This window comes from Georgenia thermotolerans, assembly GCF_009193185.1.
In the GTDB taxonomy this organism is placed as follows: domain Bacteria; phylum Actinomycetota; class Actinomycetes; order Actinomycetales; family Actinomycetaceae; genus Georgenia; species Georgenia thermotolerans.
Window position 1 is genome coordinate 57340 of the sequence record NZ_VUKF01000009.1, and the last position, 53386, is coordinate 110725.

General features: G+C 73.8%; 50 protein-coding genes, 1 pseudogene and 1 riboswitch (1 of these 52 cut by a window edge). Of the genes and pseudogenes, 31 read left to right on the top strand and 20 right to left on the bottom strand.

The window, feature by feature from the left end; all coding sequences use genetic code 11:
* On the top strand, positions 1-672 hold the 3' portion of the coding sequence (locus GD970_RS06015) for a hypothetical protein (RefSeq protein WP_152201953.1). Its footprint begins 99 nt before the window's first position; the window shows 672 of its 771 coding nt (coding positions 100-771); its start codon lies off the left edge, out of view; the stop codon is at positions 670-672.
* A gap of 50 nt (positions 673-722) precedes the next feature.
* Positions 723-4022 (top strand): fused isobutyryl-CoA mutase/GTPase IcmF, encoded by a 3300-nt coding sequence (gene icmF, locus GD970_RS06020; protein ID WP_152201956.1) that lies wholly within the window; start codon positions 723-725, stop codon positions 4020-4022.
* 10 nt (positions 4023-4032) lie between these two features.
* Here the strand turns inward: icmF and GD970_RS06025 are convergent, their stop codons facing one another.
* From GD970_RS06025 to GD970_RS06035, 3 genes are all read right to left on the bottom strand, one after another.
* Positions 4033-4923: an alpha/beta fold hydrolase gene (locus GD970_RS06025; protein ID WP_211489641.1), complete on the bottom strand. Its 891-nt coding sequence runs from the start codon at positions 4921-4923 to the stop codon at positions 4033-4035.
* A 113-nt stretch (positions 4924-5036) separates the two neighbouring features.
* Complete coding sequence (locus GD970_RS06030; protein ID WP_152201961.1) at positions 5037-5558, bottom strand: hypothetical protein; 522 nt, start codon at positions 5556-5558, stop codon at positions 5037-5039.
* A gap of 77 nt (positions 5559-5635) precedes the next feature.
* Complete coding sequence (locus GD970_RS06035; RefSeq protein WP_152201963.1) at positions 5636-5923, bottom strand: hypothetical protein; 288 nt, start codon at positions 5921-5923, stop codon at positions 5636-5638.
* A 508-nt stretch (positions 5924-6431) separates the two neighbouring features.
* On the opposite strand from GD970_RS06035, the gene GD970_RS06040 reads away from it, so the two are divergent.
* Positions 6432-8114: a sodium:solute symporter family protein gene (locus tag GD970_RS06040; protein ID WP_452179145.1), complete on the top strand. Its 1683-nt coding sequence runs from the start codon at positions 6432-6434 to the stop codon at positions 8112-8114.
* Between the two features lie 15 nt (positions 8115-8129).
* Positions 8130-8258, top strand: a complete 129-nt coding sequence (locus GD970_RS22100; RefSeq protein ID WP_211489642.1) for a putative transporter small subunit — start codon at positions 8130-8132, stop codon at positions 8256-8258.
* Positions 8259-8511: 253 nt separating this feature from the next.
* Here the strand turns inward: GD970_RS22100 and GD970_RS06045 are convergent, their stop codons facing one another.
* Complete coding sequence (locus GD970_RS06045) at positions 8512-9204, bottom strand: GntR family transcriptional regulator (RefSeq protein WP_152201965.1); 693 nt, start codon at positions 9202-9204, stop codon at positions 8512-8514.
* A gap of 422 nt (positions 9205-9626) precedes the next feature.
* Between GD970_RS06045 and GD970_RS06050 the strand changes: the two genes are divergently transcribed.
* Genes GD970_RS06050 through GD970_RS06085 form a run of 8 tightly spaced genes read left to right on the top strand, consistent with a single transcriptional unit; the run spans position 9627 to position 20093 of the window.
* Positions 9627-10715, top strand: a complete 1089-nt coding sequence (locus GD970_RS06050; protein ID WP_170297150.1) for an ABC transporter substrate-binding protein — start codon at positions 9627-9629, stop codon at positions 10713-10715.
* A gap of 41 nt (positions 10716-10756) precedes the next feature.
* Positions 10757-12283, top strand: a complete 1527-nt coding sequence (locus GD970_RS06055; RefSeq protein ID WP_211489643.1) for a sugar ABC transporter ATP-binding protein — start codon at positions 10757-10759, stop codon at positions 12281-12283.
* Positions 12276-13256: an ABC transporter permease gene (locus GD970_RS06060; RefSeq protein ID WP_152201971.1), complete on the top strand. Its 981-nt coding sequence runs from the start codon at positions 12276-12278 to the stop codon at positions 13254-13256. Before GD970_RS06055 ends, GD970_RS06060 begins: the two co-directional genes overlap by 8 nt.
* Entirely contained in the window at positions 13253-14329 is a 1077-nt protein-coding gene (locus tag GD970_RS06065) for an ABC transporter permease (RefSeq protein WP_152201973.1), read from the top strand. The genes GD970_RS06060 and GD970_RS06065 overlap by 4 nt, the downstream gene beginning before the upstream one ends.
* Positions 14322-15221, top strand: coding sequence for a 3-hydroxy-5-phosphonooxypentane-2,4-dione thiolase (gene lsrF, locus GD970_RS06070; RefSeq protein ID WP_152201976.1), 900 nt, complete (start codon positions 14322-14324; stop codon positions 15219-15221). Before GD970_RS06065 ends, lsrF begins: the two co-directional genes overlap by 8 nt.
* Positions 15222-15260: 39 nt before the next feature.
* On the top strand, positions 15261-16943 hold the full coding sequence (gene glpD / locus GD970_RS06075; RefSeq protein WP_152201978.1) for a glycerol-3-phosphate dehydrogenase: 1683 nt from the start codon (positions 15261-15263) through the stop codon (positions 16941-16943).
* Complete coding sequence (locus GD970_RS06080) at positions 16940-18445, top strand: FGGY-family carbohydrate kinase (protein WP_152201980.1); 1506 nt, start codon at positions 16940-16942, stop codon at positions 18443-18445. Before glpD ends, GD970_RS06080 begins: the two co-directional genes overlap by 4 nt.
* A complete protein-coding gene (locus GD970_RS06085; protein WP_170297151.1) occupies positions 18438-20093 on the top strand; it encodes a class II aldolase/adducin family protein in 1656 nt (551 codons plus the stop codon). The genes GD970_RS06080 and GD970_RS06085 overlap by 8 nt, the downstream gene beginning before the upstream one ends.
* Positions 20094-20174: 81 nt before the next feature.
* Here the strand turns inward: GD970_RS06085 and GD970_RS06090 are convergent, their stop codons facing one another.
* Positions 20175-21839: an alpha/beta hydrolase domain-containing protein gene (locus GD970_RS06090; RefSeq protein WP_152201986.1), complete on the bottom strand. Its 1665-nt coding sequence runs from the start codon at positions 21837-21839 to the stop codon at positions 20175-20177.
* 254 nt (positions 21840-22093) lie between these two features.
* On the opposite strand from GD970_RS06090, the gene GD970_RS06095 reads away from it, so the two are divergent.
* Positions 22094-22411, top strand: coding sequence for an antibiotic biosynthesis monooxygenase family protein (locus GD970_RS06095; protein WP_152201989.1), 318 nt, complete (start codon positions 22094-22096; stop codon positions 22409-22411).
* Between the two features lie 6 nt (positions 22412-22417).
* On the opposite strand, the gene GD970_RS06100 is transcribed toward GD970_RS06095, so the two are convergent.
* Positions 22418-23194: a TetR/AcrR family transcriptional regulator gene (locus tag GD970_RS06100; protein ID WP_152201991.1), complete on the bottom strand. Its 777-nt coding sequence runs from the start codon at positions 23192-23194 to the stop codon at positions 22418-22420.
* Between the two features lie 61 nt (positions 23195-23255).
* Here GD970_RS06100 and GD970_RS06105 point away from each other — a divergent pair, with 61 nt between their 5' ends.
* A complete protein-coding gene (locus GD970_RS06105; RefSeq protein ID WP_152201994.1) occupies positions 23256-24188 on the top strand; it encodes an ATP-binding cassette domain-containing protein in 933 nt (310 codons plus the stop codon).
* Positions 24185-24946, top strand: coding sequence for an ABC transporter permease (locus GD970_RS06110; protein WP_152201996.1), 762 nt, complete (start codon positions 24185-24187; stop codon positions 24944-24946). Before GD970_RS06105 ends, GD970_RS06110 begins: the two co-directional genes overlap by 4 nt.
* Positions 24947-24953: 7 nt before the next feature.
* Here GD970_RS06110 and GD970_RS06115 read toward each other — a convergent pair whose 3' ends face one another.
* On the bottom strand, positions 24954-25247 hold the full coding sequence (locus tag GD970_RS06115; protein ID WP_226925194.1) for a DUF4193 domain-containing protein: 294 nt from the start codon (positions 25245-25247) through the stop codon (positions 24954-24956).
* 349 nt (positions 25248-25596) lie between these two features.
* Positions 25597-26271, bottom strand: a complete 675-nt coding sequence (locus tag GD970_RS06120) for a helix-turn-helix transcriptional regulator (RefSeq protein ID WP_152202001.1) — start codon at positions 26269-26271, stop codon at positions 25597-25599.
* A 104-nt stretch (positions 26272-26375) separates the two neighbouring features.
* Between GD970_RS06120 and ctaD the strand changes: the two genes are divergently transcribed.
* The 7 genes from ctaD (at position 26376) to GD970_RS06155 (ending at position 33024) form a co-directional block, all read left to right on the top strand.
* Positions 26376-28058: an aa3-type cytochrome oxidase subunit I gene (ctaD, locus tag GD970_RS06125; RefSeq protein WP_152202002.1), complete on the top strand. Its 1683-nt coding sequence runs from the start codon at positions 26376-26378 to the stop codon at positions 28056-28058.
* Positions 28042-28419 (top strand): DUF488 domain-containing protein, encoded by a 378-nt coding sequence (locus tag GD970_RS06130; protein ID WP_152202031.1) that lies wholly within the window; start codon positions 28042-28044, stop codon positions 28417-28419. The genes ctaD and GD970_RS06130 overlap by 17 nt, the downstream gene beginning before the upstream one ends.
* Before the next feature lie 33 nt (positions 28420-28452).
* Positions 28453-28881, top strand: a complete 429-nt coding sequence (locus GD970_RS06135; protein ID WP_152202003.1) for a carboxymuconolactone decarboxylase family protein — start codon at positions 28453-28455, stop codon at positions 28879-28881.
* A gap of 11 nt (positions 28882-28892) precedes the next feature.
* Positions 28893-29369 (top strand): hypothetical protein, encoded by a 477-nt coding sequence (locus tag GD970_RS06140; RefSeq protein ID WP_211489645.1) that lies wholly within the window; start codon positions 28893-28895, stop codon positions 29367-29369.
* A gap of 95 nt (positions 29370-29464) precedes the next feature.
* On the top strand, positions 29465-30832 hold the full coding sequence (locus GD970_RS06145; protein WP_226925188.1) for an NAD(P)/FAD-dependent oxidoreductase: 1368 nt from the start codon (positions 29465-29467) through the stop codon (positions 30830-30832).
* A 287-nt stretch (positions 30833-31119) separates the two neighbouring features.
* A complete protein-coding gene (locus tag GD970_RS06150; RefSeq protein ID WP_211489646.1) occupies positions 31120-31587 on the top strand; it encodes a DoxX family protein in 468 nt (155 codons plus the stop codon).
* A gap of 201 nt (positions 31588-31788) precedes the next feature.
* A complete protein-coding gene (locus tag GD970_RS06155) occupies positions 31789-33024 on the top strand; it encodes a multidrug effflux MFS transporter (protein ID WP_226925189.1) in 1236 nt (411 codons plus the stop codon).
* 44 nt (positions 33025-33068) lie between these two features.
* Here GD970_RS06155 and GD970_RS06160 read toward each other — a convergent pair whose 3' ends face one another.
* Positions 33069-33635: an MOSC domain-containing protein gene (locus tag GD970_RS06160; protein ID WP_152202005.1), complete on the bottom strand. Its 567-nt coding sequence runs from the start codon at positions 33633-33635 to the stop codon at positions 33069-33071.
* 365 nt (positions 33636-34000) lie between these two features.
* Between GD970_RS06160 and GD970_RS06165 the strand changes: the two genes are divergently transcribed.
* From GD970_RS06165 to GD970_RS06175, 3 genes are all read left to right on the top strand, one after another.
* Positions 34001-35086, top strand: a complete 1086-nt coding sequence (locus GD970_RS06165; protein WP_152202006.1) for a DNA polymerase IV — start codon at positions 34001-34003, stop codon at positions 35084-35086.
* Positions 35087-35297: 211 nt separating this feature from the next.
* Entirely contained in the window at positions 35298-36290 is a 993-nt protein-coding gene (locus tag GD970_RS06170; protein WP_170297152.1) for an ABC transporter ATP-binding protein, read from the top strand.
* Positions 36287-37093 (top strand): ABC transporter permease subunit, encoded by an 807-nt coding sequence (locus GD970_RS06175; protein WP_170297153.1) that lies wholly within the window; start codon positions 36287-36289, stop codon positions 37091-37093. Before GD970_RS06170 ends, GD970_RS06175 begins: the two co-directional genes overlap by 4 nt.
* A gap of 35 nt (positions 37094-37128) precedes the next feature.
* Here the strand turns inward: GD970_RS06175 and GD970_RS06180 are convergent, their stop codons facing one another.
* On the bottom strand, positions 37129-37863 hold the full coding sequence (locus tag GD970_RS06180; RefSeq protein WP_152202008.1) for an alpha/beta fold hydrolase: 735 nt from the start codon (positions 37861-37863) through the stop codon (positions 37129-37131).
* Between the two features lie 49 nt (positions 37864-37912).
* Here GD970_RS06180 and GD970_RS06185 point away from each other — a divergent pair, with 49 nt between their 5' ends.
* Positions 37913-38614, top strand: coding sequence for a helix-turn-helix transcriptional regulator (locus tag GD970_RS06185; protein ID WP_152202009.1), 702 nt, complete (start codon positions 37913-37915; stop codon positions 38612-38614).
* Here GD970_RS06185 and GD970_RS06190 read toward each other — a convergent pair.
* The 6 genes from GD970_RS06190 to GD970_RS06215 form a co-directional block, all read right to left on the bottom strand.
* Entirely contained in the window at positions 38604-40382 is a 1779-nt protein-coding gene (locus tag GD970_RS06190) for a DUF429 domain-containing protein (protein WP_152202010.1), read from the bottom strand. The two genes, GD970_RS06185 and GD970_RS06190, sit on opposite strands and share 11 nt — an antisense overlap.
* Before the next feature lie 38 nt (positions 40383-40420).
* Positions 40421-40927: a GNAT family N-acetyltransferase gene (locus GD970_RS06195; RefSeq protein WP_152202011.1), complete on the bottom strand. Its 507-nt coding sequence runs from the start codon at positions 40925-40927 to the stop codon at positions 40421-40423.
* Between the two features lie 180 nt (positions 40928-41107).
* The gene (locus tag GD970_RS06200; RefSeq protein WP_152202012.1) at positions 41108-41923 is read right to left on the bottom strand and encodes an energy-coupling factor transporter transmembrane component T family protein; all 816 of its coding nucleotides are present in this window, start codon (positions 41921-41923) and stop codon (positions 41108-41110) included.
* A complete protein-coding gene (locus GD970_RS06205) occupies positions 41920-43782 on the bottom strand; it encodes an ABC transporter ATP-binding protein (RefSeq protein ID WP_170297154.1) in 1863 nt (620 codons plus the stop codon). The genes GD970_RS06200 and GD970_RS06205 overlap by 4 nt, the downstream gene beginning before the upstream one ends.
* The gene (locus tag GD970_RS06210) at positions 43779-44393 is read right to left on the bottom strand and encodes an ECF transporter S component (RefSeq protein ID WP_152202014.1); all 615 of its coding nucleotides are present in this window, start codon (positions 44391-44393) and stop codon (positions 43779-43781) included. Before GD970_RS06210 ends, GD970_RS06205 begins: the two co-directional genes overlap by 4 nt.
* An 11-nt stretch (positions 44394-44404) precedes the next feature.
* On the bottom strand, positions 44405-45067 hold the full coding sequence (locus tag GD970_RS06215; RefSeq protein ID WP_152202015.1) for a YkoF family thiamine/hydroxymethylpyrimidine-binding protein: 663 nt from the start codon (positions 45065-45067) through the stop codon (positions 44405-44407).
* Between the two features lie 58 nt (positions 45068-45125).
* A riboswitch (TPP riboswitch) is annotated at positions 45126-45233 on the bottom strand.
* A 165-nt stretch (positions 45234-45398) separates the two neighbouring features.
* Between GD970_RS06215 and GD970_RS06220 the strand changes: the two genes are divergently transcribed.
* From GD970_RS06220 to GD970_RS06230, 3 genes are all read left to right on the top strand, one after another.
* Positions 45399-45935: an RNA polymerase sigma factor gene (locus tag GD970_RS06220; RefSeq protein ID WP_226925190.1), complete on the top strand. Its 537-nt coding sequence runs from the start codon at positions 45399-45401 to the stop codon at positions 45933-45935.
* A complete protein-coding gene (locus GD970_RS06225; RefSeq protein ID WP_152202017.1) occupies positions 45932-47485 on the top strand; it encodes a hypothetical protein in 1554 nt (517 codons plus the stop codon). The genes GD970_RS06220 and GD970_RS06225 overlap by 4 nt, the downstream gene beginning before the upstream one ends.
* 67 nt (positions 47486-47552) lie before the next feature.
* Positions 47553-48545: a pirin family protein gene (locus GD970_RS06230; RefSeq protein WP_152202018.1), complete on the top strand. Its 993-nt coding sequence runs from the start codon at positions 47553-47555 to the stop codon at positions 48543-48545.
* A gap of 6 nt (positions 48546-48551) precedes the next feature.
* Here the strand turns inward: GD970_RS06230 and GD970_RS06235 are convergent, their stop codons facing one another.
* Positions 48552-48860 (bottom strand): GNAT family N-acetyltransferase, encoded by a 309-nt coding sequence (locus GD970_RS06235; protein WP_152202019.1) that lies wholly within the window; start codon positions 48858-48860, stop codon positions 48552-48554.
* Positions 48861-48996: 136 nt separating this feature from the next.
* Between GD970_RS06235 and GD970_RS06240 the strand changes: the two genes are divergently transcribed.
* A complete protein-coding gene (locus tag GD970_RS06240) occupies positions 48997-49695 on the top strand; it encodes a DUF4386 family protein (protein WP_152202020.1) in 699 nt (232 codons plus the stop codon).
* A gap of 8 nt (positions 49696-49703) precedes the next feature.
* Here GD970_RS06240 and GD970_RS06245 read toward each other — a convergent pair whose 3' ends face one another.
* The 3 genes from GD970_RS06245 to GD970_RS06255 form a co-directional block, all read right to left on the bottom strand.
* A complete protein-coding gene (locus tag GD970_RS06245; RefSeq protein ID WP_226925191.1) occupies positions 49704-51137 on the bottom strand; it encodes an APC family permease in 1434 nt (477 codons plus the stop codon).
* Positions 51138-51159: 22 nt separating this feature from the next.
* Positions 51160-52032 (bottom strand): carbon-nitrogen hydrolase family protein, encoded by an 873-nt coding sequence (locus tag GD970_RS06250; RefSeq protein WP_152202021.1) that lies wholly within the window; start codon positions 52030-52032, stop codon positions 51160-51162.
* A gap of 141 nt (positions 52033-52173) precedes the next feature.
* Positions 52174-52869 (bottom strand): TetR/AcrR family transcriptional regulator, encoded by a 696-nt coding sequence (locus GD970_RS06255; RefSeq protein WP_152202022.1) that lies wholly within the window; start codon positions 52867-52869, stop codon positions 52174-52176.
* A gap of 239 nt (positions 52870-53108) precedes the next feature.
* Here GD970_RS06255 and GD970_RS06260 point away from each other — a divergent pair.
* A pseudogene (locus GD970_RS06260) lies at positions 53109-53386 on the top strand (acetyl-CoA carboxylase biotin carboxyl carrier protein); the annotation flags it as partial.

A 53386-nucleotide genomic window follows, 5' to 3' on the forward strand; every position in this document is an offset into this window, starting at 1 on the left:
GTCGTCCTGTTCGGGGTGTGGCAGTCGATCCTCACCCCGTGGGTGGTCTTCCCCGACGCCACCGACCACGGCTGGGTGCGCACGCCGGAGCTGCACCGATACGCCGACGCCGCCGCCGCGGCCGGCATGGGCGCCGCCGGTGTGGGGGCGCTCGTGGCGGCGCTGCGGCCCGCCCGCCGCTCCGGCCTGGTCGCCTGGGTCGGCGCCACCCTGGCCATCATCGGCGTCGGCAGCATCGCCTCGGTCCTCCTCCAGCAGCACACCGGCCTGCTCGGGGCGCTGGTGCAGGGACTGGTCACCGTGGCCGTGACCGCAGCGCCCTTCGTGCTGCTCCACCCCGAGCGCAGGGCGGTGCTGCGCGGCGGTGCCGCGGTCGGGGTGGGACCCGCGGGCGGGTCCGGGCCCGTGGGCGTCGCGCGGATCGCGCTGGTCGTGCTCGGCGGCGCCGGCGTCGTGCTGGCCCTGGGGGCGCTGGTCTGGCGCCTGACCGGCGGGATCGTCGAGAGCCCTGCCGAGGACGACGTGCTCAGCTTCATGATCCTCGGCTCGTCGGTCGCTGCCGGCAGCCTGCTGTGCCTGACCGGCCGGGAGGGCTGGCGCGCGCTCGCGGTGATCCTCGCCGTCGTGGCGGCCTACGCCGTCACCGGCGGCCTGTCCCTCGCGCTGGGGTAGGGAGGCGGGACCGCCCTCGCGGCCCAGGCCCGGATGTCTATGCTCGCCATATGTCCAACGACGGGCAGCAGGACGACGTGCGCCACCGCGCCGCGACCAACTCCGGCGGCGCGGCATCGACCGCGCTCGCGACCGACCCGCGGCCGGCGCCGCCGGGCGAGCTCCACGTCCCGGCCCACCCGGTCCGCGTGGTCACCGCCGCCAGCCTCTTCGACGGCCACGACGCCGCCATCAACATCATCCGCCGCATCCTGCAGGCGCAGGGCTGCGAGGTCATCCACCTCGGCCACGACCGCTCGGTCGACGACGTCGTCACCGCCGCCGTCCAGGAGGACGCCCAGGCCGTGGCCATCTCGTCCTACCAGGGCGGGCACATGGAGTACTTCGCCTACCTCGTCCAGCGCCTGCGGGAGGAGGGCTGCGGCCACGTCAAGGTCTTCGGCGGCGGCGGGGGCGTCATCGTCCCCGACGAGATCGCCCGGCTCGCCGAGCTCGGCGTCCACATCTTCTCCCCGGAGGACGGTCAGCGGCTGGGCCTGGCGCCCATGGTCAACACGGTCGTGCGCGAGGCCGACGTCGACCCGCTCGACGCCGCCGGCGGCCCGCCCGACCCCGACGACCTGCTGGCCGGCGACGCCCGGGCGCTGGCCCGCACCCTCACCGCCGTCGAGCTCGGCCGCCTGCCCGACGAACATCGAAAAGTTTCACGTGAAACCGCTGCGCGCTCCACCGTCCCTGTGCTAGGTGTCACCGGCACCGGCGGCTCGGGCAAGTCCTCCCTGACCGACGAGCTGCTCATCCGTGCCCGCCTGGACCAGGGCGACGCGCTGCGGATCGTCGTGCTCGCCGTCGACCCCACCCGCCGGCGCGGCGGCGGGGCGCTGCTGGGCGACCGCATCCGGATGAACGCCCTGGGCCCGCACGTCTTCTTCCGCTCCGTCGCCACCCGCGGCGCCGGCGGGGACCTGCCCGCCGCCCTGGACGACATGGTCGCCGCCGCCAAGGCCTGGGGCGCCGACCTCGTCATCGTCGAGACCCCGGGCATCGGCCAGGGCGACGCCGGCGTCGTCGATCACGTCGACGTGCCCGTCTACGTCATGACCCCCGAGTTCGGCGCGGCCACCCAGCTCGAGAAGATCGACATGCTCGACCTGGCCGAGGTCGTCGTCATCAACAAGTTCGACCGCCGCGGCGCCGAGGACGCCCTGCGCGACGTGCGCCGCCAGGTGGCCCGCAACCGCCTCGCCTTCGCCGCCCCGCCGGAGGAGCTGCCGGTCTTCGGCACCGTCGCCTCCCGCGTCAACGACGACGGCGTCACCGCCCTGTACCAACACCTGCGCGACCTGCTCGCCGCCCGGGGGCTGCCCGTGCGCGAGCCCCTGCTCGCCCCGGTCCCCGGCCGGGTCTCCACCCAGGTCGCCCCGCTCGTCCCGGTCGCCCGGGTGGGCTACCTCGCCGAGTCCGCCGAGGCGGTGCGCGCCTACCACCGCCGCAGCGCCGAGCAGGCCGGCGCCGTCCGCGACCTCCAGCGCCTCACCGACGCCCGGGACCTGCTCAGCACCCGCCTCGCCGGCGCGCCGCCGGACCTGGACGACGCCGTCGCCGACGCCGCCGAGCAGGTGGGGGAGGACAGCCGCGCCCTGCTCGCCGAGTGGCCCACCCTCGCCGCCGCGGCGCAGTCGATCGAGCCGGCCCTGTCGCTGGCCGGCACCCCGGTGCCGCGGCTGGCCCTGCCGCGCCTGCACGACGACGGCGACCGGCTCACCTGGCTGCGCGGGGAGCACCTGCCCGGCCACTTCCCCTACACCGCCGGGGTGTTCACCCGCCGGCGCACCGACGAGCACCCCGCCCGCATGTTCGCCGGCGAGGGGGAACCGGCCCGCACCAACCGCCGCTTCCACCTGCTCGCCGAGGGCCAGCCCGCCGCCCGCCTGTCGACGGCGTTCGACTCCGTCACCCTCTACGGCGCCGACCCCGACGAGCGGCCGGACGTCTACGGCCGGGTCGGCAACTCCGGGGTGTCGATCGCGACGCTGGAGGACATGAAGGCCCTGTACGCCGGGTTCGACCTGTGCGCGCCCAACACCTCGGTGTCGATGACCATCAACGGCCCGGCGCCGACCATCCTGGCGATGTTCCTCAACACCGCCATCGACCAGCGGCTGGCGGCCTTCGCCGCCGAGCGGGGCCGGCCGCCGTCGGCCGGGGAGGCGGCGGAGATCCGCGCCTACGTGCTGCGCACCGTGCGCGGCACCGTCCAGGCGGACATCCTCAAGGAGGACCAGGGGCAGAACACCTGCATCTTCTCCACCGACTTCGCCCTGAAGGTCATGGCGGACGTGCAGGAGTGGTTCGTCGCCCACGAGGTGCGCCGTTTCTACTCGGTGTCCATCAGCGGCTACCACATCGCCGAGGCCGGGGCGAACCCCATCAGCCAGCTCGCCTTCACCCTCGCCAACGGGCTGACCTACGTCGAGGCCTACCTCGCCCGCGGCATGGCGATCGACGACTTCGCGCCCAACCTGTCCTTCTTCTTCTCCAACGGCATGGACCCCGAGTACTCGGTGCTCGGGCGGGTGGCGCGGCGGATCTGGGCGATCGTGCTGCGCGACCGGTACGGCGCGAACGCGCGCAGCCAGCGGCTGAAGTACCACATCCAGACCTCCGGGCGGTCCCTGCACGCCCAGGAGATGGCGTTCAACGACATCCGCACCACCCTGCAGGCCCTCATCGCCCTGTACGACGCCGCCAACTCCCTGCACACCAACGCCTACGACGAGGCGGTCACGACGCCGACGGCGGAGTCGGTGCGCCGGGCCCTGGCCATCCAGCTCATCATCAACCAGGAGTGGGGCCCGATGATGAACGAGAACCCCAACCAGGGCTCGTTCCTCCTCGCCGAGCTCACCGACCTGGTCGAGCGGGCCGTGCTCGACGAGCTCGACCGCATCTCCGCCCGCGGCGGCGTCCTCGGCGCCATGGAGACCGGCTACCAGCGCGGGCGGATCCAGGACGAGTCGATGCTCTACGAGCAGCGCAAGCACGACGGGTTGCTGCCCATCGTCGGGGTGAACACCTTCCGGGTCCCCGACGGCGAGGCCCCGCCCACCGACCCGCTGCGCCTGGCCCGCTCCACCGAGGAGGAGAAGCGCGGGCAGGTCGAGCGGCTGCGCGCCTTCCAGGCCGCCCACGGCGCCGAGCGGCCGGCGGCGCTGGCCCGGCTGCGGGCCGCGGCGCTCGCGGGCGAGAACGTCTTCGACGTGCTCATGGGTGTCGTGCGGGTGTGCTCGCTGGGGGAGATCTCCCAGGCGCTGTTCGACGTGGGCGGAAAGTACCGGCGCAACGTCTGACCGGGCCGGGCTACGCCGGAAGCGGCTTAGCGAGGAAGTCGAGGACGAGGTCGACCAGCCGGTCCGGCTGCTCCTCGATGACGTAGTGGCCGGCGCCGTCGATCGTGCCCAGCTCGACGTGGTCGGCGTACGCCTGATGGCCGGCGAGGCTGCGGGCCGAGGCCTCCGGCGAGAAGACCTTGTCCTCGGAGCCCACGAGCACCAGGGTCGGCGTGCGCAGCCGTGTGCGGCGGTGCGTGCCGCGCAGGATGTGCCCGACAGTGGAAATAACCGTCCGGCGGTACGTCGCCGAGGTGGCACGGGCCCGCGCGGGGTCACGGAACTGGGCGAGGAAGACCTCGACGTCCTCGGGCGGGAGCGCCGCGGGATCGACACGGAAGTCCTCGAGCATGTGCCGGGCGACCGGCTGCCGGCCCCGTCCCATGACCGCGGGCCCCAGGCCGGGAAGGGCCACCACCTCCTGGTGCCACAGGTGCCGGAAGGCCGGGAGGATCCGCAGGTCCAGCCGGGCGAAGAACGGCGGGACACCGAGGGCGACGTGGCGCCTGACGCGGTCGGGGTGGGCGTAGCAGAGACCGAAGCCGGGGATGGCGCCCAGGTCGTGGCTGACGAGGTCGACGCTGTCGAGCCCGAGAGCGTCCAGCAGCGCGACGTGGTCGGCGACGATCTGGTCGCAGGTGTACCCGCGGCGCGGGGCCGCGCTCCACCCGGTCCCGCGCTGGTCCGGGCAGATGACGCGGTAGCGCTCGGCCAGCCGCGGGAGCACCGGGTGCCACGCCCACCAGTGCTGCGGCGAGCCGTGCAGCAGCACGAGCGGTTCGCCGCTGCCCGCCTCGGCCACGTGCACGCGCACCCCGGACAGATCGACGAACCGATGCTCGACGCCCTCGAGCTGCGGCATGGGCGGAGGGCCGGCGCGAGTCCCTCGGGCGGTTGCCGGCCGGACGACGGCGCCACGCGGGCGCCCGGTGCGCTCCATGGGCAGGAACCTACGCCGGGCGCGCCGCCCTGTCACTACGCCTGTAGTGGTGGCTCGGTGCCGGCCGAGGCCTGGGTGTGCCGCCGCCGTCGGGCCGCGAGCCACGCCAGCAGCAGCACCGTCATCGCCAGCGCCGTCACGCCCCAGTTGAGCAGCGTCAGCTCTCCGACGACGTCGCCCGGTCGCACCGTGCGGTCACGATCGGGATCCCCCGGCCCGCCCGGACTCAGCAGCCGCTGCATCCCACCCGCCACGAGAAGCCCCGTGGGTATCACCAGGAACAGCAGTCCCCAGCGCGACCCCGCCCGCCACGCGAGGGCGCACAGGGCGCCGATGGGCGCGGCGGCGGTGACCAGCCCCATGCCGGACTCGATGAGCGCGTCTCGCTCCGGCCGCTCACCGAAGAGCGGGGCGGCGTTGATGAGGGCGACGTACCCGTCCAAGACGAGGAGGCAGGCGCCGAGCATGACCGTGACGACGGTGAGGGGCCATGCTGCGGGGGAGGGTGCTCCGGTCCTCTCGGGACCACCGGCCGACGGGACGGCGCTGCTCGGCATGGCCCGAGCCTGGCAGGGGGTGCCCCGGCAGTCCAGGCTTTGCGGACGCTCAAGTCCATCGCTGGCGGCGGGTCAGCTCACAACGGGGTCGGCTCGCCGAGCAGTACCATCCCCGGCGGGAAGCGGCCGTCCACCACCGTCTGCACGCGCTCGCGGACCTCGCCGACGCTGCCGGCGTGCACGTGCAGCTCCCTGGTCGTCGGGCCGGGGTCGATCCGGTCGGCGTCGTCCTCGGACTCCATCCGCGGGTCGTCGGCCATCTCGGCGTGCAGGCCCGCGGTGCGCAACGCGTCCACCAGCAAGCTGGCGTCCCGTTTGGCGGTGTCGAGATCGGGGAACGTCACGGGGATGACGTAGGTGTTCATGCCGTCCATGCTGCCCGCGGTCACCGCGACGGCAACCGGTCGGGCCGTCGTCGGGCTGACCGACGCGCGGCTGCGATGGGGGTGTCCCGGCTCGCTTGCGAGCGGCCGCGGCCGCTCGTCGAGGCCGGGCGTCAGGGCCGGATCCGCGACATTCGGTCAGTCACCGGTAGAAATGTGGTACGTTCTTGCCCGTTCACAGGGCAAAGGACGCGGGACGCCAAGTCCTTGCAACGTTCAGGTCTGTACGGACTGATCGTGCCTGTCCCTGCGGACGAGAGAGCAGCCACCGGCCGGTGCGCCGCCGACAACGGACATGGAGGCACTGACCGCCTCCCGTCGGTGCAAGCGCTCCGCCCGGCAAGGGCCGTGTCCCCGGCTGCCCGCGCCGCCGAGCGGCGCGTGGCGGGAGCGCTCCCGCCTGCGCTGCTGAGCCGCGGCCGATGTGGAGCGCCCGGACGCTCGTCGCGTCCCCCGCCGAGCGGAACGGACCGACGAGAGGGTGGAGCACGTGGCGGGCCAGGAACTGGCGCAGCTGGGTATCGGAGTCGTGGTTGTCCTGCTGGTGGGCTTTTACGGGGGGACGTTCCTCATGTCCACCCGCATCGGCAAGAAGGACGAGGACGCCGACGCGTACATGACGGCCGGCAACAAGGTCGGCTTCGGCATCTCGGCGGCCAGCATGACCGCCACCTGGATCTGGGCCTCGTCGATGTACGCCTCGGCCACCTCGGGCTACACGTACGGCATCTCCGGGCCGATCCACTACGGGCTCTGGGGCGCCCTGATGATCCTGTTCATCTACCCCTTCGGCCGGCGCATCCGGAAGGTGGCGCCCAAGGCGCACACCCTCGCCGAGGTCATGCACGCCCGGCACGGCCGCTCGAGCCAGCTGATGCTCGCGGGCTCGAACGTCGTCGGCAGCGTCATCTCGCTGATGTCCAACTTCATCGCCGGCGGTGCGCTCATCGCGCTGCTGTCCCCGCTGACGTTCATCCAGGGCGTCGTCATCGTGGCCGGCGGGGTCCTGCTCTACACCCTGTGGTCTGGGTTCCGCGCCTCGGTTCTGACGGACTTCGCCCAGGTCATGGCGATGCTCGGCGCCGTCGCCGTCCTCGTCCCCGCCATCTTCTTCGCGGCCGGCTTCCCGGCCGCGTTCACCAGCGGTGCCGGGAACCTGACTGAACAACAGGGCTCGTTCTTCTCCTCGGACGCCTTCCTCAACCAGGGCGCGCCCTACATCGCCGCCGTGCTGGCCTACGCGATCGGGAACCAGACCATCGCCCAGCGCCTGTTCGCCGTGCGGGAGGACCTCATCAAGCCGACGTTCATCACCGCCACGATCGGTTACGGCGCGATGGTGATCGGCGTCGGGATGCTCGGGGTCCTGGCCCTGTACCTGGGCATGGAGCCCATGGGCGACGACCCGAACAACCTCGTGCCGCAGATGGCCGCCTCGTTCCTGCCGCCCATCCTGCTCGCGGTGTTCTTCGTGATGATCATCGGGGCGCTGTCCTCCACCGCGGACTCGGACCTCGCGGCGCTGTCCTCGATCGTGATGGCCGATGTCTACGGCCAGAACGTGGCCGGCAAGGACAAGGCCAACCCCCGGACGATGCTGCTCGTCGGGCGGGTGACGATGATCGTCGCCACCGCAGTGGCGGTCGCGTTCGCCAGCCTGCAGCTGAACATCCTCGACCTGCTCGTCTTCGTCGGGGCCCTCTGGGGCGCCCTCGTCTTCCCGGTCATCGCCAGCTTCTACTGGGACAAGGTCACCAACAAGGCGTTCACCGTCGCTGTGATCGCCGCGCTGGTCGCCTTCCTGCCCGTGCGGTTCGGCCTGGTGCCGCTCGGCGGCGGCGTCGGCATCGTCGTCGACGTGCTCGCCGTCATCGGCATCGGCGTCGTGCTGGGCCTGATGGCCTTCGGGTTCTTCGGCCTGAGGGTCGCCAAGATCGTCGGCGCGGTCGCCATCGTGCTCGCGGCGCCGTTCGCCGTCGGAGCCCTACACGAGTACGCGACGCTCAGCGCCTCGCTGCTCGCCTACGCCGTGAGCACCCTCGTCTGCTACTTCATGTCGTTCCGGGCCAAGGAGTCCTTCGACTTCGCGCTCATCGAGCAGCGCACCGGCGACTTCGACCAGGACGACGTGGCCGGGGACGTCCCGGCCGTCACCATGACCCGCACCAACTGACACCAGGAGGATCGGATGGAAACCATGCTCAGCGCTTACGTGCTCATGTGGCCGGCGGCGGTGTTCGTCATCATGACCGTCATCGCCCGCGGCTTCGCCAAGGACGTGCGCGAGGCGCGCGAGGAGGGGCGCGACGTCATCTGAGTCGTGGCGTCCGGGGGCGCCCCGGGGGTGGTGGTGCTGGGCGATCAGACCGGCGGGGTGGGCTCGCCCAGCAGTACCATCCCAGCGGGAACTGGCCGTCCGGTCGAGTGTGACGAAGTTGTGGTGTCGAGGCACCAATTGACGGCAACTTCGTCGCACTCGCCGAGGTGGGGCGGTGCGCTCGCCGAGATGGGGCACTCTCGGCCGACATGGGCCGGCACATGTCGACGTTGTGCCCTGCGACGCGGGCGCGCTACCTGATACCGACGTAGAAACGCGACTGGTCGCTGCGGTGCAGCGCGTAGTACCACTCGAACCGATTGCCGTCCTTGTCCCACACCACCGACTCGATCCCTAGCAGCGGCGTGCCCGGCTCCACCTCGAGCAGGTTGGCCTCCTCGGCGGAGGGGATGACGGCCTCGAGCCACCGGTCCGCGCCGGCGGCCTCGATGCCGTAACGCCGTCGGAGGGTCTCGTACAGCGAGCGGTTCTCGAGCTTCGCCCGGTCCAGGCCGGGCACGTACTGCTCGGGCAGCGCCGTCCGGACGAGGAGCCAGGGGACGCCGTCCACGACGCGCAGGCGGCGCAGGCGCACCACCCGCTCGTCCTCGCCGAGGTTGAGCGCCATCGCCTCCTCGGGGCTCGCCGGCCCGGCCCCCTGGTCGAGGACGGTTGTCATGACACGCCTGCCGCTCGCCAGCAGGTCGGCGGCGGACCCCGTCACGGAGCCGACGAAGCGCACGTCCGTGCGATCCGGTGACACGAAGGCGCCCTTGCCCTTGATCTTGTAGATCAGGCGCTCCTGGACGAGCTCGGCGAGCGCCTCGCGGACAACGGTCCGTGACACGCCGTAGATCTCGCTCAGCTCTGCCTCGGAGGGCAGCGCCTGGTCGGCGACGTACTGACCGCTTGTGATGCGGTCGCGCAGGGAATGCATGAGCTGCATCCACAACGGATCGCTGGACGCGCGGTCGAGCGTGTTCCCACGCGTGGCGAGCTGTGGCACGCGGGTCCCCCTGACCTGTTCGCTGCTCGGAGTTTGGACGGCTTGTCATGATACCTCCCGCCTCGCCGGCCCGTGACCGCCATGCAATCTCGCCGAGCGGGCGCTGTTGACAGGACCGAAGTCCCGCCCGTAGGTTCGCCTGTCATTACAGGTCGGTACGTACCGACCGGTCCTGCATGACTCCTACCGGAGCCCCTGGGACCACCCGAGGACGACTCGCCACGGACCGCCGGACCACAACGGCGCGCCGGCGGGAGGTGGCCGACCGTCCTCAGCTGCACCCCCATATCCAGACCGCGCCAGCCGGCGCGTGTCGGCCCTGCCCCGACCAGACCGCACAGCCGCGGTCGCCTGGAGGAACAGTGAAGAAGAACGTGAAACGGCGGCTGCTCGCCGCCACGGCCGTCATCGCGATGGCTGCCCTCAGCGCCTGCAGCTCGGCCGAGGGTGAGACCGCGACGGGCGGGAGCGGCGAGTCCGACGCGCCCTTCATCGCCCTGAGCAACGGCTTCATCGGCAACAGCTGGCGCCAGACGCTCGTGCGCTCCTTCGAGGAGACCGCCGAGCAGCTCAAGACCGACGGCGTCATCAGCGGCTACCAGGCGGTCAACGCCCCCGGTGAGAACGACGCCACCGAGCAGATCAGCCAGATCCGCAGCCTCATCCTGCAGGACCCCGACGCCCTGCTCATCGTGCCGGCCTCGCCCACCGCGCTGGTGCCGGTCATCGAGGAGGCCTGCGCCGCGGACATCACCGTCGTCGTGCTGGACTCCGAGATCGACGCCCCGTGTGCACATGTCGTCCGCAACTCCTACGACGACTGGGGCCGGGAGTCCACCATTCACGCCCTGGAGGCCATCGGCGGCAAGGGCAACATCATCAACAACCGCGGCGTCGTCGGCTCCCAGCCCGAGCAGCTCTTCTACGCCACGCAGCAGGAGATCTTCGCCGAGTACCCCGACGTCAACGTCGTCAGCGAGGTCAACGGCTTCTGCGACTCCGGCACCACCCAGCAGGAGCTCGTCGCGATCCTGGCCTCCATGCCCGAGATCGCCGCCGTCCCCGGGTGCGCCAGCGGCATGGGCGTCGCCCAGGCCTTCCAGTCCGCCGGCCGCGACGTGCCCGTCGTCGTCTTCGACACCAGCGGCGCGAACCTGCAGTACTGGAAGGACTCGGGCATCGACAACGGCTCCTACGCCACGATCACCGACCCGGGCCAGTCGGTCGCCGCGCTCTACGTGGCCCTGGAGCTGCTCGACGGCAAGGAGGTCCCCGAGGAGCTGATCCTCCCGCTCGTCTACATCCCGATGGAGGACCGCGACGCCTGGCTCGCCACGCTCGGCCCGGACGACTACGCCGCCTACCCCTGGACCCGTGAGCTGATCCAGGAGCAGATCGAGGCCGTCCAGAACGGCACCGAGGCCCCGCGCCCGCCGACACCGGCCGCCTGAGCGCGGCCCATCGCACCCATCGACGAGGAGAGGAGTGAGTGGTGACGCACACCCTGGCCGAGCAACAGGCCGCACCGGCGCATGACGCGAGCATGCTCATCGAGGCGCGCGGCGTGACGAAGTCCTACGGGCGCACGCGGGCGCTGGCCGGGGTGGACCTCACCCTCGCCCGCGGCGAGATCCTCGGGCTGGTCGGCCACAACGGCGCCGGCAAGAGCACGCTCGTGCGGGCCATCGCCGGGCTGGAAGGCATCGACGGCGGCGCGTTGCGCGTGGCCGGCACCGACCGGTCGCGGGGGTACACCCTGGCGGCGGCCGAGGCCCTGGGGGTGCGCCTGGCCTACCAGGAGCTCTCCCTCGCCCCGGACCTCACGGTGGCCGAGAACGCCTACCTCTCCTACCGCGGTGCGCTGCCGCGCCTGACCTGGCAGCGCACCGCGGGACGGCGGATCGCCCGGGCGCTGGACGAGATCTTCCCCGGGCACGGCATCTCGGTCCACGCCCGCGTGGGCGAGCTGCCGATGCCCAAGCGTCAGATGGTCGAGATCGCCCGCGCCACGCTCGCCGACGACGTGTCCCTGCTCATCCTCGACGAGCCGACCGAGTCCCTCGGCCCGGACGCCGCGGCGAGCATGTACGCCCACGTGCACCGGATGACCGCCGCGGGCGCCTCGGTGCTGCTCATCTCCCACCGCATGGGCGAGGTGCTCGCGCACTGCGACCGGGTGGCGGTGCTCCAGGACGGGCGCGTCACCGCCGTGCGGCCGGCCCGCGAGGTGGACGAGCACACGGTGCTGCGCCTCATGGGCGGGGAGGTCCACGCCGCCGCCGAGCAGCGGGCGCCCGCGCCGGCCGCCGCGGCCCGCGCCGGGGAACCGGTGGTGCGCTTCCCCGTCGGGCGCCGCGGCGCGGGGACCCTCGAGGTCCTTCCCGGGGAGATCGTCGGCCTGGCCGGCCTCGCCGGCCAGGGCCAGCAGGAGCTCCTCGAGCGGCTGTGGCGCCCCGGCCTGCGAGCCCTGTCCCGAGCCGGGGCGTCCGTGCCCCGCAGCAAGGCCTTCGTGCCCGGGGACCGGCAGACCTCCGGGATCCTGCCGCTGTGGACCGTCGCGCAGAACATCGCGGTCGGCACCATGCGCCGCCTCGCGCGCGCCGGCGTCATCCCGCGCGCCGGTGAGCAGGACGCCGTCGCCACCTGGGTCGAGCGCCTCGCCGTCAAGGGCGGCGCCGCCGCGCCCATCCTCAGCCTCTCCGGCGGCAACCAGCAGAAGGTGCTGGTGGCGCGCGCCTTCGCGTCCGACGCCCGGCTGATCCTGCTCGACGACCCCTTCCGCGGGGTCGACGTGCAGACCAAGAACGAGATCTACGCGCGCATGCGGGCCGAGGCCGAGCGCGGCCGGTCGATCGTCTGGTACTCGACCGAGAACTCCGAGATGGCCCACTGCGACCGCGCCTACGTCTTCCGGGCCGGCGAGATCGTCGCCGAGCTCCGCAGGCCCGACATCACCGAGGAACGCATCGTCGCCGAGTCCTTCGCGGCGATCGAGGACGGGGAGGAAGTCCATGTCTAGCGCCGCGCCCGCCGCGCCGCGGCTGCCCGAGCTGCGCGACGCCCTGAGCGTCCGGCGCCGCCGCCTGGCCCCGCCGACCCTCGCCCTGGTCACGCTCGTCGCGATGGTCGCCGTCGGCGCCAACCTGCAGCCCGCCATCCTGACCGTGCACGGGATGACGATGATGCTGATGTCCGCCGTCCCGCTGGTCATCGCCGCCCTCGCGCAGATGATCATCATGGCGGTGGGGGACATCGACCTCGGCGTCGGCGCCCTCGTCGGGCTGGTGACGGTCATCGCCGCCACCTGGCTCGCCACCGCCCCGGCGCTCGGCGCGCTCGCCCTGGTCGGGATCGTGGTCCTCTACGCCCTCATGGCGGTCGCCGTCCAGCTGCGCAACGTCCCCTCGATCATCACCACGCTCGGCATGAGCTTCGTCTGGCTCGGCCTGGGGCTGATGATCCTGCCGACCCCGGGCGGGGCGGTGGCGCCCTGGCAGAGTGCGCTGGCCTCCTGGCGGCCCGAGGGCGTGCCGGCGCCGCTGGTGATCATCGCCGTCGCAACCGCCGTGGTCGCCCTGGTCGCCCACGGCAGCCGCTTCGGGGTCCGGCTGCGGGCGCTGGGCTCCGACGCGCGGACCCTCACCCGGTCGGGTCGCTCGACCCTGGCCACCCGCGTGGGCGCCTACGTCCTCGCCGCCGTCCTGCTGATCGTCGCGGGCCTGATGCTGGCGGGCCAGACCCGCACCGGCGACATCAACTCCGCGAACAACTACGCGCTGATCACCATCGCGGCCGTCATCCTCGGCGGCGGCACCTTCGCGGGCGGGCAGGCGGTGCCCGTCGGCACGGCCTTCGGGGGCATGACGCTGGGCCTGATCGGCGTGCTGCTGAGCCTGATGAGCCTGTCCTCCAACCTCCAGTCCGCGGCCCAGGGCCTCATCGTCCTCGCGGTGCTCGCGGGCCGCGTCCTCACGGAACGGCTGACCCGATGACGACCACCACCACCCGGCCCACCCGCCGCTCCCTCGCTACCCCCGCCCAGCCCCGCACCGCACCGCCGTGGATCTGGTCCGTGCTCGGCGCCGTCGCGGTGTGGCTGACCATCGTCGCGATCGGCGGCGGCTCGGGGTGGAACGCCCTCTCCCAGGTGCTCACCCTGGCCCCGTTCCTGGTGCTGGTCGGCATCGGGCAGATGCTCGTCATCACGCTCGGGCCGGGCAACATCGACGTGTCCGTCGGCGCCGTCGTCAGCCTCGCCTCCTACGTCTCGGTGATCGCCGCGGCCGCGACCGGCAGCGCCGTCCTCGGCCTGCTCGTCGGCGCCGCGGCGGGCGGGGCCGTGGGCGCGGCCAGCAGCCTCAGCATCATCGCGCTGCGCGTGCCGCCCATCATCGCCACGCTGGCCACCAGCCTGATCGCCGCGTCGGTCACCTCCGTCCTCGCGGACGGCATGGCCGCCCACCCCGACGCCGGCCTCCGGGCATTCGTCAACCACCGCGTCGCCGGCGTCCCGCTGCTCGCGATCGCCGTCGCCCTGCTCACCGTCGCCGTCGCCTGGGCGCTGCGGCGCACCGTCTACGGCCGCTCGGTGCTCGCCACCGGGCAGAACGCCACCGCCGCCGGCAAGGCCGGCATCCCGGTGGGCACCACCCGGGCCGCCACCTACGTGCTCAGCGGCGTGACCGCCGGGCTGGCCGGGTCCCTGCTCGCGGCCTTCATCTCGCCCGCGCAGAACCTCGGCAGCTCCTACCTGCTCGACTCCGTTGCCGTCGTCGTCATCGGCGGCACCCTCATCGCCGGCGGCCGCGCCGTCCCGGCGGGGCTGTGGGGCGGGGCGCTGTTCTTCAGCCTGCTCTCGGGGCTGCTGAACCTCGTCGGCTGGAGCGTCGGCGCCCAGAACATCCTCAAGGGCGTGCTCGTCGTCCTCGTCGTCGTCATCTCCGCCGGGCCGCTGCTCCGGCGCCGGCGCAGCACGCCCACGACGATCGCCCCCACCACCCAGACCCCCTCCGGCGCGGACCCGCGCCCGGAGACCACCCCGACAGAAGGAGAGCCTCGTGGCTGACCTCGACGACCTGCGCGACGGAACGAACTTCGGCGGCGCCATCCCCGCTGCCACCGCGGCGCCGGCCCTGCCGGGCACGAAGGGCATGGCGGGCCACGACTGGGGGATCCGCTCCCGCATGGCGCGCATCTTCCAGCCCACCGACGGCCGCACCGTCATGCTCGCCTTCGACCACGGCTACTTCCAGGGTCCGACCTCCGGGCTCGAGCGCCTGGACCTCAACATCGTCCCGCTCGTGCCGCAGGCCGACGCGATCATGCTCACCCGCGGGGCGCTGCGCTCCACCATCCCCGCCGACTCCCGCGCCGGGGTGGTGCTGCGCGCCAGCGGTGGCCCGTCGATCCTCAAGGACCTTTCCGACGAGGAGGTCGCCCTTGGCATCGACGACGCGGTCCGGCTCGACGCCGCGGCGATGGCGGTCCAGGTGTTCGTCGGCGGGGAGCACGAGACGAAGTCGGTGCGCAACCTGACCACCCTCGTCGACGCCGGCCAGGCCGCCGGGATCCCGGTGCTCGCTGTGACGGCGGTGGGCCGCGAGCTGGTGCGCGACGCGCGCTACTTCCGCCTCGCCACCCGCATCCCCGCCGAGCTCGGCGCCCACTTCGTCAAGACGTACTACGTCGAGGAGGGCTTCGAGACCGTCACCGCCGCCTGCCCCGTTCCGATCATCATCGCGGGCGGCAAGAAGATCCCCGAGCGCGACGCCCTCGAGCTGGCCTACCGGGCGATCCAGGGCGGCGCCGCCGGCGTGGACATGGGCCGCAACATCTTCCAGTCCGCGCACCCGGCCGCGATGCTCGCCGCCGTCCGCGCCGTCGTCCACGACGACCTGCCCACGGCGGAGGCCTTCGCGCTCTACGAGGACCTCGCCAACACCCCCGTGCTCGCGTAGCACGCCGCAACAGGCCGCAACAGAAGGAGAGATCGACCCATGGCGAGGCTGGACACCCAGCGCGAGCAGCTGTCCGACCACTACGACCTCGCGGTCGTCGGTGCCGGCATCAACGGGCTGGCGATCGCCCGAGAGGCGGCGATGCGCGGGCTGAGCGTCCTGCTCGTCGAGCGCGACGACCTCGGCGCCCGCACCTCGAGCATCTCCACCCGGCTGATCCACGGCGGGCTGAAGTACCTCGAGCGGCTGGACGTCCGCCTCGTCATGGAGTCGATCCGGGAGCGCAAGGTGCTCCTGCGGCAGGCGCCGCACCTGGTGCACGAGTACCCCATGCTCATCCCCTTCTACCGCGGCAACAGCCGGCCGGGCTGGCTGATCGCCTGCGGCGTCCTGCTCCACGACCTCCTGGCCGTGGGCAAGCCGCTGGCGCTCAACCGCCCGGTCGGCCGCCGGGCCATCGCCCGGCGGTGGCCCGGGCTCAACCGCCGGGGCATCGCCTGGGGCGTCGTCTTCGCCGACGCCAACGTGCCGTGGACCGAACGGCTCTGCGTCGAGCTGGCCGTCTCCGCCAGCGACCACGGCGCCCACGTGCTCACCCACAGCGAGGTCGTGGACGTGACCGTCGGCCGCGCCGGCGTCTCCGGCGTCACGATCCGCAACACCGAGACCGGAGCCGTGCGCACCGCGCGGGCCGACGTGGTGGTCAACGCCGCTGGCCCCTGGGTCGACGCCGTGCTGCGCGGCACCGACGTCGGCAAGCGGTTCGTCGGGCCCACCAAGGGCTCGCACGTCGTGGTGGACCCCTTCCCCGGGGCGCCGGCCACCTGCGTCTTCTTCGAGGCCCGGGCGGACAAGCGGCCGATGTTCGTCCTGCCCTGGCAGGGGCGGTACATGATCGGCACGACCGACCTGCCCTACGACGGCAGCATCGAGGAGATCGTCGCCTCCGACGAGGAGGTCGAGTACCTCATCGACGAGGCGAACGCCCTGATCCCCGGTGCGGGCCTCACCGCCGACGACGTGCTGTGGAGCTACTCCGGCGTGCGCCCCCTGCCGTACGTCGCCGACCTGGAGGACCCCTCGAAGGTCACCCGCGACCACCAGATCGTCGGCCACGACGGCGCCTACCGGGGCCTGTTCTCCGTCATCGGCGGCAAGCTCACCACCCACCGCGCCCTGGGGGAGCAGGCGGTGGACAAGGTCGTGACCTTCCTGGGCCGCGGCGCAGCGACCTCCCCGACGGCGTCCGCCCCGCTGCCCGGGGCGGTCCGGGCCGGCCGCTCGGCCGGCGAGGAGTTCGCCCGGGTGTTCCTGGCCCGCTCACCGCTGGACAGCGCCACGGCCCGCCGGCTGGTCTCGGTGTACGGCACGCGCGCCGCGCTCGTCGAGCGGCTGATCCTCGCCACCCCCGAGCTCGGCGCGGTCATCGACCCCGAGAGCGGCGCCGTGGCGGCCGAGGTGGTCTTCGCCGTCGAGCAGGAGGGCGCCCGCACGCTCGAGGACGTCCTGCTCCGCCGGATCCTCGTCGGCCTGAACGCCGACGTCGGTCTCGCCGCGGCGCCGGCGGCCGCCGAGGTGGCCCGGGTGCACCTCGGCTGGACGGAGGCGCGGGTCGCCGAGGAGCTGCGGGACTACGTCCGGGCCACGAGACGCTTCCGCCCCCGCGCCGCGGCCCCGGAACACTACGAAGACCTCACGACCGACGCAGGAGTTGCTCGATGATCTGCCACATCGGTGTCGATGTCGGACTGACCGCCGCCAAGGCCGCCGCCTTCGACGACGACGGCCGAGAGCTGTGGACCGTCCGGGCGTCCAACCCGCGCATCGCGGTGTCGGCCGACCGCCAGGAGGTCGACATGGACGACCTGTGGCGCGTGGTGGCCGGCGTGCTGCGCGACCTGACCGCCCACCTGGCCACGTCGGGGCACACCCCCGTCAGCCTCGCCGTCACCGGGCACGGCAACGGCCTGTACCCGGTCGACGAGGACCTGCGGCCCGTGCGCCCCGCGATCGCCTCCACGGACTCCCGGGCCCAGGACCTCGCGGCCGAGGCGCTGGCCGGGCCGGGCGAGGCGCTGCGCGACGTCACGGGCTCCATGCCCTGGGCCGCGCAGCCCGCCGTGCTCCTGCGCTGGCTCCACGACCACGAGCCGGAGTCGCTCGCGCGGATCCGCTGGGCTCTGTCCTGCAAGGACTGGCTGACCACCCGGCTGATCGGGGAGCCGAGCGCCGACTACTCCGACGCCTCCGCCATGGGCCTGCTGCGGCTGTCCACCCGCGCCTACGCGCCCGAGGCCCTCGAGGCCGTGGGCCTGCCCGGGGACCTGATCCGGCTGTTCCCGCCCGTGCGCGCCTCCGACGCCGTCGCCGGCACGGTGACGCCCGAGGCCGCGGCATCGACCGGGCTCCCGGTCGGGCTGCCGGTCGCGGCCGGCTGCATGGACTGTGTGGCCAGCCCCCTCGGCGCGGGCGCCTCCGGCCCCGGCGACGTCACGGTCATCGTCGGCACGTGGGCGATCAACGCGGTCGTCGTCCCCTCCACGGCGGTCCCCCCGCGCGTGACCCTCAACGCGCTGCTGCCCGAACCCGGCACGATGCTGGCGATGGAGGTCGCGCCCACCTCCTCGGCCAGCCTGGAGTGGCTCTCGGCGGCCGTCACCCGGCCGTCCGGGCCCACCGCGGAGCCGCGCGAGCTGCTCGAGGCCGCGGCCGACGCCCCGGCCGGCAGCGAGGGCCTGTACTTCCTGCCCTTCGTGCACGGCGCCCCGGCGATCCAGGGCGCCTCGGGCACCCTCGTCGGCGCCAGTGCCCGGCACGGGCACGCCCACGTCGCCCGCGCCGTCGCCGAGGGGGTCGCCCAGTACCACCGCGTGCAGGTCGAGGCGCTGCGCGAGAGTGGCGCGGCGATGAGCGGCGAGCCTTGGACGCTCGCCGGCGGCGGGGCGCGCAACCCCGTCTGGGCGCAGATCTTCGCCGACGTCCTCGGCCATCCGGTCCGGCGCCAGCTGGGCACCGAGCTGGGCGCCCGCGGTGCCGCGTTCCTCGCCCGGGCGGCCCTGGACCCGGCTGCGGAGCCCTGGCGGCTGGAGCAGGACCCGAGCCTCGTGGTGCACCCGGGCGCCAACCAGGCGCTGTACGCCCGCCAGGCCCTCGTCTTCGACGCGCTGCTCGACTCGCTCCGGCCGGCGTGGACGGCGCTGCACCAGGAGGCGCGCAGTGCCTGAGCTGATCACCGCCGGCGTGCGCGACCGGTGGGACGACGCGGTGCCCACCGGGGACGCCCTCGACCAGTGCGTGTACGTCTCCCGCCTGCTGGGCTCCGACCCCGCCGTCGTCCTCCACGGCGGGGGCAACACCTCGGTCAAGACCCTGGACCGGGACGTCACCGGCGAACCGATCGAGCTCGTGCACGTCAAGGCCTCGGGCCACGACCTCGGCCGGATCACCCGGGCCGGGTTCGCCCCGCTGCGGCTGGACCGGCTGCGCCGGCTCGCGGCGCTTCCCGCGCTCGACGACACCACCATGGTCAACGAGTTCCGGTGCGCGAGCATCGACGCCGCCGCGCCCACGGCGTCCATCGAGGCGCTCCTGCACGCCCTCCTGCCGTTCCGGTTCGTCCTGCACAGCCACGCCGACGCCGTGGTCACGCTCACCGACACCGAGCTTCCCGACGCCGACCTGCTCGAGGTGTTCGGGCATGACGCGCTGGTGCTGCCCTACTGCCGCCCCGGCTTCGACCTGGCCCGCCGGGTCGCCCAGGAGCTGGCCGCCCGGGACGGGGCGCCGCCGTCAGCGGTGGTGCTGCGCAACCACGGCCTGTTCACCTTCGCCGACGAGGCCAAGGACGCCTACCAGCGCCACATCCGCCTCATCAACGCGGCCGAGGAGCGCATCGCCCGGTCCCGGGGTGGGGCGGCGCACGCCCCGCGCCCCGGCACGCCGGCCGTCGCCGCACCCGCCGTGGCCGGCGTGGGCGACGACCACGGGGAGGCGCTGGCCGCGCTACGAGCGGAGATCGGCCGGGCCGCGGGCTTCCCCGTCCTGGTCCGCGCCGAGAAGGACCCCGAGGTCGACGCCTTCCTGGCCCTGGACAACCTCGCCACCGTCACCCGCAACGGCACGGCCACGCTCGAGCACGTCATCCGCACCAAGCCCTGGCCCCTCATCGGCCGGGACGTGGCGGCCTTCGTGCGGGAGTATCGGGCCCGGTTCGAGCGCTTCGCCCCGAGCTACCCGGAGGGGCTCACCGCCCTGGACCCGGCGCCGCGGGTGGTCCTCGACGCGGAGCTGGGGCTGGTGACCGTCGGGCGGACCCCGGGCGAGCTCGGGGCGGTGCGCGACATCTACCGGCACACGATGCGCATCATCCGCGACGCCGAGGCGCTCGGCGGCTACCGCTCCGTCGGCGACGCCGACCTCTTCGACATCGAGTACTGGGAGCTGGAGCAGGCGAAGCTGCGGCGGAGCGGGGAGCGCCCACCGCTGGAGGGCCAGGTCGCCGTCGTGACCGCGGCCCAGGGCGAAGACGCCGAGCCGGTGCGCGCCGCGCTGGCGGACGCGGGGGCGCAGGTGGTGACCGGTGGCCACCAGGCACAGGCGATCAGCGAGGCGGTGGCCAGCTGGGGCGGCGTGGACCTGCTGTGTCACGTCGGTGTCGCGCCCGCCGCGGCCTATCGCCGGCACCGGGTACTCCGGCACGGGTGGGCCGGCGGCGTTGAGATCGTCCTCAGCGCAGACCCCGACGGCTGCACCGTGGTCGGCCCGCGGGGCCGGGTGCGCGCGGCGCTGGCTGATGTGGAGTCCCTCCGGGCGGCGCTGCTGCTCGTGGCCCGATCCGCCTGGAGCGAATCCGCAGGGCCGACGCGTAGGTAGACCACTCGGGCTCTCGGCCTCTCCGAGGCGCGGGGGAGGCCACCGACCACCGGTCGGTGGCCTCCCGTCCAGGACGGACCGCTACTTCGTGGCCTGCCCCGGCGGCGTGCCGCCGTGCCCGGGCACCGTGCCGCCGTGGCCGGGCGGGAGACCCGCGCTGTCGTCGTCCGCGGCAGCGGGCACGCCGATCCGGTCCAGGAGCGTGTTCGCGACCTGCTGGAAGTACTCGGCGCCCCACTCGGTGAGGTACCCGGCGTCGATCTGCGCCGCGTCGAACTCGGCGACCAGCGCGAGGTAGTTCTCCCGGGTGCCGTACGCGGCCGCGAACTCCTCGGCGGAGACGAGGTCGACCGAGCCGTACACCGCGCCGGGCGCGGCGCCGCCGCGGTACTGACCCAGCGGGTGCTCGATGAGGCCGTAGCGCACCCCGCCGGTGACGTTGCCGGTCGCGTCCCGGGTCAGCGCGCCGCCGGCCTGGTCGAACCACTGCGACGGCGCGGCCTCCTTGCCGGTCCTGGCCCAGTCCACCAGAGCCTCGGTGGCCGCGATGACCGTCGGCTCGAGCGGGTAGGGGTTGAGCGCGGCGCGGAACGCCGGGTCGTGCACCTGGGTGTTCGGCAGGCGGCCCGCCTTGTAGATCTCCTCGTCGGCCGGGATCACCGGCGAGAGCAGGTCGGTGTGCGGGGTGCCCGGCACCTGCCAGTGGCGGCGGTTCTCCGGCAGCGCCTTCTCGGCGAGCGTGGCCGCACCGAAGAGCCCGGCGTCGCCCTCGGACGTCACGGTGATGAACGGGACGTCGAGCGCGGGCTCCGAGCCGGGCACCGTCACCAGCCCGCCGGTCTCACCCTGCCGCAGCGGCCGCTCGAGGACCGCGCCGACGGTGTCGAGGTAGCCGTCGAAGACCGGCCCACGGTTGGCGTCGGTCGCCCGCTCGTGGAAGCTCGTTGCGTAGGTGTTGAGGTAGATCCCGGACTGGGACTGGCCCATGAGCAGCACGGTCTTGGCCTTCTGCCCGCCGAGGACCGCCCGCCCGTCCTTGCTGTCCAGCAGCGTGCCGACCTGGGTGAGGATGTCCCAGACCAGGCCCTCCTCGGCGCCGGGCACCACCATGAACGGGTCGAACGCCTTGGGGTTCGCGGGATCGGCGATGATCGGCTCGCGCTCGACGTCCGCGACGTCCCACGTCAGGTCGGCGTAGCGGGCGGCGTCGAAGTTCTGCAGGGCGTCGACCTGGATCGGCTTGGAGGTGACGCCGATGACGGTGTGCCCCTCATCCATCGCCCAGTCCCACATCCGGCGCCAGTGGTCCTCGCCGGGGAAGCCGTTGGAGGCGTTGAGGATGTCGACGAGGACGACGCCGGAGGAGTCCGCCTTCTTCGCCGGCCTGCGCACGAGGATGTTGTTGACGTAGGGGACCGCCTCGGTGACCACCTGCAGCTCGCCGCCGGCGTTGTCATAGACGTTGGCGGTCCCCGAGAGGAAGTACTCCTCTTCGACGTAGCCGTGGTCGGCGACGTCGAACGGCACCCGGGCGTGCTCCATGGTCGACCACATGTGGCTGTCGGCCGTCTCGGCGATCGGTCCCGCGACCTCCGGGACGGCCGTGAGGGACACGGTGATCGGGTCGGGCGTCGGGTGCGGCGGCTTCGCCGTCGCCGGCGCGGCGGCCAGCGTCAGGCCGAGCGCGCCGACGCAGGCGGCGGCGAGCGCGGCTCTCGCCCGCCGGTGTTGCAGCAGATGAGTCATCGGTTCCCCCAAAGGACGACGGTGTCGGGGCCGCGCACGACGACGTGCGTGGCCGGCGGGACGGACGGCCCCGGAAGGTGCCCCTCCGAGAACCCCGTCCTGCCGGGACGATCATGGTCCGGAAGTGACCGGTCCCGGCCGGGTTGCCGTATGTTGCCGTGCTCGTCCTGCGGTGCGGGTGTATGCATACGACGGCGGCCCTCGCCGGCTCGGCTCCCTCATCGACGAGGGACCGCTCCAGGAAGGGGTGCGTCATGACCGTCTACACCTTGGGCCTGTGGCGGGTGAAGGCCGGCCGCGAGGACGACTTCGTGGCCGCCTGGCAGGAGCTGGCGCACAGCACCCAGCGGGACTTCCCGGGCTCCAGCGCGGTGCTGCTGCGCGACCGGGACACCCCCAACCTGTTCATCAGCTCCGGCCCGTGGGAGTCGATGGGGCAGGTCGACGCCTGGCGCGACTCGGAGACCTTCCGCGCCGGCACCGAGAAGATGCGCGACCTGCTCGAGAGCTTCGAGGCCCACACCCTCGACCGCGCCGCCGTGGCGGGCGACGCGCTCGGGCACAGCATCTGAGCGCGCTCAGCCGCCCGGCGCCGCCCGCCGGAGCAGCGCCTCCACGCCGTCGAGCAGGATGGTCAGCCCCAGCCCGGCGTCGTCGACGTCGTTCGGGCCGTCGTTGCTGAAGGCGCCGGCGTCGAGCGCGGCGGTGATGGCGGGATGGTCCTGCGGGTTGGTGACGGCGCGCAGCATGGCGTTGAAGTCGAGCAGGGCCGGGTGGTCGGAGTCGGCGCCGGCGTCCGCGGCCCGCATGGCGACGAGCATCTGGCCCTCGGTGAGCAGGTGCAGGCTGAGCCGCCCGACGATCGCCGTCTTGAGCCCCTCGGACACCCTGACGTCCTCCAGGGCGCGCAGGCCCCGCTCGATCCACCCCACCCGGTTGGGCCCCACCGCCGCCACTCCGACGAGCTGGCCCATCCAGGGGTGCTCGACGAACAGCGCGAGCTGGTCGCGGCACCACGTCTCCAGCCGGACGCGCCACGGCAGCGCCGGGTCCTCCGGCTCCTCGGGCAATGGCGCGATGGCGTCGAGCATGAGCGCGAGCAGCGCCTCCTTGGAGGCGACGTACCGGTACAGCGCCATGGTGGTGACGCCGAGCGCCTTCGCCACCCGCGCCATGGAGACGGCCGCCAGGCCCTCGCCGTCGGCGATGTCGATCGCCGCGCGCGTGATCGCCTCGACGCTGAGCCCCGGGCGCGGCCCCCGCCGGGGCCGCCCCGCGGGCTGCCACAGCTCCGCCGTGCCGGGCGGGAGCGTCACCTCGCCGGCGTCCGCCGGCGGTCCCTGGGATTCCGTCACCGGGCCAGTCTATCTGTTTATGGGGTAGACAAAAGCGTGTACGACATACACACTTACGTCTATGGCATACACAGAAGCCCGGTCGCAGCCGCCCCAGGCCGCCGCCGACACCGACCTCGCCGTCGAGATCCGGGGCCTCGAGGTGGCCTACGGCGCCACCCGGGTCCTCCGCGGCCTCGACCTGACCGTCCCGCGCGGCCAGCTCTTCGCCCTCCTCGGCCCCAACGGCGCCGGCAAGACGACGACCATCAAGGTGCTCTCCACCCTCGTGCGGCCCACCGCCGGCACCGCCCGGGTGGCCGGGCACGACGTCGTCACGGCCGCCCGGGCCGTGCGCGAGCGCATCAGCATGACCGGCCAGTACGCCGCCGTCGACGAGCGCCTCACCGGCCGGGAGAACCTCACGATGATCGCGCGGCTGCTGCACCTGCCCCGCCGCCGGGTCCGCCCGCTCGTGGGCGAGACCCTCGAGCGCTTCGACCTGGCCGACGCCGCCGACCGGGTAGCCGGGAAGTACTCCGGCGGCATGCGCCGGCGCCTCGACCTCGCGGCCAGCCTCCTCGCCGCGCCGGAGGTGCTCTTCCTCGACGAGCCCACCACCGGGCTCGACCCGCGCTCGCGGCAGGGGCTGTGGGAGATGATCCGCGACGTCGCCGCCCGCGGCACCACCATCCTCCTGACCACCCAGTACCTCGAGGAGGCCGACCGCCTCGCCGACGCCGTCGCCGTGCTCGACGGCGGCGCGATCGTCGCCCAGGGCACCGCGGCCGAGCTCAAGAGCGGCCTGGGGCAGGCCTTCGTCGAGCTCGTGCTCGCCGACGCCTCCGAGGTCCGCGTGCCCACCGACGGCTCGGTCGCCCACGTGCGCGAGGTGCTCGCCGACGTCGAGCGCCGCGGCCTCGACGTCGAGCGCTGGCAGCTGCGCGAGCCCACCCTCGACGACGTCTTCCTCCAGCTCACCGGCCACGCCGCCACCACCGAGGAGCAGAAATGACCGCCATCACCCACGCCCTGCAGGACAACGCCACGCTGATCGGGCGCAGCGTGCGGGCCAGCGCCCGCGACCTCGAGTCGATCCTCGTCTCGGTGCTGCTGCCGATCATGCTCATGTGCACGTTCGTCTGGGTCTTCGGCGGGGCCCTGGATACCGGCGGGGAGTACGTCGACTACATCGTGCCGGGGGCGATCCTGCTGTGCGCCGGCTACGGCGCCGCCCAGACCGCCGTCGCCGTCGCCGGCGACATGTCCCGCGGCATCATCGACCGCTTCCGCACCATGCCGATCAGCGCCTTCGCGGTGGTCAACGGCCACGTCGTGGCCAGCCTGGCGCGCAACGCCGTCGCCACCGTGCTCGTGGTGGCCGTGGCGCTGCTGCTCGGCTTCGGCCCGACGGCGAGCCCGGGGGAGTGGCTGGCCGCCGCCGGCGTCCTCGGCCTGTACGTCCTCGCCATCTCCTGGGTCTCGGCCCTCATGGGGCTGGTGGCCGGCACCCCGGAGGCGGCCAGCGGGTTCACCTTCCTCGTGCTGTTCCTGCCCTACATCTCCAGCGCGTTCGTCCCCACCGAGACCCTGCCCGGCTGGCTGCAGGGCTTCGCCGGGCACCAGCCCGTCACGCCGGTGACCAACACCCTGCGCGAGCTCATGGTCGGCACCCCCGGCGGCGAGCCGTGGACCGCGGTCCTGTGGGGCCTGGGCCTGACGCTGCTCGGCGTCGTCGGGTCGGCGGCGCTGTTCCGGCGGAAGGGGCGCTGACCTGCTGTTACGCGGCACACTCGGTGCACACCAACTGCCCTGCGGCGTCACTGGCGAGCTGGCTGCGGTGGTGGACCAGGAAGCAGTGCGTGCACACGAACTCATCGGCCTGTTGGGGCACGACCACGACCGTGAGCTCCTCGCCCGACAGGTCCGCTCCGGGGAGCTCGAACGCGTCCGCGGCGGTGACGTCCTCTTCGTCGAGCGGTGCCCACCGCTCGACCGGGTCGCGGGCCTGAAGCTCCTCGAGGGAGCCGGCAGTGCCGTCGTCCTCGCTCTTGCGCGGCGTGTCGTAGTCGATCTCCCCGCCGCCCTGATCCGCCGCGCGTCGCCTTCGAGGCCGTGGGGCGCCACGGGGCGCCGGCTTGCCCTGGCCGTCGCTCCTCCGCGCCGGCGTGGCCGCGCCCACGAAGCTCACGTTCATGGCGCCATCCCCCAGGGGTAGCTACCTGTCCCACCGTTTTCACGAACAGTCCTTGTATTAACTCTCGGGAAGTCGGAGGATGCAAGGGCCGACGGTGGGAGGCAGACGTGACCTACGGGATGGGTGCCCAGGCACCGGCGTCAAGAGCCGGGGTCGGCGTGGACGGGGCGTCGGCGAGGGCGCGGACCTGGCCCCGTCGGGCACGGCCCCGTGTGGTCCGCCGCGCTCACGTCGCCGTGAACTGGACCAGGCATCCCTGCGGGGTCGCGAAGGGCACCAGGCGGGTGACCTCCACGGGCGCACCGAGGCGCTCGAGCACCCCGCGGATCAGTCCGAGCTGGAGCGAGCAGACGACGTCGCGGTGCTCCTGGGCCACCTCCAGGAAGGGGCAGTGCCGCTGCATCATGGACAGCTGGTGGCGGTCCGAGGTGATCTGGGGGTCGAAGCCGATGCTGGCGAGTGCCTCCGCCAGCATGGTGATCGCTCCTGCCGCGTCAGGGGCCGGGCCGGTCCACGCCTGCATCAGGCGCCGCGCCCAAGCCTGCCCGGCCTGCTCGGTCAGCTCGGGCGACCCCGGTACCCGGTCGGCGAGGACGTCAGCCAGCACCTGCGCCAGTGCCCGGAAGTCCCGTCGTGTGCCGAGGGCGTTGGGGTGCGGAGCCGCGGTGAAGCGCAGCGGCGGGCGCCCGGGAACGCTCGGGTGCGCGACCTCGCGGTGGACCAGGCCGTCCTCCTCGAGCCGGCCGAGGTGGAACCGGACCGTGTTCGGGTGCAGGCCGAGCCGCGTGGCGAGCTCGTGCACGCCGAGACCTTCCGGCGAGTCACGCAGCGCGCGCAGGACGCGGACACGGCTGGAGACGGCGCCGGTGAGGTCCGGGTCCACCTCGCCGGTAGTTCGCACCCGACCATCGTCTCACCCACGGCAGACCAGAGCGCTGCCGGTGCCACGTCCCGTCACGTGCGTTTTCCGCGCTCCGGCTAGCAGCCCTGAGGGGGCCGATGATGATGGCTACCACCGCTGAGCTTCGCACCCACCTCGTGCCGGGGCTCCGACCCCGCAAGCAGGGGTGGGGTAAGACGCTGGTCTCCTGGATCACGTCCACCGACCACAAGGTGATCGGCTACCTGTATCTGGTCACCTCGTTCGTGTTCTTCATGATCGGCGGCGTGCTGGCACTGCTCATCCGGGCCGAGCTGTTCGAGCCCGGGCTGCAGCTCGTGCAGTCCCCCGAGCAGTACAACCAGCTGTTCACGATGCACGGCACGATCATGATGCTGCTGTTCGCGACGCCCCTGTTCACGGGGATCGCCAACATCACGGTGCCGCTGCAGATCGGCGCCCCGGACGTGGCCTTCCCGCGGCTGAACATGCTCTCGTACTGGCTCTATCTCTTCGGCGGCCTCATCGTCGTGGCCGGCTTCCTCACGCCCAAGGGCGCGGCGAGCTTCGGCTGGACGGCCTACAACCCGCTGTCCAACGCCGTCTACTCCCCGGGTCTGGGCGGCGACCTGTGGGTCCTCGGCCTGGCGATGACCGGCTTCGCGACGATCTTCGGTGCGGTGAACTTCGTCGCCACGATCATCACCCTGCGCGCGCCGGGCATGACCATGTTCCGGATGCCGATCTTCACCTGGAACGCCCTGATCACGTCCCTCTTGGTGCTCATGGCCTTCCCGGTGCTGGCCGCGGCCCTGTTCGGGCTCGCCATCGACCGCATCGCCGGCGGCCAGGTCTACAACCCCGACGCGGGCGGGGCGCTGCTGTGGCAGCACCTGTTCTGGTTCTTCGGCCACCCGGAGGTCTACATCATCGCGCTGCCGTTCTTCGGCATCGTCACGGAGGTGCTCCCGGTCTTCTCCCGCAAACCGGTCTTCGGCTACAAGGGGCTGGTGTTCGCCACCATCGCGATCGCGGCGCTGTCGGTGACCGTGTGGGCGCACCACATGTTCACCACCGGCGGCGTCATGCTGAGCTTCTTCTCGTTCATGAGCATGCTCATCGCGGTGCCCACCGGGATGAAGTTCTTCAACTGGGTCGGCACGCTGTGGCGCGGCAGGCTCACCTTCGAGACGCCGATGCTGTTCTCGCTGGGCTTCCTCGTGACCTTTCTCTTCGGCGGCCTGACCGGGGTGATCATCGCCAGCCCGCCGATGGACTTCCAGGTGCACGACACCTACTTCATCGTCGCGCACTTCCACTACGTCGTGTTCGGCACCGTGGTCTTCGCGATGTACTCCGGCTTCTACTTCTGGTGGCCGAAATGGACGGGCCGGATGCTCGACGAGCGCCTGGGCAAGGTCAACTTCTGGCTGCTGTTCATCGGCTTCCAGACGACCTTCCTGGTCCAGCACTGGCTCGGCGCCCAGGGCATGCCGCGCCGCTACGCCGACTACCTGCCCGAGGACGGCGTCCAGCTCTACCACCAGATCTCCACGGTCGGTGCCGCGATCCTGGCACTGTCCACGCTGCCGTTCCTCTACAACGTCTACAAGACCCAGCGCGGCCCCCGTACCGTGTTCGTCGATGACCCCTGGGGGTTTGGCGGCTCCCTGGAGTGGGCCACCGCGTGCCCGGTCCCGCGCCACAACTTCACCGTGCTGCCGCGCATTCGCTCCGAGCGCCCCGCCTTCGACCTGCACCACCCCGAGGTGGCAGCCCTGGACGGCGGTCATCGTGCACCAGCATGAGGTGAAGATCCGTCGCGCGTACGAGGAGCCGACGAGGGCCGATGGTGTCCGCGTGCTGGTCGACCGCCTCTGGCCCCGGGGACTGAGCAAGGACAGAGCCGATCTGGACGAATGGTGCAAGACCATCGCACCGTCGACGGGGCTACGTCAGTGGTACGACCACGATCCGGCGCGCTTCGAGGAGTTCGCGCGCCGTTACCGCGGCGAGCTGGAGGAGCCCGAGCGCGCCGCGGCCCTCGAGCACCTCCGCGACCTGGCGCGGCGCGGGCCCCTGACGCTGATCACCGCCACCAAGCACGCCGACATCAGCGAAGCCCAGGTCCTCGCCACCCTGCTTCAGGTCCGAATCCCCAGTCCCTGACCACGAGACCCGCGAATCGAGGGGAAAGAAGCCATGGACGAGACGATGTACCACCGCACCACTCCCGAGCTGGCCGCTCGACGCCGAGAGCTCGCGCCGGCCGTTCATGCGGCGTTCGAGGAGTTCAGTCGCGCAGTGTTCGCCGACGGTGCGCTGCCCGAGAGGACCAAACAGCTGATCGCCGTCGCGGTCGCGCACGTGACCCAGTGCCCGTACTGCATCGAGGGGCACGCCAAGCTCGCCCAGCGCAGGGGAGCGAGCCCGGAGGAGATCATGGAGGCCATCTGGGTGGCCGCCGAGATGCGCGCCGGCGGCGCCTACGCCCACGCCACCTTGGCGCTGCATGCCATCGGCCACGATGCGCCTCGGACGGCCGGAGCTCGTCGTGACACGCCGGCCGAGGCCGGGGTCCGGCATCCATCCGCGGTGCGCGAGGGGGTCGCACCGGGTACGCACGCCTGATGCTGACCCAGATGAGCGATCAGGACCTGCGGGTCCGCTGGGCCGCGATGCGGCCGGGCGCGGTCGTCGGTTTCCTGTGCATCGTCATCGGCGGCCTGGTCGCCGCCGTCACCGGACCGACCGGTCTCGAGCACGGCTCGTGGGCCGCCGCGTATCTCGTGCTCGTCGCGGGGGTGGCCCAGCTCGGGCTGTTTGCGGGCCAGGCGTGGCTCGCGGCGCGGCCGCCGACGCGCCGGACGGTGGGCTGGGAGCTCGCGGCGTGGAACGCCGGCAACGTCGCCGTGCTGGCCGGGACCTTCGCCGGCGCGGTGCCGCCCGTCGTCGCCGGCGGGGTGGCCCTGGTCGTCGCGCTCGTGCTGTTCCTGCGCGGGGTCAGGGCGCCGCGGCCGGGATGGACCGCGTGGCTCGCGGCCTACCGGCTTCTCGCGGGTGTCATCGCCGTCAGCATCCCGGTCGGCCTCGTGCTGTCCGCCGTACGTCACGGCTGAGCGCGGCGCCACCCTGCTGCGAAAAGCGTAGCCATGCGGCCCTCGCTCGACGGTTTCCGTTGGCTGACGGCCGATTGACTGCCAGTATCAGTCCCGTGACGATCAACGGCCGCGTCTCCTTCTGGTACGGCGGCGACCTGCCCGCCCCCCGCCCCGCCCTGCTCGGCCCCCGGCGTGCCGACGTCGCCATCGTCGGCGCCGGCTACACCGGGCTGTGGACGGCGTACTACCTCAAGAAGGCGCGGCCCGACCTCGACGTCGTCGTCCTCGAGCGCCGCTTCGCCGGCTACGGCGCCTCGGGCCGCAACGGCGGCTGGCTGACCAACACCATCACCGGTGGGCGCGACGGCTACGTGCGCACCCACGGCCGCGCCGTCGTCGGCCGCTTCCAGACGCTGATGAACGAGGCGGTCGACGAGGTCATCGCCGTCGCCGCCGCGGAGGGCATCGACGCCGACATCGCCAAGGGCGGCGAGCTCACCGTCGCTCGCACCCCGGCCCAGCTGACCCGGCTGCACGCCCTCGCCGCCGCCGAGGCCGCCTGGCCCGAGGGCGGCTCGGTGCTGCTCGACGCCGCCGCCACCCGGGCCCGGCTCGACGTCGCCGGCGCGCTCGGCGCCCTGCACCACCCGCACGCCGCCCGGGTCCAGCCCGCCCGGCTCGTCCGGGGCCTGGCGGCCGCCGTCGAGCGGCTGGGCGTGCCGATCTACGAGGGCACCGCGGTGCGCGAGATCCGCCCGCACCTGGCCCGCACCGACGCCGGCGACGTCGAGGCCGACGTCGTCGTGCGCGCGACCGAGGGCTTCACCGCCGACCTGCCCGGGCTGCACCGGCTCTGGCTGCCGATGAACTCCTCGATGATCGCCACCGAGCCGCTGCCGCCCGAGGTGTGGGAGCGCCTGGGATGGGCAGGGCGCGACGTCGTCGCCGACATGGCCCACGTGTACATGTACGCCCAGCGCACCGCCGACGACCGCATCGCCCTCGGCGGGCGCGGCGTGCCCTACCGCTACGGCTCGCGCACCGGGGCGGACGGGGCGACGCCGGAGCGCACGGGGGCCGTGCTCCTGGCGATTCTCGAGGACATGTTCCCCGCCGCGCGCGGCGCCGCCGTCGACCACGTCTGGTCCGGGGTGCTCGGGGTGCCGCGGGACTGGAGGGCCACCGTGGGGCTCGACCCGGCCAGCGGGCTGGCGTGGGCGGGCGGGTACGTCGGCACCGGGGTGACGACGACGAACCTGGCCGCCCGCACGCTCCGGGACCTGATCCTCGGCGAGGACACCGAGCTGGTGCGGATGCCGTGGGTGGGGCGCCGGGCCCGGCGCTGGGAGGTCGAGCCGCTGCGCTGGCTGGCGGTGCGGGCGGTCTACGGCGCCTACCGCGCCGCCGACCGCGCCGAGGCGCGCGGGACGGCGCGCACCGCCGTCGCCGCCCGGGTGGCCGACGTCGTCGCCGGGCGGTGAGGCGCGGGCGTGCCTGCCCGGCGTGAGGGCTCGCGCGGGGCGTGCGCAGCCGGCACGTGCCTGTCGCCACACCTCCCATAGTTGATACTTCAAGCAATGGCGGGTTACGGTGCTGGCGGCTGGCCGGCACCGGGGGGCGTGCGGAGCGAAGCCTGGAGCCTCCCCGTGCGCAGCTGGGGACGTGAACCCGACCGGTGTCACCCGCGCTCTGCGGCGTGCCGGTCCTCGTGCCCGCACTGACCGACCGGCGCCCGTGCGCCGGTTGCCGACGACGCAAAGGACCCACCATGACCCTCATCAAGCTTCCCCGCGCCCTGCGCGAGGCCTTCCTGCTGCTGGCCCGCGTGGGACTTGGCGCGGTCTTCCTGGCCCACGGCCTGCAGAAGTTCGTCAGCAACGGCATGGGCGCCACCGCCGAGGGCTTCGCCGCAATGGGCGTGCCCGCGCCCGCGCTGTCGGCGTGGTTCGCCGCGCTCGTCGAGACCGTCGGCGGCGCCGCGCTGATCCTCGGGGCGCTCACCCCGGTGTTCGCCCTGCTCCTGGCCATCAACATGATCGGCGCCCTGGTCCTCGTCCACCTGCCCCAGGGCCTGTGGGTGACGGACAACGGCTACGAGCTCGTGCTCGGGCTGGCCGCCGGTGCGCTGGCCCTGGCGGCCGCCGGCGCCGGGCGGTTCAGCGTCGACGGCCTGCTCGGCAAGCGGTCGACCGACGCGGCCGAGGTCGCCCGGGAGGGCGTGCTCGCCGGCCGCTGATCCCGGATCGGCAGGGGCGGGGCCACCGGTGTGCCGGTCGGCCCCGCCTCGCTGTCTCCGCGGGCAGGTGTCCACCTCGCCGTCTCCGCCTCGCCGTCACGGCGGCCGGGTGTCCACGCCGTGGTCACCGCTCGCTCCGCCGTCGGGGCTTCTTAGGATGCCGGGAGTGACCGTTGCCACCGTGCTGCCCGAGGTGTCCCGATGACGGGGCCTGCCGAGTCCGCCGACGAGCCGATCCGCTCGCGGCTGCGCCTGCCCGGTGCCGCGGACCGGGTGGTGCTGGTGGTGGCGCTGGGCATCCTCAGCGCGGTCAGCCCGCTGGCCACGGACATGTACCTGGCGTCGATGCCGCACATGGCCGGCTACTTCGACACGTCCGCCACGGCGGTGCAGCTCACCCTCACCACCTACATGGTCGGCATGGCGCTCGGGCAGTTCCTGCTCGGCCCGATCTCCGACGTCCTCGGCCGGCACCGCCTCATGGTGGCGGGCAACCTCCTGTTCCTGCTCACCTCCGTCGCCGTGGTGCTGGCGCCGAGCATCGGGATGGTCATCGCGCTGCGGGCCGTGCAGGGCGTCTCCGGGGCCGCCGGGGTGGTGATCGCCCGCGCCGTCGTCTCCGACATCGCGACCGGACGCCGGGCCGCGAAGCTCTTCTCGGTCCTCGCGAGCATCACCTCCTTCGCGCCCGTGGTCGCCCCGCTGCTCGGCGGGGTCATCGCGACCGTCGCGCCGTGGCAGGCGGTGTTCTGGGTGCTGGCCGGCTTCGGGCTGCTCATGCTCGCCTGCTCGGTGCTCGTGGTCCCCGAGACCCTGCCCCCGGCGCGGCGCCACCGCGGCGGCCTGGCCGCCGCGGCCCGCAACTCCTGGATCGTGCTGCGCACGCCGTCGTTCATGGCCTACGCCATGACGTTCGCCCTGGCGTTCGGCACCCTGTTCTCCTACATCTCCGCCTCGTCGTTCGTGGTGCAGAACGTCCTGGGCTTCTCCGCGCTCGCCTACTCGGTGGTGTTCGCCGTCAACGCCGGCGCCGCGATCCTCGGCGCCCTGACCAACACCCGGCTGGTCGACCGGTTCGCGCCCGCATCGATCCTGCGCGTGGCGGTGACGGCCATGGCGACGGTCAACGTCGTCGGCCTCGTCCTGATCGTCAGCGGGATCACCGGGTGGTCGACCCTGGTGCACCTGTTCCTCAACCAGCTCTGCCACGGCTTCGTGCTGGGCAACGCCATCGCGCTCGCGCAGTCCCGGGTGCCCGGCCGCGCCGGCGCCGGGTCGGCGGTGACCGGGCTGCTGCAGTTCCTCATGGGCGGCCTGGTCAGCCCGCTCACCGGGCTCGCCGGGCAGCACACCGCCGTGCCGATGGCGGTGCTCATGGCCGGCTGCTCGACCCTCGCGGTCGGGGCGGCGATGGCGGGGCAGCGGCTGACCCGCTGACCACCGCGGCGTCTCGACGGCGCGGCCCGGGCGGGACGGCGCCGTTACGGCAGCCGCGAGGGACGTCGCCAGACCGCCTCGCCGGCGCGCTCCGGCTCCAGCGGCACCGGGCTGACCAGCACCGCCGGCCCGCGGTGCAGCACGCCGTCCGACAGTGGCCGGCACCGCACGCCCCCGCGCCCGCGCATCGCGGCGTGCGCGCCGGGCGCGAGGACCTGGTCCATCCAGGCGCAGGGGTTGGCAGGCCGGCCGGCGCGCAGCCGCACCGAGGACTCCCCTGATTCCAGGGCGAACTCCTCGCCGAGCAGCGGGGGCAGCTGGGCGCCGCGCAGGACGACGTTGCGCCGGGTGAGCAGCGGGTCGAAGGCGGCGGTGCCGAGCTCGGCGGCCATGGCCTCGAGCCCCTCGACGGCAAGCAGGGTGACCGCGGCGTCCATGTGGGCGGCCTTGCCGAAGAACCGGTCGCCGACGATGCCCTTGCCCGCCACGACCTCCACGCGGTCGGCGTCGGTGGTCGGGACGTCCGCGGCGCCGTCGCGGGCGCGCCCGAAGTAGGCGTGCCCGGGCGAGACGAGCAGGTGCAGGATCTCGACGTCGTACCGGTAGGTCACGCCGCCCAGTGTCGTCCACGGTGGCTGGGGGCTGCGCGCTGCACACGAAGCGGCGGCCGCCCGCGGGGAGCGAGCGCGCTGCGCCAGCTCGGCATGCGTCCGTTCGTGGGTCGGTTGGGGCGAGTCGAGATGTGGCGACCACGGGCGGCAGCCATCTCGTCGATCTCGCGTCCCAGCCGCGGCGCCAGAGCGACGACGTTGTCGTTTCCCGGTCCGTGAGGCAGCAATGTCGTCGATCTCGCGACGGGTGCGCGCATGAGACAGCAACGTCGTCGATCTCGGCAAGGCTCTGGTGGGCCGTGCTGCCGCGGGCGGGCCGTGCCGTTCTGGGCGACACGGCGGCCCTGCCCCGCCAGACTCGACCCATGGGCACGGGCGCCAGGCCGTGGGTGCTGCACGTCGACCTCGACGAGTTCATCGCCGCGGTCGAGGTGCTGCGCCGACCCGAGCTCGCCGGCCGGCCCGTCATCGTCGGCGGCCGCGGGGACCCGACCGAGCGCGCCGTCGTCTCCACCGCCTCCTACGCCGCCCGTAAGTACGGCATCGGCTCCGGGATGCCGCTCAAGCTCGCCGCCCGCAGGGCCCCGCCGGACGCCGTCTTCCTCCCCGTCGACGCGCCCACCTACGAGGCCGCCTCGGAGCAGGTGATGGCCACGCTGCGCGACCTCGGCGTCGTCGTGGAGGTCCTGGGCTGGGACGAGGCCTTCCTCGGTGCGACCACCGACGACCCCGAGGCGCTCGCCCGGCGCGCCCAGGAGGCGGTGCTCGCGTCCACCCGGCTGCACTGCACCGTCGGCATCGGCGACAACAAGGTCCGCGCCAAGATCGCCACCGGGTTCGGCAAGCCGCGCGGGATCTTCCGGCTCACCGCCGACAACTGGGTGGAGGTGATGGGGGAGCGGCCGGTCATCGACCTGTGGGGCGTGGGCGCCAAGGTGTCCAAGCGCCTGGCCGCCCACGGCATCGCCACGGTCAACCAGCTCGCCGCCGCCCCGCGGGAGGTCCTCGTCGCCGAGTTCGGCCCCCGCATGGGTGTCTGGTACGGCGACCTCGGCCGCGGCCTGGGCCCCGCCGTCGTCGACGACAGCCCGTGGATCGCCCGCGGCCACAGCCGCGAGACCACCTACCAGCACAACCTCACCACCCCCGAGCAGGTCCGCGACGCCGTGCGCGAGCTCGCCGGCCAGGTGGCCGGCGACGCCGAGCGCGAGGGCCGGCCGGTCTTCCGGGTCACGCTCAAGGTCCGCTACGCCCCGTTCGTCACCAAGGTGGTGGGCCGCAAGCTGCCCGCGCCCACCCGCGACGCCGGGGACGTCGTCGCCGCCGCGCTCGCCCTGACCGAGCGGCTCGAGCCCGGCCGGGAGGTCCGGCTGCTCGGGGTGCGCGCCGAGCTGGTCATGCCCGAGGAGGGCGACCCCGCCGAGCGCACCCCGGTGCGCGGGCGGCTGTGACGGGGCGCCACGACGGCCCCCTCACCCCTCCCACGGCCAACACGCCATTCCGGCTGCAGCCGGAACGCCCATCTGGCGGCGCGGATGAGGCCGCCGTGGTCGCACGCCGCGCTTCGCGTCGCGACACGCCCGCGTCCGCGCATCGGCGTGGCCTGGGCACGGCAAGATGGCGCTGCCGCGCCCACCGTGGGCGCCGGTCGAAGGAGACGACGTGACAGAGGCAGCCCTGCGGCGGGCGCCGGTCGATCGGGGGAGCGACGGCGAGAGCGTCATCGAGATCAGCGGACTGACCAAACGGTTCCCGGACGTGACCGCGCTCGACGGCGTGAGCCTGACGGTTCGCCGCGGCTCCGTCGTCGGGCTGCTCGGCCACAACGGCGCCGGCAAGACGACGATCCTGCGGCACCTGGCCGGACTGCTCGCCCCCTCCGGCGGCACCGTCCGGGTCTTCGGCCGCGACCCGCTCGAGCACGGCACGTGGGTCCGGCGCCGCATCGGCATGCTGCCCGGCACGAGCATCCTCGACCAGCGGCTGACCGCCCGGGAGAACCTGCGCTTCGCCGCCGAGCTCTTCGACCTGCCGGCGACCGGGCTCGAGGACCGCATCGCCGCCGTCCTCGGCACCCTCGGGCTCGGCGACCGCCTGGACGAGAAGGTCTCCGGCTACAGCGCCGGCATGCGCCAGCGCGCCACCCTCGCCAAGGTGCTCCTCACCGATCCGGAGCTGCTCCTGCTCGACGAGCCGTCCACCGCGCTGGACCCGGTCGCGCAGCAGGAGCTGCGGGCGCTGATCCGCCGGGCGAGCCACGACGAGGGCCGCACGGTCGTCATCTGCACGCACGACCTCGCCGAGGCCGCCGCCCTGTGCGACGACGTCGTCATCCTCGCCCACGGCCGGATCGTGGCCGAGGGCAACCCGGCCGAGCTCGCCGCCCAGGCCGGCACCGCCGGGGTCGAGATCGAGCTCGCCCCCCGGGACGAGCAGGCCGCCCTGGCGGCGACCGCCGGCCGCGGCGAGGTCGTGCTGGAGGGCCCGGGCCGGGTCCGCCTGGCGGACGTCGCGCGGGCGGACATCCCCGCCGTCCTGCGCGACCTGGTCGCGGCCGGCGTCGACGTCTACGCCGTCCGCCCCCGGGCGGGCACCCTCGAGGACCTGTACCTGACGCTCCACGCCGGCCCGGCGCGGGGGACGGAGGAGTCGTGAACCGCCGCGCCGTGCTGGCCATCGCCCGCCGGGACCTGCTCCTCGTGCGCCGGTCGCCCGGGGTGCTGATCCCGATGCTCATCGTCCCCACCATCCTCGTGCTGGTGATGTCCGAGGTCACCGCCGCCATGTACTGGCTGCCCCCGACCGCCGAGATCGAGAAGTTCGACGGGCTGCTCGCCCTGCTGCCGTCGGCGGCGTTCGGCGGCGTGCCGGACCAGGCCCGGCTCGCGGTCATCTTCGCGACCTATCTCGTGCCGCCGCTGCTCGTGCTCGTGGCCCTCGTCGTCGCGTCCGTCCTGGCCACCGACGCGATCGCGGGCGAGCGTGAGCGCGGCACGATCGAGGGCCTGCTGCTGGCGCCGGTCTCCGACCTCGACATCCTGCTCGGCAAGCTGCTCAGCTCCCTCGCGCCGGCCCTGGTGATCGGGCTGCTCGCCCAGCTGGTCTACGGCGGCGTCGTCGACGCCATCTTGTGGGACACGATGGGCGGGCCTCTGCTGCCCACCGTGCCGTGGCTGGTGACCATCCTGTGGTTCGGCCCGGCGTGCACCGCCGCCGCGCTCGGGCTCAACGTCGTCGTCTCCGCCCGCGCCGCGACGGTGCAGTCGGCCACCCAGATCGCCGGCGTGGCGGTGCTGCCGCTGCTCGCCCTGACGGTGGGGCAGGCGGCCGGGATCGTGCTGCTCAACGCCTGGCTGGCGCTGGCCATCGGCCTGGTGCTCTGGGGTGCGGCGTTCGTGCTGCTGCGGGCCGGCGCGGCCGCGCTGCGGCGGGAGAAGCAGGTGGCCGCGCTGGCGTGACCGCCGGCGCGGCCCCTGGCGTGAACGATTTGGCGTCACCGTCCCCGCGTGGCCGCCGCCGCGATGACATCGGCCAGGTCGGCCGGGCGGGACCACATGGGCCAGTGCCCGGTCGGCAGGTCGATGTACTCGACGGCGACGAGCTCGGCCACCGCGGCGAACATCGGATGACCTGACGCGGTGAGGGCCTGCACCGTCTCGCCGGCCATCGACGAGCAGACCAGGGTCGCCGGCACCGCGTGGCGTCGCGGGTTCTCCAGGAGCACGGGCCCGCGGACGGCGCCGGCGGGGTGCGGCACCGCCCGGTCGCGGAACCGGTCCAGCGCTTCCTGGTCCAGCCCGGCCAGGCTGGCGCCGGCGGCCTCCAGCTCCTCGAACGACGGCAGCGGCAGCTCCACGGCGTCGGCGCTGACGTCCGGGCGCGGCACGGCACCGGCCGCCGTCGGGCCGCTGTCGACGTAGACGACCCGGGCGACGCGGTCGGGCACGGCGTCCAGCACCGCGCTGGCCACCGCCCCGGCGCCGCTGTGCGCCACGAGGACGCCCTCCTCGCCGCCCGCCTCGAGCGCCGCGCGCACGGCGTCGACGTGGTCGGCGAACCGGACGCCGTGCCGGTCCGCGGAGACGTCGGCCAGGCCGGGCAGCGTCACCGCCGTGACGTCGTGCCCGGCCGCGCTGAGGCGCTCGGCCACCGCGTCCCACGCCCATCCGCCCAGCCAGTAGCCGGGGACGAGGACGACGGGAAGGGAAGTGCTCTGGGTAGGTGTCATGGCACTACCGTGCCGGTCCTTCATGACATGGTTATGGCACCATTTAGCGGTGAATCGCATCGACCGGCTCTACGCGATGCGCGAGGAGCTCCGGCGCGCAGGGCGCGCCGGCAGGACCGCCGAGCAGCTCGCAGCGGTGTTCGAGGTCAGCCTGCGCACGGTCAAGCGCGACATCTCCGCGCTGCAGCAGGCGGGGTTTCCCGTCTGGGCCCGGCTCGGGCGAACCGGTGGCTACATCGTCGACGAGGCCGCCACCCTGCCGCCGGTCGCGTTCACCCCCGCGGAGGTGGCGGCGCTCGCGGCTGCCCTCGAAGCCCACCGCGGCCAGCCGTTCGACGGCCACGGCCGCGCGGCCCTGACCAAGATCCTCAACGTCATGGCGCCGTCCGTCCGCGAGGAGACCGCCCGCCTCGCCGGCCGCATCTGGACCAACGACAACGCCGCCCCGCACGGTGCCCGGCGCATGCGAACCGCGGTGGAATCGGCGCTGCTGGAACGGCGCGTCCTCGCCCTGCGCTACCGCGACGGCGAGGGGGCGGTCACCTCGCGGCGCGTCGACCCGCAGCTGCTGGCCCACACGGGGGACCGCTGGTACCTCGTCGCCCGCTGCCGCCTCCGCCGCGGCGTGCGCTGGTTCCGCCTCGACCGCATCGAGCACGCCAGCGTGACCGCGGAGCCCGCCGTCGACATCCCCATGGAAGACATCGGGGAACCGCCCGAGACGGCACGACCCGCGCACGTCAGCCGCTGAGCTTCTCCAGCCGGGCGCGCAGCGGCTCCACCCGGCGGGCGTTGCCGTGGAGCTGGAGGTACCGCTCGCCGAAGATCGAGAGCAGCGCGTCGTCGAGCCGGCGGACGGCGCCGGGCGGGTAGCGGTAGCCCATCCGCTCGGTGATGGACGCGCTGTCCACCGCCCGCAGCAGCTCGCCCAGCTCCTGCAGCGACGTGACGCCGAGCTCGAGCAGCAGCCCCGCGATCCACTCGTAGTGGTCGGTGCGCGACCAGCCGGCGTCGGTGAACCGCCCGGCGAGGAAGGCGGCCAGGTCCTGGGCGCTGATGCGCGGATCGGTCGCGTCGGCCTCCGGCTCGTGGTCGGTCATGCTCTCCTGCAGCCGGTCCCGGATCGTGGAGAACTCCCGGTCGGCGAGCTCGAGCAGCCCGGCGGCCAGCGTGAAGCGCCGGTCGAGGTCCGGGGCGTACGCCTCGGGCACCGACCCCTTGTAGCGGATGTCGTGCTCGAACTCCGCCCAGGCGTGCTGGAGCACGGTGCGCACCTGCACCGACGCGATGCGCTCGCGCAGGTCGGCCTGGTCGCCGTCGCCGCGGGTCGCGACGAGCACGTGCCGGCTGGAGTAGCCGAACCGTCCCGCCTGGGCCGTCTCCAGGGCCATGTCGCGGTCCTCGAGCACCGTGAGCGCGTCGGCCAGCACCTCGACCACCGCCTGGACGTCGCTGAGGACGTAGGTGATGACCCGCACCCCGATCTGGTCGGTGATCTGGTGCAGCGGGTCGGTGTAGACCGGGCGCCCGTCCACCGTCCGGGCGGCCTTGCCCGCGAACGAGGCGACGGTCTTCGTGCGCCCCTCGACGGCGTGGTAGTTGATGCCGGCGTCGTCGAGCAGGCCGGTGACGAGGGCGATGTACTGCTCGGTGGCGCGTTCGAGCGCCGCGCGCTGGTTGGCGTAGGCCTGCACCGCGCCGCGGGTGGCCTGCCGGACGGAATCGGCCGTCGCGGGTTCCCCGGGTGCCCCCGCCGGGGTCGGGGCGGAGCGCGGCGTGGGTTCGAGGCCGGGCGGAAGCGCCGGGGTGACGATGTATCCGGTGGCGAGGTCGCCGTACGTCGTCGTGCGTTCGGGATGGGCGACGGCGTAGCGCGCCACGTACGCGCACAGCACCGCGTCGATCTGGTCCTCGGCGTGGCGCAGCTCGCTCTTGCGGGTCGCGGCCCGCACGGCGGCGACGAGGTCGCGCCAGGCGGGGTGGTCCGTGACCACCATGGCTGGCTCGGCGTCGGCCAGGGCCTCGATGTGCCCCACGAGCGTGAGCATCGCCTCCCGCAGCTCGGCCACGCCCCGGCCCGGCTTCTGCTTGTACTTCAGCGTCCGGCCCAGGTTGAACAGCGCCACCGTCGCCGGGTGCGGGTAGACCTCGATGCCGCGCCGGGGGCGTCCCGAGGCGGGGTTGATGTCCAGGCCCAGGAGCTTGGCCACCCGGGCGCCGCGCGGCGTGCCGGCGAACTCGGGCTTGCCGGTGTTCGCCGGGTGCGCGCCCGCGTCGAACCGGGCGAAGTCCCGGTTCAGCGCCGCCTCGCAGGGCCGGTTGCCGGTCGCGTTGGTGACCACCAGCGGCGCGTCGATCGCCACCAGCACCGGGTCGTGCCGGTAGGGCGCGAGCGCGGCGACGATCGTCTCGTCGGTGCTCTGCGCGGACAGGTGCACCAGGGTGCCGTCGTCGTCGAGGACGGCGACGCCGGTGGGCTGGCGCTCGCCCCAGGCGAGGTCGATGCCGACGAAGTACATGAGGACACTCTGCCGTGCGGGGCCGACAACCCCGCTGCTCAGAGCCGCTTCGTCATGATCGTGGTGGGCCGGAGCGCGCCGCCGGGGTCGGTCGCGTAGTCCGGGATGACGCCGACGCGCTCCCAGCCCCACCGCCGGTAGACCGCCTCCGCGCGGCTGCCGGTCTCGGTGTCGAGCACGAGGAGCGTGCGGCCCGTGGCGCGGGCGGCGTCCTCCAGGGCCGCCATCAGGGCCGCGGCGACCCCGCGGCCACGAGCGGCCGGGTGGACCATGAGCTTGGCGACGTCGGCGCGGTGGCCGGCGTTGGGCATCGGGGACGGGATCAGGCGCACGGTGCCCAGGAGGCGCCGGTCGTCGTCGCGCGCCACCCAGGTCATCGCCCCCGGCTGGGTCAGCGCCCCCTGCCAGAACGCCCGCGCCTGCTCGGCGGTCGTCGGGTGGAGGAAGCCCAGGCTGGCGCCGTCGGCGACGCAGGCCTGCAGCAGGGCGGCCAGCTCCTGGGCCGCACGAACGGACTGCCCGGCCGGCACGAGCGCGATGTCCACAGCCCGAGCCTGCCACGCCTGTGTTTCGCCGATGTGTCGCCGGCTCCTCCGCAGCCGGAATGCCCGTCTGGTCGCGGCACCGCCTCGGCTGCACGGTGCGAGGCCCCCGCCGCCGGGCCTCCGCCCGCACGGACCCGCGCGGACATCGCGGCCGCCTCGTGGTTGCCGCCGGCGGCCGGGTCAGGGGGTGAGCGCCCCGGGCCCCTGGAGCACCCCGAGCGCGGCGCTGCCGGCGAGCACCAGCGCGAGCACGCCGAGGACGACGGCGGCGAGCGCCCAGTCGGCGCCCGTGACCAGGACGGGCCGCCAGGTCGTGCGCGGCGTCAGGCCGAGCCCGCGGGACTCCAGGGCCTGGGCCATCCGCTCGCCCTTGCGCACCGAGACCACGAGCAGCGTGAACACCACGCCGGCGAGGTGGCGCGGGCCCCGCGGACCGTGGCCGCCGGACAGGTCCGCCCGGACGGCGTGCGCCTGGCTGATGGTGGCCCACTCCCGCGGCATCTCCTGCAGCATCCGGTACCCGGCCAGGATCGCGTAGGTCACCCGGGCGCCGAGCCGGGCGTTCTGGTGCAGGCTCGTCATGAGCGCGACGCCGTCGGTGGAGAGCAGGAAGCCGATCGCCAGCACGCCCACGAGCAGGGTCCGCGCGGCCAGGGCGACGCCGATCTCGACCCCCTCGACCGTCACCCGCAGCGGCCCCGCCTGCCACAGCACCGCCCCGGGCCGGGACAGGGCGTTGACCACCAGCACGCCCAGCGCGAACAGCGCGAACGGCGCGTGCGCGACCAGCAGCGTGCGCGGGGCGGCGCGGGTGCCGGCCGCGACCGCGGCGAGCGCGAGGAGGTAGAGCACGGCCGGGGTGAGCGGGTCGAGCACGAACATCACCACGAGCGAGACCACCAGCAGCAGCGCCAGCTTGACGGTGGGGTTGCGCCGGGCGAGCGGGGAGTCGGCGACGGCGCCCGCCGCGCGGCCGACGACGCCGGGGGCGCTCATCGCGCGGCCCCCGCCCGGCGTGCCGGTGGCCCCGCCGGACGTGTCTGGGCCGGCCCTGCCGGACGTCTCTGCGGTGGCTCCGCCGGGTGCGTCGGCGCCAGCGGGGCGGCGACGGCGCCGTCGAGCCGGCGCAGCACGTGCCCGACGGCGGGGCCGGGCACCTGGGCGAGCAGCCACGCCACCAGCGGCGGCAGGGCGAGCCCGGCGCGCGCCAGCACCTCGGCGTCGTCGAGCACCGCGGCGAGCGGACCGTCGGCGAGCACGCCGCCCTCGCCCAGCACGACCACGCGGTCCGCCAGGGCGGCGACGGCCCGCAGGTCGTGGCTGGAGAAGACGACGGCCGTGCCGGCGGCGGCTGCCGCCCGCAGCGCGGCGAGGGTGGCGACGGCGTCGCGCCGGTCCAGGCCGAGCGTGGGCTCGTCGGCGAGCAGGGCGGGGCGCTCGTGGGCGAGCATCGCCGCCAGGGACAGCCGGCGCTTCTCCCCGCCGGAGAGGCGGAAGGGGTTCTGCTCGGCGAGGTGCTCGAGGCGGTGCCGGCGCAGCTGCCGGGAAACCACCTCGGCGGCGCGGGCGGCCGGCAGCCCGTGGGCGACCTCCTGGCGCACCGTGTGGGCGAGGAACTGGTGCTCGGGGTTCTGAAACACCAGGCCTGGCCGCGCGCCGTCGACCCGTCCGGCCGCCGGCGGGAGGAGCCCGGCGAGGGTGAGCAGCAGGGTCGTCTTGCCCACGCCGTTGGCGCCGAGCAGCGCGACGATCTCGCCGGGGCGCACGGCCAGGTCGATGCCGGCCAGCAGCGGGGCGGCCGCGGGGGCGGCTGGGGAGCGACGGCGCCGGCGCTGCGCACGCGGCGTCTCCCGGCTCACCGCCAGACCGATCGCGGCCAGCGCGGGCAGCGCGGGCGGAGTTCCGGGCGGCGAGGCGGGCCGGGCGGCGCCGTCCGCCACCTCGGCGGCGAGCGCGCGCAGCAGCGCCGCGTTCGCCGGCGCGTCAAGCCCGCCCTCGGCGCCGGTGAGGGCGAGGAGCTCGGCGTCCAGCGGCAACCAGCACCCGGCGGCGTGCAGGGCACGGGCGTGCTCGCGCAGCACCGTCGCCGTCGGCCCGTCGGCGAGCACCGCGCCGTCGTCGCCCAGGACGAGCGCCCGGGCGGGCAGCCCCGCGGTCCCCGCCGGCCCGGCCCACTCGTCCAGCCGGTGCTCCACGAGCACGACCGCCGGCCCGTAGCGCCCGACCGCCTCGCCCACCGCGCCGCGCACGGCGGCGACGCCGGCGGGGTCGAGCATCGACGTCGGCTCGTCGAGGAGCAGCACCGCCGGCTCGGTCACCAGCGCCGCCGCCAGCGCGACCCGCTGCGCCTCCCCGCCCGAGAGGGTCGCGGTGGCCCGCTCGCGCAGCCCGCCCGCGCCCACCGCGTCGAGCGCCGCGGCGATCCGGGAGTCGATCCCCGCCGGGTCGGCCGCCTGGTTCTCCAGCGGCAGGGCCAGCTCCTGCTCCACCACGGGCAGGCACACCGCCGCGCCCGGGTCCTGCGCGAGGACCCCCAGGTGGCGCGACCGCTCCACCACCGGCGCCTCCGCCGTCGCCCCCGCCACGGCCACCTCCCCGGTCAGGGTCGCGCCGACGCTGTGCGGCACCACCCCGGTGATGACCTGGAGCAGCGTGGACTTGCCCGACCCGGACGCGCCGAGCACCACCACCTGCTCCCCGGCCGCCAGCCGCAGGGACGCCGCGCGCAGCACCGGCTCCGGCCGGCGGGGGTAGCGCACCGTCACGTCGCGCAGCGCGAGCACGGGACCGCCGGCGCCGCCGGGGCGCGGGGCCTCGGCCGCGGGGCCCGCGTCCCCGGGTGGGAAGGTGGTCACGGCCGGGCGGCGCGGCCGATGGCGAAGTTGTCGAGCACGCCGGTCCGGGCGAGCGCGTCGACGATGACCTTGGCGAGCAGCCCACCGAGGATCACGCCGGAGAGGCACTGCAGGCCGAACCGCAGCCAGAAGATCTCCTGGCCGTACCAGCCGAAGCGGAACGCCGAGAAGAAGAACACCAGGCCCGCGCCGAGCAGCCCGGACAGGGCGTAGACGCCCCAGGAGAAGCGGCGGTAGCGGGTCAGGGCGAACGGCAGCTCGCTGCCCGCGCCCTGGATGGCCGCGGACACCATGAGGATCGGGCCCACCGGGGAGCCGAGGAAGACCACCTCCACCACCGAGGCGATGACCTCGGCCAGGATCCCGGCGAAGGGCCGACGGATGATGGCGATGGCGATCGGGGCCACCAGCAGCCACCCGCCGAGCAGGAGGTGCTGGGCGAGGTCCCCGGCCGGGCCCATGACGATGCTCAGGCCGTTCCACGCCTGCACGAGCGCCCAGTACGCGAAGCCGAAGACCACGCCGAGCACCACCATGAGGACCAGGTCCCGCAGGGCCCAGCGGGGCCGGGCGGGGGCGGCCGGGGCGGGATGGGTCGTGCCGCTGCTCATCGCCGGCCTCCTCACGCCTCGGCCGGGCTGGGCGAGCCCAGCGAGATGGTCAGGTGCGTGACCACGTGCGGCACCACCGCGCCGACCTCGGCCCAGGCGTCCACGGCGGTCGCGACGACGTCGGCCAGGTCGCCGACGAGCGTGGTGGCGTAGTGCGCGGGGCTGGTGGCGGTGCCGCGGCGCTGGGCGTGGGCGATGGCCGCCTCGATGTGGGCCATGTGCTCCCCCCCGGCCGACCCGCCGTCGAGCAGCGGGTAGAGCGACCACTGGGCGGCCGCCCGCAGGCCGGTGCGCGCGATCGCCACCGGCGCGACGTGGGGCAGGCCGGTGACCGCCAGGTCGCAGCTCACCTCGCCCGGGCAGCCGCGCGAGAGCAGCACGTGGGCGACCACGTGCCCGCCGTCCGAGCGGCGCGACGCCGCCGCCACCAGCGCCGTGAGGTAGGCGGCGAGGCGCTGCTCGGCCGGCGCCGTGCGCGCCCCGACATAGGTGCTCACCTCGTCGGTCTCGAGGACGAGGTCGTCGGTCAGGCCGGCCGCGGCGGTGTCGGCCAGCGCGCCGAGGATGACGTCGACGAAGTCGTCGCAGTGCGGGTGGAGGCTCACGCGCATCCCGACGCCGAGCTGGTCGGGCGTGGCGCCGGCGGCGCGCGCCTCGTCGAGCCTGGTGCTCATCACGGTCCCTTCTCCGGGCCCGCGGGTACCTCGAGACCCGCCGACGGCGCGCGTGCAGCGCCGGGCGGGTGCCCTGCTCCCTACGCCGGTACGAACCGGATCAGGTGTACGGGTCTGCGGACTTTCCGCACTCTCAGCGCTCCTCAGCGCTCCCCGGGGGTCGCTTGTGAACCTACCCACCGGCCTGCGGGGTGTCCAGGGCCGTCCAAGCCAGGACCCGGGGAGCACGTGCCCTGCCGGCGGGCGTTCAAGAACCGATGTAACGGACGGTGGTGTCCCGGCGATGTAGAAGGTGACAGGGATGGTTCGCCGAGCACGAGGTGGTGTGTGGGTGTCAGACGCAGACAGGTTCACGCGCCTGTATCGCGAGCACCGCGCCGAGCTCGAGCGCTTCGTGCGCCGGCGCCTGCCTCCACCGCAGGTGGAGGACGTCGTCGCGGAGGCCTTCCTGGTGGCCTGGCGCCGGCTCGACGCCGCGCCGGCGGAGCTGCGTCCGTGGTTGTTCGGCATCGCCCGCAACCTCATGCTCACGGCGGCCCGCACGCACGGGCGCTGGCACGCCCTGCACGTGCGCCTGGCCGCCGAGCCCGAGCCGGCTGACCTCGAGCTGGCCGCCGACGTCGCCTCGCGCACCGACCTCGTCCGCGCCTGGGGCAAGCTCAACGCCGGCGAGCGCGAGGTGCTCACCCTCGTCGCCTGGGACGGGCTCACCGCCCGGGAGGCCGCCGCCGTGCTCGGCTGCGAGCCGGGCACCTTCCGCGTCCGGCTCCTGCGCGCCCGCCGCCACCTCCTGCGCATCCTCGACCGCCTCCCGCAGGTCGACGCCTGGCCCGAACGCCCTCTCGCCGAGGAAGGAGCACGTCGATGACTCCCGAACGCACCGTCCTCGCCCAGCTCGCCGACCTCGACCCCACGCGCCACGAGCCGCTCGCCGACCGCGAGCAGGTCGACGCCACGCTGGCGTGGGTCCTCGCCCACGACCCCGTCCAGCCCGAGCCGACGGGCTCCCGTCCACACCGTCGATGGGTGGCGCTCGCGGGTGCCGCGGCGGCCCTGGTCCTCGGTCTGGCCGGCGCGCACGTGCTGCCCGGCCTCATCACCGGCACCGGTTCCACGGCGGCAGCGGCGACCGTGCCGATGCTCGCCTACGCCCAGCCCGAGGGGACCCCCGCCCGGGCCGAGCTCGAGCAGCTCGCCGACCGCGTCCGGGACGCAGCCGACCCGCCCCCGCCCGACGGCGCGTACCGGTACCTGCGGGTGGTGGGGGAGACCTGGGCGTTCGTGAAGAGGTCCCCTGAGGGGAGCATGGAGGCCGACGCCCTCCAGCTGTCGATGGAGACGTGGGTGGCTCCCGACGGCTCCATCCGCGTGCTGCAGAAGGATGACGGAATCGCTCGCTACGGATATGGCGACTTCGCCCCCGGCGACTTCCCCCCGCCCGCGGATCTCAGCGGCACACCCGACGAGATCGTGCGGCGGCTCGCTGCCGGCGCACCCAAGGACGAGGCGGCCTACGCCGTCCTGAGCGCGTACGTGAGCAGCGTGGGGCTGTACGGCGCATACCCCGCCGCGGAACGGTCCGCCTTCCTCGACGGACTGGCGGCCCTGGACGTCACCAGCTACGGGACGGTGGCGGACAGGGCCGGCCGGACGGGACTCGCCTTCGGTGCCGCCCACCACGTCCCCTACAGGCCCCACCCCGTCCCTGATGACCCGGCCGCCGCCGAACAGATGCGGCGCTCGTCGCCACCGGCCGACCTCGACGGACACATCGACGACGTCCGGGTCATCCTCGACCCCGTCACCGGCACGCTCCTCGCCGTCGAGCACATCCAGTCCGGCGTCGACTACCTCCCGATGGACACCGTCACCGGCTACACCACCTTCCTCGAGGACACCTACGTCGCCACCATGCCCGAGTGTGGCCACCTCGGCTGCGGCGCGAACGGGCCGCCGGCCGACGGCGACTCCCCGTTCGGGGGCGGCGCGGCCCGGCCGGGAACGGAGCCGATCACCGGCCCCGAGGCGAACCGGTTCTATGACCTGACCAGGGACAGCGACTTCACCTTCGGTCGGCTGCGGCGACAGCCGCTGCCCGACGGCTCCGAGGTCGAGGGCTTCCTCCGGAATCTTGAGACCGGCACGGAGATGACCTTCACCTATCAGGACGAGAGCGTAGGAGGCCTGCCGGCCGACCTGCTCGACGATCCCGAGTACACGGCCTATGACCTTCCCGGCGGCCGCGGCTTCATCTACCTCAGTGACCGCACCGCGACGCTCCGCGGTCAGTCGCACGACGGCACACGAACGGCCGTCGTGACGATCAACGCGCCCGGGGCCGGCACGCTGGCGAACGAGGATCTCGCCTTCGCCCGGGACGTGTTCGTGCCGGGGCTCCTGAGGGGATCAGCGGAATGATCCCCATCGGACGAACGACAGCGCTCACGCGCCGAGGCCCGTGACGCCGGGCTCCTACGCTGGCCGCATGACCAACCTCGAGCCCCGGCCCCAGGAGCAGCTGTGCGCTGCCGGGACGGCCACCGTCGACGTCGAGCTCATCGAGCCGCGAGACGTGCCGCTAGGCGGCCCACGGGCGATGACGGTGCGGCGCACGCTGCCGTCGCGCCAGCGCTCCCTCATCGGGCCGTTCTGCTTCGCCGACCACTACGGCCCGGACGACATCGCCGTCTCCGGCGGCATGGACGTGGCCCCGCACCCGCACATCGGCCTGCAGACCGTGACCTGGCTGTTCGAGGGGGAGGTGCTGCACCGGGACGCCCTCGGCTCGGAGCAGACCATCGCCCCCGGCCAGCTCAACCTCATGACCGCGGGCCGCGGCATCTGCCACTCCGAGGAGGGCACGCTGCGGCGCTTCCCCCAGCAGCGGCGCCTGCACGGCGTCCAGCTGTGGACGGCCCTGCCGGCCGCCGACCGCGACGGCCCGCCGGCCTTCGAGCACGTCGCCGAGCTGCCCGAGCTCGTCGTCGACGGCGCCCGGGTGCGGGTGTTCATGGGAACGCTGGGCGGGGCGACCTCGCCGGCCCGCGCCTACTCCCCGATGGTCGCGGCCCAGCTCGACCTGCCGGCCGGCGCCGTCGTCCGCCTGCCCGTGGACCCGGCGTTCGAGCACGGCGTCCTCCTCGACGCCGGGGACCTGCGCGTGGCCGGTCAGCCGCTGCAGCCGGCGTGGCTGGCCTACCTCGCCCCGGGCGCGGACGAGCTGCTGCTCGAGGCGGGGGAGACCCCCGTGCGGGCGGTGCTCATGGGCGGTGCGCCGTTCGGCGAGCAGGTGCTCATGTGGTGGAACCTCGTCGGCCGCACCCACGAGGAGATCGTCGAGGCGCGCGCGCAGTGGCAGGCGGCCCTGGCCGGGGAGGCGGCGGGGCTCGGCCGGTTCGGCGCGGTGACCGGGTACGACGGTCCGCCGCTGCCCGCCCCGGAGCTGCCGCACCTGCGGCTCAAGCCGCGGTCGCGCTGACGCGGCTCACTCCCCGGCCCGCGGCGGCGCCTCGTCGAGGATGTCGTCGTACACGCCCGGGTGCCGTTCGAGCCAGGCGGCCATGAAGGGGCAGACCGCGACCGCCCGGCGGCCGCGGGCCCGCACGTCGTCGAGCGCGCCGCGGACGATGGTCGACCCGACGCCCCGGCCCTCGAAGGCGGGAATGACGACGGTGTGGACGAAGACGTCCTGGTCACCGGCGACGCGGTACTGGGTGAACCCGGCGAGCCGGCCGTCGACGCGCGCCTCGTAGCGGCGCCGTTCGGGGAGGTGGGTGACGGCGATGGCTGCCATGCGAGCACCCAAGCACAGGGGAGCGGCGTCAGGGGCGGGGCGGGCGCCCCCACAGTCACGGTCGCGACCGCGGGGGCGGCGCGCCTAGAATCGCAGCCTGCGGCAGGCTCCCGACGCCGGAAAGCAGGGCGGAGTCATGAGCAACGGCAAGAGGCTGCGCCTCGCGGCGGCGCTGCTCGTGGTGGGCTTCCTCTTCTACGCGGCGGTGGGGCTCCTGCATCCCGACGGCCCCGCGAACGACCACCCGGTCGTGTTCGCCGAGTACGCGGCCAGCGCCAGCTGGACCGCGGTGCACCTCGGCCAGTTCGCCGGCATGGCGGTGATCGTCGCCGGGCTCCTCACCCTCGCCGGGGTGCTCGACGTCGGGGCGCGCGGCGCAGGCTGGGTGGCGCGGCTGGGAGCCGTCTCCGCGACGGTCTCGCTCGCCCTGTACGGCGTCCTGCAGGCCGTGGACGGCGTGGCGCTCAAGCAGGCCGTCGACGCCTGGACAGCCGCGCCGGAGGCGGAGAAGGCGGCCCGCTTCGCCACCGCCGAGGCGGTCCGGTGGCTGGAGTGGGGCACCCGCAGCTATCAGAGCTTCACGTTCGGTCTGGCCCTGGTCCTGCTCGGCAGCGCGGTGGCCGCGACCGGACGGCTGCCCCGGGCGCTCGGATACCTCATCGCGCTGTCCGGCCTGGCCTACCTCGTGCAGGGCTGGGTGCTGGGCGAGGAGGGCTTCGCGGGCACGAACACCGTCGCCATCCTGGCCGGCTACGTGCTCATCCTGGCGTGGCTCGTCTGGCTCGCCGTGGTCGCCTGGCGGACGAGGGAACCGGCCCGCGCGGCCAGCCGCTGACCCGCGGCTCAGGTCTCGGCCGACGACGCCGGCCGCTCGAGCGCCGCCTCCCCGCTCTCCTCCAGCGTGGTCATCTCCGGCGGCTCGCGACGGAAGAACCGGGTGAGGTAGAGCAGCCAGCAGAACCCGAGCACGAGCCAGATGACCCCGATCGTCAGCGCGTTCTTGTTGAGCTGGGTGAGCAGGAAGAGGATGACGACCAGGCCGATGAGGGGCTGGACCACCCAGCCGAGCACGGTGCGGTGCACCTCGTGGCGCTGGCGCAGGTACAGGGCGATGACGGAGATGTTGACGAACGCGAACGCCGTGAACGCGCCGAAGTTGATGAACGACGTCGACGTCTCCACGTTCAGGAACAGCGCCAGCAGCCCGACGAGCCCGGTGAGCAGGAGGTTGAACACCGGCGTGCCGAGCCGGGGCAGGAGGTAGCCGAAGACCCCCCGGGGCAGGACGCCGTCGCGGCCCATGGCGTACATGAGCCGGGACCCGGCGGCCTGGATCGGGATGCCCGCGGTGAACTGGGCGATGATGACGGTGGCCAGGAAGATCGCGCCGAAGAGGTCCCCGCCGATGGTCCGGGCGATGTCCAGCGCGGCGCTGTCGGGGTTGGCGAAGCTGCCGCCGGGGTGGACCAGCTGGACGACGTAGGACACCACCACGAAGATCAGGCCGGCGATGGCGGCCGTGAGCACGATGGCCCGCGGGACGGTGCGACGGGGGTCGACCGCCTCCTCGGCGAAGGTGCTCACGGCGTCGAACCCGATGAAGCTGTAGGCCGCGACCGCCCCGCCCGCGACGACGGCGCCCACGGTGGACGCGCTGTTCCAGAACGGCTCGAGGGTGACGCCCAGCCCCGGGGTGGCGAACACGTGCCGCAGGGACAGCACCACGAAGAACACCAGGACGAGCACCTGGAACGAGAGCAGCGCGACGTTCACCCGGGTGGCGAGCTTGATGCCGATGATGTTCAGGACCGTGGTGATCACGATGAAGGCCAGGACGAAGACCCACTTCGGCACGGTCGGGAACTGCGCCGTCAGGTACGCCGTGCCGATGAGCCAGACCACCATCGGCAGGAAGAAGTAGTCGAGCATGATCGCCCAGCCGACCATGAACCCGATGCGGGAACCGATGCTGCGCCGGGCGTAGCTGTACGCCGAGCCGGCGACGGGATGCTCCCGCGACATCTTCCCGTAGCTCAGCGCCGTGAAGATCATGGCGACGGTCGTGAGCAGATAGCTGCCGGCGAGCGTGCCGCCGCTGATCTCCGAGAACGCCCCGAACGTCGTCAGCACGATGAACGGGGAGATGTAGGCCAGCCCGAACAGGATCATCGGCCACAGCGTGACCGTGCGGTGCAGGTGGCCGGGGTGCGGGGCGGGGTGGCCGGTGTGCTCCGCCATGTTGCGTGCGTGCTCGGACTGACCGGCTTGCTCGGTCATGACGACCTCCGCGGATGCGGCGTTACCTCCTGCGGACCGCCCACTGGGCGGCGGTGATGCTGCCGCCGTACAGCGGCAGCGGGATCTCGGCGTCGTCGGGGCGGACCTGGTGCCAGATGCGGTTCAGCCCGCAGGTGCCGAGCTCACGGGCCTTGGCGACGGCGTCGAGGTCGAGGACGTCCGTGAGGTAGGTGGGGCTCTCGCTGGGCGCCTGCTCGCGGACCAGGCCCTCGGGGTCGACGACGATCGTGCGGCCGGTGCCGTCGGGCGCGGCGGCGTTGACGCTCAGGACGAAGACCTGGTTCTGGATCGCGGTGGCGCGGGCGAGGACCAGCTCCTGGGCCCGGTCGATGGTGGAGGTCTGGGCCGGGCAGACGACGAGGTCCGCGCCCATCCACGTCAGCTGCCGCGCGACCTCGGGGAACCAGATGTCGTAGCAGGTGCACAGCCCGACGGTGCCGAGGTCCGGGATGGTGAAGGTGACGAACCGCGAGCCGGCGTCGAAGGGCTCGAACGGGCGCCAGGGGAAGATCTTGCGGTAGGCCGCCACCCGCTCCCCGCGCGGGGAGTAGGCGACGGCGGTGTTGTAGACCTCGCCCGCCGGCCCGGCCTCGATGATCGTGCCGGGCACCAGCCACACGCCCGCCCGGTGGGCGATGGCCGCCAGCCGCTCCGAGCGGGGGCTGTCCAGCGGCTCGGCGAGCGCGGCGTAGCGGTCGCGGCGGATCTCCGGCGGCCCCACCACCCGGCACGTGTGGTACTCGGGGTAGACGATCATTCGCGTGCGGGGGAAGTCCGCCATGAGCCCGTGGACCTCGGCCTCGAGCTCGTCCAGGGCGGTGGCCGGGTCCCGCGCCGGCACCTGCGCCGCGACGACCGGCAGCCAACGGGCCATCCTGCGCCTCCCTCGTCGTGGAGGAACGCTAACCCCGCGTGCCCGGACCGGCGACCGGCCCGGGCGGAGCCGGCGCCCGCCCGAATGGATCCGACGAGCGCCGCCGGCAGCGGTGGGTGATCGGCCTCGGGACGTCGGCGGCTACCGGCTCACCCGCGTGTCGATCCGGTTGAGCATTTCCTCCAGCGCCCGCTCGAACTCCGCGTCGCTGTGGTCCTCGGCGAGACGCCCCTTGAGCCGTTCGATCGCCGGGTACTCGGTGATCGACTCCGTGCTGGTGGGAGCCGCGCTGTTCCCCTCGTCGATCTCCTCGGAGGCCGGCATGGGGGCGCCGCGCTGGGCCGCGGCGAGCAGGAGCTGGCCGATGAGGAAGCTGGTGAAGGTGCGGTAGGCCGCCACCGCGTCGTCGTCGCTGAAGCCCTCCGCGGTGAGGACCTGCAGGAAGTCCTCGACCACCCGGAGGCTGCGCAGCGGGGGCCGGAGCCAGGGGGCGGCGGGCGGCCGGGTGGCGATGAGGGGGAAGACCTGTGGGTGGGCGAAGGTCAGGTCGCGGACCTGGTGCGCCAGCTCCTGCAGGTACGCCTGCCAGCCGCCGTGCGGGCCGAGGTGCATGTCGTCGGACAGACGCACCTGGGAGGTGACGTCCTCGACGACGGCCTCGAGGAGGTCCTCCCGGCCGTTGACGTACCGGTACAGCGCCATGGCCTCGACGCCGAGCTCGGAGCCGAGCCGGCGCATGCTCAGGGCGCCCAGGCCCTGGTGGTCGATGAGGGCGACGGCCGCCTCGACGATGCCCTCCCGCGTCAGCGTCGGCCGCTCGGTGCTCCGTGGCGCCATCACAGCCCTCCGCACCTGTCCGAGATGTCCGTTCCGCGCTCAGAGCGACGATAGCCGTCGCCCCCGCGCTCGGCATGTCCGGCCGCGCCGATGCCGACGAGAGAATCGGGCGACCTACCCCGATTCCGTAATGAGGAATAGCGGGATGAGGCTATTGCGGGATGAGGGACGCGTTCCTACGTTCGTGGCCTGGCGGGAGGGCCGGTGGGCCCAGGGCACGAGCGAGGAGGCTTGCACCGATGGACGTGGATCTCGAGGAGCTCGCGGCGATCATCGAGCAGCTCGACAAGACGGAGTTCACCGACTTCCTCTACGAGAAGGGCTCTCTGCGCATCCACGTCCGGCGCGGCGGGCTGCTCCCGGATGTGGAGGTCGCCCTCAACGGCGCCGCCCGGTCGGCCGCGGCGCCGCCGGACGGGGAGGCACAGCCGCGGCCCGAGGCCGACGGCCACGCCGGGGCCGCCCCGACGGGGTCCGCCCCGGCTGCGACCGCACCCGCCGTGACCGCGCCCGCCCC

Coding starts and splice junctions, on each gene's coding strand:
- icmF (WP_152201956.1), top strand. CDS start 723: ATGTCCAACGACGGGCAGCAGGACGACGTGCGCCACCGCGCCGCGACC.
- GD970_RS06025 (WP_211489641.1), bottom strand. CDS start 4,923: ATGCCGCAGCTCGAGGGCGTCGAGCATCGGTTCGTCGATCTGTCCGGG.
- GD970_RS06030 (WP_152201961.1), bottom strand. CDS start 5,558: ATGCCGAGCAGCGCCGTCCCGTCGGCCGGTGGTCCCGAGAGGACCGGA.
- GD970_RS06035 (WP_152201963.1), bottom strand. CDS start 5,923: ATGAACACCTACGTCATCCCCGTGACGTTCCCCGATCTCGACACCGCC.
- GD970_RS22100 (WP_211489642.1), top strand. CDS start 8,130: ATGGAAACCATGCTCAGCGCTTACGTGCTCATGTGGCCGGCGGCGGTG.
- GD970_RS06045 (WP_152201965.1), bottom strand. CDS start 9,204: ATGCAGCTCATGCATTCCCTGCGCGACCGCATCACAAGCGGTCAGTAC.
- GD970_RS06060 (WP_152201971.1), top strand. CDS start 12,276: ATGTCTAGCGCCGCGCCCGCCGCGCCGCGGCTGCCCGAGCTGCGCGAC.
- GD970_RS06065 (WP_152201973.1), top strand. CDS start 13,253: ATGACGACCACCACCACCCGGCCCACCCGCCGCTCCCTCGCTACCCCC.
- glpD (WP_152201978.1), top strand. CDS start 15,261: ATGGCGAGGCTGGACACCCAGCGCGAGCAGCTGTCCGACCACTACGAC.
- GD970_RS06080 (WP_152201980.1), top strand. CDS start 16,940: ATGATCTGCCACATCGGTGTCGATGTCGGACTGACCGCCGCCAAGGCC.
- GD970_RS06090 (WP_152201986.1), bottom strand. CDS start 21,839: ATGACTCATCTGCTGCAACACCGGCGGGCGAGAGCCGCGCTCGCCGCC.
- GD970_RS06095 (WP_152201989.1), top strand. CDS start 22,094: ATGACCGTCTACACCTTGGGCCTGTGGCGGGTGAAGGCCGGCCGCGAG.
- GD970_RS06105 (WP_152201994.1), top strand. CDS start 23,256: ATGGCATACACAGAAGCCCGGTCGCAGCCGCCCCAGGCCGCCGCCGAC.
- GD970_RS06110 (WP_152201996.1), top strand. CDS start 24,185: ATGACCGCCATCACCCACGCCCTGCAGGACAACGCCACGCTGATCGGG.
- ctaD (WP_152202002.1), top strand. CDS start 26,376: ATGGCTACCACCGCTGAGCTTCGCACCCACCTCGTGCCGGGGCTCCGA.
- GD970_RS06135 (WP_152202003.1), top strand. CDS start 28,453: ATGGACGAGACGATGTACCACCGCACCACTCCCGAGCTGGCCGCTCGA.
- GD970_RS06140 (WP_211489645.1), top strand. CDS start 28,893: ATGAGCGATCAGGACCTGCGGGTCCGCTGGGCCGCGATGCGGCCGGGC.
- GD970_RS06150 (WP_211489646.1), top strand. CDS start 31,120: ATGACCCTCATCAAGCTTCCCCGCGCCCTGCGCGAGGCCTTCCTGCTG.
- GD970_RS06155 (WP_226925189.1), top strand. CDS start 31,789: ATGACGGGGCCTGCCGAGTCCGCCGACGAGCCGATCCGCTCGCGGCTG.
- GD970_RS06165 (WP_152202006.1), top strand. CDS start 34,001: ATGGGCACGGGCGCCAGGCCGTGGGTGCTGCACGTCGACCTCGACGAG.
- GD970_RS06180 (WP_152202008.1), bottom strand. CDS start 37,863: ATGACACCTACCCAGAGCACTTCCCTTCCCGTCGTCCTCGTCCCCGGC.
- GD970_RS06190 (WP_152202010.1), bottom strand. CDS start 40,382: ATGTACTTCGTCGGCATCGACCTCGCCTGGGGCGAGCGCCAGCCCACC.
- GD970_RS06200 (WP_152202012.1), bottom strand. CDS start 41,923: ATGAGCGCCCCCGGCGTCGTCGGCCGCGCGGCGGGCGCCGTCGCCGAC.
- GD970_RS06210 (WP_152202014.1), bottom strand. CDS start 44,393: ATGAGCAGCGGCACGACCCATCCCGCCCCGGCCGCCCCCGCCCGGCCC.
- GD970_RS06215 (WP_152202015.1), bottom strand. CDS start 45,067: ATGAGCACCAGGCTCGACGAGGCGCGCGCCGCCGGCGCCACGCCCGAC.
- GD970_RS06225 (WP_152202017.1), top strand. CDS start 45,932: ATGACTCCCGAACGCACCGTCCTCGCCCAGCTCGCCGACCTCGACCCC.
- GD970_RS06230 (WP_152202018.1), top strand. CDS start 47,553: ATGACCAACCTCGAGCCCCGGCCCCAGGAGCAGCTGTGCGCTGCCGGG.
- GD970_RS06235 (WP_152202019.1), bottom strand. CDS start 48,860: ATGGCAGCCATCGCCGTCACCCACCTCCCCGAACGGCGCCGCTACGAG.
- GD970_RS06240 (WP_152202020.1), top strand. CDS start 48,997: ATGAGCAACGGCAAGAGGCTGCGCCTCGCGGCGGCGCTGCTCGTGGTG.
- GD970_RS06245 (WP_226925191.1), bottom strand. CDS start 51,137: ATGACCGAGCAAGCCGGTCAGTCCGAGCACGCACGCAACATGGCGGAG.
- GD970_RS06250 (WP_152202021.1), bottom strand. CDS start 52,032: ATGGCCCGTTGGCTGCCGGTCGTCGCGGCGCAGGTGCCGGCGCGGGAC.
- GD970_RS06255 (WP_152202022.1), bottom strand. CDS start 52,869: ATGGCGCCACGGAGCACCGAGCGGCCGACGCTGACGCGGGAGGGCATC.